General features: G+C 60.7%; 45 protein-coding genes (1 of these 45 running past the window's edge). 27 read left to right on the top strand and 18 right to left on the bottom strand.

Annotated elements, in window-relative coordinates; translation table 11 throughout:
• The 3 genes from AOA59_RS00755 to AOA59_RS00765 form a co-directional block, all read right to left on the bottom strand.
• The coding region (locus AOA59_RS00755) for a hemagglutinin repeat-containing protein (RefSeq protein ID WP_099485475.1) at positions 1–6,798 on the bottom strand (6,798 nt) is incomplete at its 3' end.
• Positions 6,799–6,842: 44 nt separating this feature from the next.
• Positions 6,843–7,361, bottom strand: a complete 519-nt coding sequence (locus tag AOA59_RS00760) for a toxin-activating lysine-acyltransferase (RefSeq protein ID WP_065930369.1) — start codon at positions 7,359–7,361, stop codon at positions 6,843–6,845.
• Between the two features lie 11 nt (positions 7,362–7,372).
• Positions 7,373–9,076, bottom strand: coding sequence for a ShlB/FhaC/HecB family hemolysin secretion/activation protein (locus AOA59_RS00765; RefSeq protein ID WP_099485566.1), 1,704 nt, complete (start codon positions 9,074–9,076; stop codon positions 7,373–7,375).
• Positions 9,077–9,664: 588 nt separating this feature from the next.
• Here AOA59_RS00765 and AOA59_RS32360 point away from each other — a divergent pair.
• Positions 9,665–9,808 carry a hypothetical protein gene (locus AOA59_RS32360; RefSeq protein ID WP_158235218.1) on the top strand — a complete coding sequence of 48 codons (144 nt, stop codon included), beginning with the start codon at positions 9,665–9,667 and terminating at the stop codon, positions 9,806–9,808.
• Between the two features lie 461 nt (positions 9,809–10,269).
• On the opposite strand, the gene AOA59_RS00775 is transcribed toward AOA59_RS32360, so the two are convergent.
• The gene (locus AOA59_RS00775; protein ID WP_099485478.1) at positions 10,270–13,719 is read right to left on the bottom strand and encodes a membrane-targeted effector domain-containing toxin; all 3,450 of its coding nucleotides are present in this window, start codon (positions 13,717–13,719) and stop codon (positions 10,270–10,272) included.
• 78 nt (positions 13,720–13,797) lie between these two features.
• Complete coding sequence (gene treR, locus AOA59_RS00780) at positions 13,798–14,502, bottom strand: trehalose operon repressor (RefSeq protein WP_099485480.1); 705 nt, start codon at positions 14,500–14,502, stop codon at positions 13,798–13,800.
• Positions 14,503–14,753: 251 nt separating this feature from the next.
• Between treR and treP the strand changes: the two genes are divergently transcribed.
• The 5 genes from treP to AOA59_RS00805 all read left to right on the top strand — a co-directional run bounded on the left by treP (position 14,754) and on the right by AOA59_RS00805 (position 22,237).
• Positions 14,754–16,196 (top strand): PTS system trehalose-specific EIIBC component, encoded by a 1,443-nt coding sequence (gene treP, locus AOA59_RS00785; RefSeq protein ID WP_065930373.1) that lies wholly within the window; start codon positions 14,754–14,756, stop codon positions 16,194–16,196.
• 121 nt (positions 16,197–16,317) lie between these two features.
• The gene (gene treC, locus AOA59_RS00790) at positions 16,318–17,964 is read left to right on the top strand and encodes an alpha,alpha-phosphotrehalase (RefSeq protein WP_065930374.1); all 1,647 of its coding nucleotides are present in this window, start codon (positions 16,318–16,320) and stop codon (positions 17,962–17,964) included.
• Between the two features lie 74 nt (positions 17,965–18,038).
• Complete coding sequence (locus AOA59_RS00795) at positions 18,039–19,259, top strand: carbohydrate porin (protein WP_099485482.1); 1,221 nt, start codon at positions 18,039–18,041, stop codon at positions 19,257–19,259.
• A gap of 165 nt (positions 19,260–19,424) precedes the next feature.
• Positions 19,425–21,956 carry a phosphoenolpyruvate--protein phosphotransferase gene (gene ptsP, locus AOA59_RS00800; RefSeq protein ID WP_099485484.1) on the top strand — a complete coding sequence of 844 codons (2,532 nt, stop codon included), beginning with the start codon at positions 19,425–19,427 and terminating at the stop codon, positions 21,954–21,956.
• Between the two features lie 2 nt (positions 21,957–21,958).
• Positions 21,959–22,237: a PTS transporter subunit EIIB gene (locus AOA59_RS00805; protein WP_099485486.1), complete on the top strand. Its 279-nt coding sequence runs from the start codon at positions 21,959–21,961 to the stop codon at positions 22,235–22,237.
• Between the two features lie 137 nt (positions 22,238–22,374).
• On the opposite strand, the gene mltF is transcribed toward AOA59_RS00805, so the two are convergent.
• The gene (gene mltF / locus AOA59_RS00810; RefSeq protein ID WP_058422684.1) at positions 22,375–23,835 is read right to left on the bottom strand and encodes a membrane-bound lytic murein transglycosylase MltF; all 1,461 of its coding nucleotides are present in this window, start codon (positions 23,833–23,835) and stop codon (positions 22,375–22,377) included.
• 287 nt (positions 23,836–24,122) lie between these two features.
• On the opposite strand from mltF, the gene purL reads away from it, so the two are divergent.
• The 5 genes from purL to AOA59_RS00835 all read left to right on the top strand — a co-directional run bounded on the left by purL (position 24,123) and on the right by AOA59_RS00835 (position 30,208).
• The gene (purL, locus tag AOA59_RS00815; RefSeq protein ID WP_065930378.1) at positions 24,123–28,019 is read left to right on the top strand and encodes a phosphoribosylformylglycinamidine synthase; all 3,897 of its coding nucleotides are present in this window, start codon (positions 24,123–24,125) and stop codon (positions 28,017–28,019) included.
• Positions 28,020–28,023: 4 nt separating this feature from the next.
• Positions 28,024–28,335 carry an NGG1p interacting factor NIF3 gene (locus AOA59_RS00820; RefSeq protein WP_065930379.1) on the top strand — a complete coding sequence of 104 codons (312 nt, stop codon included), beginning with the start codon at positions 28,024–28,026 and terminating at the stop codon, positions 28,333–28,335.
• Between the two features lie 300 nt (positions 28,336–28,635).
• A complete protein-coding gene (locus AOA59_RS00825; protein ID WP_099485487.1) occupies positions 28,636–29,274 on the top strand; it encodes a DUF6036 family nucleotidyltransferase in 639 nt (212 codons plus the stop codon).
• Positions 29,258–29,710: a hypothetical protein gene (locus tag AOA59_RS00830; protein ID WP_099485489.1), complete on the top strand. Its 453-nt coding sequence runs from the start codon at positions 29,258–29,260 to the stop codon at positions 29,708–29,710. The genes AOA59_RS00825 and AOA59_RS00830 overlap by 17 nt, the downstream gene beginning before the upstream one ends.
• Before the next feature lie 237 nt (positions 29,711–29,947).
• Positions 29,948–30,208 carry a DUF6124 family protein gene (locus AOA59_RS00835; protein ID WP_099485568.1) on the top strand — a complete coding sequence of 87 codons (261 nt, stop codon included), beginning with the start codon at positions 29,948–29,950 and terminating at the stop codon, positions 30,206–30,208.
• Between the two features lie 183 nt (positions 30,209–30,391).
• On the opposite strand, the gene nagE is transcribed toward AOA59_RS00835, so the two are convergent.
• From nagE to AOA59_RS00870, 7 genes are all read right to left on the bottom strand, one after another.
• Positions 30,392–32,089, bottom strand: a complete 1,698-nt coding sequence (nagE, locus tag AOA59_RS00840) for an N-acetylglucosamine-specific PTS transporter subunit IIBC (RefSeq protein ID WP_099485491.1) — start codon at positions 32,087–32,089, stop codon at positions 30,392–30,394.
• A 26-nt stretch (positions 32,090–32,115) separates the two neighbouring features.
• Positions 32,116–34,626: a phosphoenolpyruvate--protein phosphotransferase gene (gene ptsP, locus AOA59_RS00845; RefSeq protein ID WP_099485492.1), complete on the bottom strand. Its 2,511-nt coding sequence runs from the start codon at positions 34,624–34,626 to the stop codon at positions 32,116–32,118.
• A 29-nt stretch (positions 34,627–34,655) separates the two neighbouring features.
• Entirely contained in the window at positions 34,656–35,666 is a 1,011-nt protein-coding gene (locus AOA59_RS00850; RefSeq protein WP_371919052.1) for an SIS domain-containing protein, read from the bottom strand.
• Complete coding sequence (gene nagA, locus AOA59_RS00855) at positions 35,659–36,765, bottom strand: N-acetylglucosamine-6-phosphate deacetylase (protein WP_099485496.1); 1,107 nt, start codon at positions 36,763–36,765, stop codon at positions 35,659–35,661. Before nagA ends, AOA59_RS00850 begins: the two co-directional genes overlap by 8 nt.
• 10 nt (positions 36,766–36,775) lie before the next feature.
• Positions 36,776–37,534, bottom strand: a complete 759-nt coding sequence (locus tag AOA59_RS00860; protein WP_099485498.1) for a GntR family transcriptional regulator — start codon at positions 37,532–37,534, stop codon at positions 36,776–36,778.
• A gap of 271 nt (positions 37,535–37,805) precedes the next feature.
• The gene (locus tag AOA59_RS00865; RefSeq protein ID WP_099485500.1) at positions 37,806–38,309 is read right to left on the bottom strand and encodes a murein L,D-transpeptidase family protein; all 504 of its coding nucleotides are present in this window, start codon (positions 38,307–38,309) and stop codon (positions 37,806–37,808) included.
• 36 nt (positions 38,310–38,345) lie between these two features.
• Complete coding sequence (locus tag AOA59_RS00870) at positions 38,346–38,894, bottom strand: NUDIX hydrolase (protein WP_017139715.1); 549 nt, start codon at positions 38,892–38,894, stop codon at positions 38,346–38,348.
• 146 nt (positions 38,895–39,040) lie between these two features.
• On the opposite strand from AOA59_RS00870, the gene AOA59_RS00875 reads away from it, so the two are divergent.
• The 5 genes from AOA59_RS00875 (at position 39,041) to purT (ending at position 42,299) form a co-directional block, all read left to right on the top strand.
• On the top strand, positions 39,041–39,643 hold the full coding sequence (locus AOA59_RS00875) for a CoA pyrophosphatase (RefSeq protein WP_056858702.1): 603 nt from the start codon (positions 39,041–39,043) through the stop codon (positions 39,641–39,643).
• A 35-nt stretch (positions 39,644–39,678) separates the two neighbouring features.
• Entirely contained in the window at positions 39,679–40,203 is a 525-nt protein-coding gene (locus AOA59_RS00880) for a gamma carbonic anhydrase family protein (RefSeq protein ID WP_065930387.1), read from the top strand.
• A complete protein-coding gene (locus AOA59_RS00885; protein ID WP_058422692.1) occupies positions 40,200–40,415 on the top strand; it encodes a DUF1289 domain-containing protein in 216 nt (71 codons plus the stop codon). Before AOA59_RS00880 ends, AOA59_RS00885 begins: the two co-directional genes overlap by 4 nt.
• A 165-nt stretch (positions 40,416–40,580) precedes the next feature.
• Positions 40,581–41,048, top strand: a complete 468-nt coding sequence (locus AOA59_RS00890) for a VUT family protein (RefSeq protein WP_099485501.1) — start codon at positions 40,581–40,583, stop codon at positions 41,046–41,048.
• Between the two features lie 69 nt (positions 41,049–41,117).
• On the top strand, positions 41,118–42,299 hold the full coding sequence (purT, locus tag AOA59_RS00895) for a formate-dependent phosphoribosylglycinamide formyltransferase (protein ID WP_014719785.1): 1,182 nt from the start codon (positions 41,118–41,120) through the stop codon (positions 42,297–42,299).
• A gap of 109 nt (positions 42,300–42,408) precedes the next feature.
• Here the strand turns inward: purT and AOA59_RS00900 are convergent, their stop codons facing one another.
• From AOA59_RS00900 to AOA59_RS00910, 3 genes are all read right to left on the bottom strand, one after another.
• Entirely contained in the window at positions 42,409–43,719 is a 1,311-nt protein-coding gene (locus AOA59_RS00900; protein WP_099485503.1) for an MFS transporter, read from the bottom strand.
• Between the two features lie 357 nt (positions 43,720–44,076).
• Positions 44,077–45,315: a transporter associated domain-containing protein gene (locus AOA59_RS00905; RefSeq protein ID WP_099485505.1), complete on the bottom strand. Its 1,239-nt coding sequence runs from the start codon at positions 45,313–45,315 to the stop codon at positions 44,077–44,079.
• Positions 45,316–45,327: 12 nt separating this feature from the next.
• Positions 45,328–46,140: an inner membrane protein YpjD gene (locus AOA59_RS00910; protein ID WP_065930391.1), complete on the bottom strand. Its 813-nt coding sequence runs from the start codon at positions 46,138–46,140 to the stop codon at positions 45,328–45,330.
• A 233-nt stretch (positions 46,141–46,373) separates the two neighbouring features.
• Here AOA59_RS00910 and ffh point away from each other — a divergent pair, with 233 nt between their 5' ends.
• From ffh to AOA59_RS00965, 11 genes are all read left to right on the top strand, one after another.
• On the top strand, positions 46,374–47,750 hold the full coding sequence (gene ffh, locus AOA59_RS00915; protein WP_003193965.1) for a signal recognition particle protein: 1,377 nt from the start codon (positions 46,374–46,376) through the stop codon (positions 47,748–47,750).
• A 250-nt stretch (positions 47,751–48,000) separates the two neighbouring features.
• Entirely contained in the window at positions 48,001–48,252 is a 252-nt protein-coding gene (gene rpsP / locus AOA59_RS00920; protein WP_003175899.1) for a 30S ribosomal protein S16, read from the top strand.
• A gap of 5 nt (positions 48,253–48,257) precedes the next feature.
• Positions 48,258–48,794, top strand: a complete 537-nt coding sequence (gene rimM, locus AOA59_RS00925; protein WP_056858695.1) for a ribosome maturation factor RimM — start codon at positions 48,258–48,260, stop codon at positions 48,792–48,794.
• Positions 48,776–49,549 carry a tRNA (guanosine(37)-N1)-methyltransferase TrmD gene (gene trmD, locus AOA59_RS00930; protein ID WP_170875847.1) on the top strand — a complete coding sequence of 258 codons (774 nt, stop codon included), beginning with the start codon at positions 48,776–48,778 and terminating at the stop codon, positions 49,547–49,549. The genes rimM and trmD overlap by 19 nt, the downstream gene beginning before the upstream one ends.
• 45 nt (positions 49,550–49,594) lie before the next feature.
• On the top strand, positions 49,595–49,945 hold the full coding sequence (rplS, locus tag AOA59_RS00935) for a 50S ribosomal protein L19 (RefSeq protein WP_003175895.1): 351 nt from the start codon (positions 49,595–49,597) through the stop codon (positions 49,943–49,945).
• Between the two features lie 82 nt (positions 49,946–50,027).
• Complete coding sequence (locus AOA59_RS00940; protein ID WP_003193963.1) at positions 50,028–50,441, top strand: acyl-CoA thioesterase; 414 nt, start codon at positions 50,028–50,030, stop codon at positions 50,439–50,441.
• Between the two features lie 138 nt (positions 50,442–50,579).
• Complete coding sequence (gene xerD / locus AOA59_RS00945; protein ID WP_069788176.1) at positions 50,580–51,476, top strand: site-specific tyrosine recombinase XerD; 897 nt, start codon at positions 50,580–50,582, stop codon at positions 51,474–51,476.
• A 151-nt stretch (positions 51,477–51,627) separates the two neighbouring features.
• Positions 51,628–52,359 carry a thioredoxin fold domain-containing protein gene (locus AOA59_RS00950; RefSeq protein WP_058422696.1) on the top strand — a complete coding sequence of 244 codons (732 nt, stop codon included), beginning with the start codon at positions 51,628–51,630 and terminating at the stop codon, positions 52,357–52,359.
• Between the two features lie 130 nt (positions 52,360–52,489).
• Entirely contained in the window at positions 52,490–53,794 is a 1,305-nt protein-coding gene (locus AOA59_RS00955) for a homoserine dehydrogenase (protein WP_056858691.1), read from the top strand.
• Between the two features lie 66 nt (positions 53,795–53,860).
• A complete protein-coding gene (thrC, locus tag AOA59_RS00960; RefSeq protein WP_056858690.1) occupies positions 53,861–55,270 on the top strand; it encodes a threonine synthase in 1,410 nt (469 codons plus the stop codon).
• A gap of 351 nt (positions 55,271–55,621) precedes the next feature.
• Positions 55,622–55,906 carry a DUF3509 domain-containing protein gene (locus AOA59_RS00965; protein ID WP_065930486.1) on the top strand — a complete coding sequence of 95 codons (285 nt, stop codon included), beginning with the start codon at positions 55,622–55,624 and terminating at the stop codon, positions 55,904–55,906.
• A gap of 182 nt (positions 55,907–56,088) precedes the next feature.
• Here AOA59_RS00965 and AOA59_RS00970 read toward each other — a convergent pair whose 3' ends face one another.
• Both AOA59_RS00970 and AOA59_RS00975 read right to left on the bottom strand, forming a co-directional pair.
• A complete protein-coding gene (locus AOA59_RS00970; RefSeq protein ID WP_099485506.1) occupies positions 56,089–56,961 on the bottom strand; it encodes a TIGR02285 family protein in 873 nt (290 codons plus the stop codon).
• A protein-coding gene (locus AOA59_RS00975; RefSeq protein ID WP_099485508.1) for a CaiB/BaiF CoA-transferase family protein crosses the window boundary here: on the bottom strand, positions 56,961–57,671 show its 3' portion. The gene runs 489 nt beyond the window's last position; only the last 711 of its 1,200 coding nucleotides appear in the window; its start codon lies beyond the right edge, outside the window; its stop codon occupies positions 56,961–56,963. The genes AOA59_RS00970 and AOA59_RS00975 overlap by 1 nt, the downstream gene beginning before the upstream one ends.

Consider the following 57,671-nt stretch of genomic DNA (forward strand, 5'->3'; position numbering starts at 1 on the left):
GCCGATGCCGAGGCTCTTTTCATCGACTTTGTACGTGTTGGTGTCTTGCAGGCTTTCGATATTAAGATCGCCGCCGACGTCGGCGATGACTTTTTTGCCACTGGCCACCGCCCCCTTAAGCTGCGTGTCGCCGCCGGATGACAGCAGCAACTGGTTGCCAGCCTCCACTTTGGTATTGGTATGGGTCAGCTCGTCGCCGTCGGCCTGGCCCCGGTTTCCGGTGGCACCCAGGTCCAGGGTAAAGCCGTTTCTGCTACCGCCCAGCGAAAGGCCGATACCGATGCTGGCGCTGCTGCCCTTGCTGTCGGTGTTTTGCTGGCTGGTGTTGTTGGCGGCGAGCAGGTTGATGTCGCCGTCGGCCATCAGGCTGGCGTCACGCCCGGCCTTGATCTGGCTGCCTTGGACCGTGATGTTGCTGTCTGCACCTGCGCCGGTCGCGCGCAGGCGCACATCTTGACCGGCGGTGATGGTCGAACCGGCGGCGCTGTCGCTGGTCTGGGTGGTTTTGCTTTCGTTCTTCTTGGTGCCCAGCGACAGGCTGATGTTGATACCACCTGCCGCGCCAGGGTCCATTGCCACCGCCGTAGCGGCGTTGTTACCGGCCAGCAGGACCGTGGCCGCTGCCAGCGCCTTCATGCGCCCGTCATCGGTTTTCTCCGATGCCTGCTTCATCTGCTGGGTGGTCTGGATTGCACTTATGACAGGGTTAGTCACCGTCAGCGTGAACCCGGTCTGTTTGAACAGGGTTTCACGTTCGCGCTTGCTGGTGTTGCGTGCCTCGACGATGTCGACGGTCTGCCCGGTGATGTCGACGTTACCCTCGGGCGCAGAGACGTGGCTGCCCACTTGGCGATAGCCTTTACCCGCATCGATCAGCACATTGCCACTGGTCGAGCCCACGGTACTGGCCGCCGCCGTCTGACGGAGGGTGAGGTCTTTGACGCTCTGCTGCTGTGTGCCCAGGGTGACCGCGATACCGCCGCCGCTGAACAGGCCGCTTGTCTTCACCGACTTGTCGTGACGTTCGCTGTTGCTCTCGGTCGCCGCTTCGATGTTGATGTTGTTGTCTGCCGCCAGAATGGTCTGGGTGGTGGACACCACGTTGCTGCCGTTCACGTTGATGTCGCGGCCAGCCTGAACGTAGGTCTGTTCGCCACTGAGTGTTGAGCCTTGCGCCTGGGTTTGGTTGACGGTGTCGCGTGTGGTGGTGGTCTTGCTTGAGAACAAGCCGTTGCTGCCTTTGAACTTGTGTGCTTCATCAGCGAATTGGTTGTTTTGCGCAGCCGTCAGGTTAACGTCGCGCCCGGCGTTGGCGATGATTGCACCTTGCTGACTGGTGACGCTCGCGCCTCGGGCATTGAGGTCCTGCCCGGCGCTCAGGCGAACATCGCCCTGGCCCTGAACGGTTGAGCCGACTTCTGTCTGGCTTGCGTCCTTGCGCCAGTTGCTGCTGTTCCAGCTCACCGATTGCTGATGGGCCTCGCCGACCGTCGCCAGGTTGATGGTGTTGCCTGCCTTGAGCGATGTGCTACCACCTGTGCCGGCGTTGACCACTTGGGCGCCGGTCAGGTTGAGGTCCTTGCCTGCGCTGACGTCGAGGGTGCCGCCAGCGCCGCTGACGAACAGCCCGGCCACCCGTGACAGGTTGGTGCGGGTGCCTTGGGCACTGCTGCTGTCACGACTGCTGGACACGACGTTGACGTTTCGCCCGGCGTTGATGGCGAGGCTGTCTGTCGCGCCGATCAGGCCGCCGAGGTTGTCGAGGTTTTCCCGTGCTGTCAGCGAAACCTTGTCGGCCTGGATGCGGCCGCCGAGGTTTTCGATGTTCTGCGCGGTAATCGCCATCACGCTGCGCCCGGCCAGGCTGCCGCTGTTGACCAGATCACCGGCAATGTTCAGGTTCAGGCGTTGCCCGGCAATCAGCGAGCCAGAGCCGTTAAGGTCGCTTTCCTGCACGCGCACGTAGACCTGCGGCACCAGCACGTTGCGGGTTTCGCCGCTGGCGAGGGTGACTTTTTTCTGTACCAGCCAGACGATATCGCTGGTCAGTTGCGCCATCTGCTCGGGGGACAGCTCGATGCCCGGCACCAGTTGCCATTGATTGGCAAGGGTGACGGCATTGTCGATCAGCGCCCGGTACTGCGCTTCGTCATTGGCATAGCCATCGAGGAAGCGCCGACCGGTGAGTTGTGCAACCTGTTCGCGAATCAGTTTTTGCTCATAGAAGCCATCGCCGAGACGCTGCTGGGTGAGCGCAGGGTCGACTTGCAAGCGCTCCAGCATGTAATCCGAAGACAGCCAGGTGCGATAGCTGGCGAAACGCGGATCTGTTTCGACCAGGTAATTGCTGGTGGTCTGCGGATGGGTGGTGAACAGGCTGTTATTCGGTAATTCCAGGGACGGCCCCCCGGTGCGAATTTGCTCGGCCACGCCTTGTGCGTTCTGGGTGGTCTGCGCTGCAACCTGAACGATCGGAGCTACTTGAAAGGTACGGGCGGCCGGAGCGCTGACCGTACCGGTGGAAGCGATCTGCTGGCCGACGGCCTGAGTCCCGCGTGCGCTGATCTGGGTGCCCGTGCCGCTGACCGCTGTGTTCTGCGCGAAGACGGTAGGCTGCAGGGAAATATCCTGAATCAGCGGGGCAGGGGTATAGGCTGCGGTGTTCGCGCCTTGCCGGTCGCGGCCCTTGCGCTGGATACGGTAGAAATTGGTGACGCTGCCGCTGTCGACGGTGGTGCGCTGGCCCGACACTTCGGTGTTGGTCAGGCTGGTGACGTCTGCCTGCAATAGTCCGCCGGCGATGATGCGGCTCTTGTCGTTGAGCACGTCGCCGGCGCTGATCTGCATTGTCCCGCCAGACAGGATCTGCGCCGGGGCCGAGGTGGCGATCTGGGTTTCGTTGACGACGCGGGTGTAGTCGTAGCGGTTCCAGTTGTCACGCTGGCCCTCGGGGGTGACCAGGTAATTCACCTCATCGTGGCGCAGGGAGATCTCGTTGGCTTGGTAGCGGTTGGTCGAGCCGGTGAGTTGAAATTCCTGCTCAGGCGTTCGACTGACCTCAACATCGCGCGTGCTGAAATGTTCGTTGGTGTTGCGCACGCTTTGTACGTTCAATGACAGATCGCCAAGCGCTTCGAGGGTCGCGCTGGCATTGGTCAGCAATTGGGCGCGACCCTCGGCGGTGTCGAGCGTGCTCAAGGTCCCGCCAATGGCGAGATCGCCAGCACTGAAGACCAGCGATTGCTCGCGGTTGTTCAGGGTTGCGGTGCCGATATTCAGTGATTCACGGGCTGCTATCGTTGCTGCGGTGCCATTTTCATCGAGGTTGTTCAACGTCGAGGTGGCTATCGCCAGTTGGTCGCCATACAGGCGCGCGGTGCCGAGGTTATTCAGCGTCGCTGCCTGCACGCGGACTTGCTGGCCGTCGATCAGCCCGCGGTTGGTCAGGGTGTCAGCGACGTTCAGACGAACCTGACCCGCGCTGATTTCGGCGTTGGCGCTGTTGTCGAGCGTCTGCGCGCTGACCAGCAGGGACTTGCCCGCCAGCAAACGCCCGGTGTTGTTGAGCGCTCCGGCGGTGTTCAGATCAACGCCGTTGTTGGCTTGAATCTGCCCGCTCAGATCAAGGCCGCTCTGCACCCTGAACTTGATGTCGCCCAAGCTCAGGGCCCGGCCCGTGCCGCTGTAATAGGCCGCGTTGAGCGACAGCAGCTTGCCGGCAATCAGCGTACCGTCGAGGTTGTTCACCGACTGGCGACGCTGCGCTGTGTCGCGGTCGCGGATGGTCAGGTCACCGGTCGAAGAGATCAGCCCGCTCTGGTTATTCAGCGTCTGGCTCACGCCCAGCAGCAGGCCTTCATCGGTGCGCACGGCACCGGTCTGGTTGTTGAGGGTATTGACCGCCAGGTTCATGCTGCGGCCTTCAAGGCCCAGGTTGGTGCCCTGGGTGGCGCTGTTGTCGAGCACATCGGTGCTCAGGTTCAACGCGCCTGCACTGCGGACCAGCCCACCCTGATTGATGAGAGCCTGACTCAGTGCCAGCTCGACGTCGCCGAGGCTTTGCAACTGGCCGCCACGGTTATCCAGGCGTGCGCCGTCGACGTGTACGGTTTTCTCGCCAATGATTTGGCCGCCGTTGGTGTTGACCACGTCGCTGGCGGTGAGCAACAGATTGCCCTTGGTACTCAAAAAGCCGGTGCTGTTATTGACGCTGGCGCTGCGGATTTCCACGGCATCCTGACCGCTGATGCCTTTGGTGGTGCCGGAGTCGAGGTTATTGAGGGCCTGATTTGCGGTGTCGATAAACAGTTTGCCTGCAGACTGAATCAAGCCCGCCGCGTTACGCAATTCGCCGCTGCGCAAGTCGAGCGTGGCGCGTGCGTCGAGCGTGCCATCGCTGTTGTCAAACAGATTGCTGTTGCTGTTTAGGTCCAGTGCCAGACCACTGATCACACCGCTGTGGTTGTTCACACCTTTCGCCGCCACGGCGATGTCGCCCTGGGCTTCGAGACGCCCTGCGTCGTTGTTCAGTGCGCCATCGGTCACGTTCACCGACAGCCCGGACTGCACCGAACCCAGCACGCCATGGGTGTTGTTGAATTGCCCGGCGATGATCGCCATGCGCTGGGTCGAGGCGAGCGTGCCGCCGATATTGTTCAGTTGACCGAAGCGGGCTTGCAGCGTGCTGCCGGCGCTGAGGGTGCCCTGAGCATTTTCCAGGCGCGCGCCGCTCAGTTCAGCGCCGCCACTGGCAGCCAGCGTTCCGCCGCTGTTGTCGATCAAATCACTGGCGGTCACCGTCAGCAGGCCGCCGTCTGTTGCAACAACTTTGCCGTGCTGATTATTCAGCGTGCCGACGTTGATCGCCACAGCGCCAGGGCTGCTGACCTGGCCGTTCTGATTGTTGAATTGCTCGCTGACATTGATCTGTAAAGGCTCCAGCCCCGTTTGCAGAATGCGCCCGTATTGATTGGACAGAGTGCGGGCCTGAAGCGTGAGCTGTTGGCCCTGGGCCAGACCTTCATCCAGCACCACGTCGTCAGCCTTGATCGACACGTTGCCATTACTGGCAATGCTGCCTTTGGTACTGCCGAGGTGGTTGGCCTGAATGCCCAGCGAACCCTTGCCTGCGTGTTCGATGCTGCCGCTGCCGTTGTCGATGCGACCGGCGCTGATCCGGGTATTGGTCGCGTTTGAGGCAATTCGTCCGCTACGGTTGTCGAGGGTCGCGGTGGCGTTTATCGAGGTGTCGGCGACGCCGGTCTGCACCAGCTCGCCGCCGACGTTGGACAGATCACTGGCGTTCAGTTGCAGGTTGTCGGCGTTGACGCTGGCGCTGTCTGTGCGAAGGGTTTTTGTCGCGTTGGCCGCGAGGGTCTGGCTGGCATCCACGCGGCTGCCACTGAGATTGCTATCGCCGTTGTTAGCGGTCAGGGTGACATTGCGGCCTTGCGTCTGGCTGCCGCTGAGGTCCAGATCATCGGCCTGGATGCGGACATCGCCCGCCGCCAGGTTTTGACCCTGCGCTTTGACGTGGGTGGCGCGCACCGCAAGGTTGCCGCTGCTGCCCAGTTTGCCGTCCACGCCTGCGCCCGCCGCCAGGCTTGAGCCCTGAGTGCTACGAATCGAATTGGCGCTGAGGGTTGTTTGATTCTGGCTGGCAATGGTACCGCTGTTGTCGATATCCCCGGAGCTGGTGAGGTTCAAATCGCCCTTGGCGTAAAGTGAGCCGCTATTGTCAACACTTGTGGCAGTGATACGCGTGGCCGTGGCGCTGCTGATTGTGCCCATGTTGCGCAGTTTGCCGTCTGCGCTGACGACCACTTCACCCGCCATGGCGCCAATTTGCCCGGCATTGCGCATGCCGACACCCGATTCGGTCCCCACCAGCACGATCTTCCCGGCGTACATTCCGCCCAGTTGCGCCACGTCGATGCCGACGGCTGCCTTGTCGCCGTCGGCGCCGGCCTGAGGCTTGGCCTGGGTGTTGTCGGCGTTGACCTGATTGCGTCCGGCAGTGACCTTAAGGTCATTGGCCCAGATACCCGCATTGACCTGCACGGTTCGGGCAATCAGATCGGTGTAATCGGCGTCGCGGCTATCAAGGCCCTTGCCCTGAATGTTCAGGGTGCCGCCGTTCACGGTGTAGCCGCTGATGCTGCCGTTTTCCAGCTGCACCTGGCCGGTGCTCAGGGTCGCACGGTTGGCGTTGATGAAGCCGCAACCGTCGCAGGTGATGCCGGCCGGGTTGGCGATGACCACCTGGGCGCGTTGCCCGGCGACTTCGACATAGCCGCGTAACTGGCTGGGGTTGCTGGCGTTGACCTCATTGAGGATGACCCGCGCGCTGCCTTTGGCCATCGCCGCGTTGCCTTCGATCCAGCCACCCAGTTGCGTTTGGGTGTTGGCGCCGCTGTTGTTGAGGATGACGCCGCGCGGGTCGACATCGAACTGATTGTAGGTGTTACGCGAAACCCCGGCCGCGCTGGGCGCTTGAATATTCACCTGCGGCGTGCCGTTGGCGCTTTGAATCACCGTCGGACGCTGGCCGGCTGCGGCGGCCGGATCGGCCACAATCGTACCCGCCGCCCACGCCGGTACAGCGCTCCAGGACACCAGCCCGAGCGCGATCATCAATGCAAAACGCATCGGCCCGAGCGTTGCCGTGCAGCCTGCGGAGGCGGTGGTGAGGCTGACGCGAGTGCCCGGCGCCTTGACCTGGCTGGTGACGTTCTCCGCCACCACCATCAACAGCCCGCGTGCCTTGTTGAAAACAATTCGGTACAGGTGCTTGTTCATAGCAATTCCATTTGCGGAGCCGGCCCGCGATACAAAAGTTGAAGTTACGGTGCTGTGGCAACCGGGTGAGCTGCAAACCAGGCTCTGGCCTGTTCAGGGATCACACCGATGCCCTGGAATGTCTTGATTTGCAGGCCTCGCTCGTCGCCCCGGTGATACAGCGCGCGACCGCATCGGTTGGCGAACAGGTGGCGCTGGAGGATTCGGGTAAAGGTGGCTGTATGGCCAAACGGCGCGACCCAGTCGTTGAGCCAGAGGCGCTCGCCGCAATTCCAGTCCGCGTCGCTCAATGTCATCGGTGATTGCTGCAAATAGCGCTGTTCCGCTGCCTCATCGACGTTAAGCCAAGAGAGGTAGCACACCGGCTTGCCGTGCTCGCTGCCCAGCACGAATTGGCGATGCTTGAGCGCCGGCAGCAGAAGTGTCGGTAAGCTGTGCAGTGGCGCATCACGGTGAGCGCTGGAGTGCATCCACAACCAAGTGACCGAGCCCAGCACCGCCGCCTCGTTCCAAGGTTCGTCGATCAGGCCGGGCGCCGTGATGTCCAGGGTTTCAAAACGCATGGCATTACCCCTCAGAACGACCAGATGACGGTAAAGTCGCTGGTCACGTTGGCGGTCTTGAAGCCATCGGGCTTCTTGAGCGGCGTGCCTACCGACCAGTCATAAGACAGGCCCTTGTAACCACCACGCACACCCACCACAGCCCCCGCCAGTCTTTTACCAATCAGGAACTTACTGGCCTGACCGCTGACTTCGCCGTAGTCGACACCGGTGTAAAGCTCCTGGCCGGTTTGCCCCAGCGCCAGGCCGACTTCGTTGCGCAGTGTCCAGCCGCGATCGGCAGAAAGAATGTTTTCGCCGTCAAACCCGCGCACGCTGTAGCGTCCGCCAATCGAGAAGCGGTCCTGCGGCACCAACGGTGTGCGGTTCCATTGCGACCGCCAACTGCCGATATAGCGCAGGCGCTGGTCGCTGAGGGCGAATGGCACTTGCAGCTGGGCGTCGGCGGTGATGATCTGCGAGCGGGATGTGCCGGCACCAGAGGCTTCTTCGGGGGCCGGCAGCGAGTCATGTGCGCCGGTGCCGCGACGGTAGGCGACGCCAAGGTCCAGAATAGAGGTGCCGATAAATTCCCGGTGATCCAGGCCGAGCTGCCAGCCCGCCATGCGCCGATCCTGGTTGCCGATCTCGGTGTCGTCGATGAAGTTTTCAGAAGACCGTGTCCACAGGCCACCCCACGCCGTGGTCTTGCGCACGGCATCGCGGTAAAGCAGGCGAGACAGGCGCAGATCGTTGGTACGGCTTTCGCCTCGATACTGGTAAGTCTGGGTGGCGCCGGCGACCGACTGCTCGTAGTTATACTCGCTGGTGGTGAACGCCAGTTGCCAGTAACCCATCGGCAGCGAGTAGTGGAGCGTATTGCCATTGGAGCCGTGTCGGCCGGACTCGCCGCCGCCCAAGTCGTGGTTGAAGCTGGCGTAGAACAAGTCGTTGAGCGACAGCAGGTTGTCCAGCGACAGCGACACATTGCCCTGATACTTGCCTGTGGATTTGCTGCCCGAGTTGTCGACGGACAGGCTCACGCGGGCCGGAAACTGCTGGCTCCATTTGATCACCACATCGCTTTCGCCGGGCTTGGCATCAGCCGCCAGGGTGGGGGTGATTTGAATGTCGGCGTCGGCAGTGGGCACGCGCTTGAAGTTTTCCAGCGCCTGTTCGATATCGCGCAGGTTAAGCAGGTCGCCGGGGTTGGCAGGCATCGCATTCCACAGGGTGGCGCGACGGCTGGTGCCTTCGGCAAAGCGGATTTCGCGGATGCGCCCCGGCACGATTGTCAGCACCAGAATCCCGCTGTTGAGGTCCTGCGCTTCGGCAAGCACGCGGGTGGTGACAAATCCCGCCTGGATGATCGCATTCTGCATGCGCTTCATCGTCATGTTGATGCCCGCGCCACCCAGGCAACGCCCCACGGCGGGGTCTTCCTCGGGGTTCGCGGCCTTCAGCGCCCATTGAAACTTCTCGGATGCGTCGCCAATCAGGCGGATGTCTTTAATGGCGAAGCAGGGCGCTTCTTTTACAGGAAGACGAGAGCCGCCTTCGTCGAGCGCAGGTGCCTGAAGACGCACATCGGGCCGCGATTCCAATTGATCACGCAGCGCGCGCTCACGCTCCTGCTGACGCAGTAATTCCTCTTCAGGCCCGGCAGCCTGAGCGGTGGCGGTCGTAAAGAGTGTCCACACTGCCAGCGCCGTCAGCGCGAGGTGTCTTGCATTCATCGACGACAAGCGGGCCAGCCCCACGACATATCGAGAGGGGCCTGGCTTGTGCAGTGGGCAGCGTGAGTCCGCGGGCATTTCACATCCTTGTGATCAGAATCAGAGGCGCAATAAGTGCACGGCCTGGAACGGCAGTGGCACTGAAGAAAATAGAAAAATGTAAGGGTTTCGACGAGCAGAAAATGAAATTTCCTACATTCAGTCATACGCTCTGATGGAGGCTTAGTCCGAAAGTTCCGTGATGGGCAAGGCGACGATAACAACGCTCAGGAATGTGACGATCTTCACGCGTATTGCGAGTGCCGAGGCAAGCGAATCAGATAGTTTGCTAGATTTTAATACCTAGATCGAGCATATCCAAGAATGCTCGCGCCTCCTTAGCGGGGTTGTGCTGATCTTAGGGGCCTCGTAGCGCACGAGGCATTTGCCCTGTTGATGCGGCGCACGGTCTTATGGTCTCGCCAGTGAAATGCCCCGGTAGATCTGACGCCGCTGTCGACGGTGTTGCAGGAGGTTTTCCTACATGCCGTCAGGCTTGCGCTCCAGCAAGGGCTATTTGAACTGAAAGAGGAAAGAAGAGGCAATACGATGAAACGTTGGGAGGTGTACCAGGAAGGCAAACGGTTTGAAGGTGTTCAGGCCCGCGACCATTCCGAGGCAGTGCTTGAAGCATTGCGCAAACTCGACCTCAATGACGAGTCGGGGCTGGACGTGCGGCTGGCCGCGCAGTAATTCGGGAAAAGTCAGCCATGTCGTCCAGCACAAATCCGCTTGTGCTATGCGTGTATAGCTGCACCGTGTATGGCCATGCTGGTAAATTGCATCTGCCTTAATCATCACCCAAGGTGACTAAGGCCTGCTCCGCATGCGGTGCCGAAGTCCTGGCTGAATGGGACGGAGGCGTAGAGATGGTCACCAATCAACTCCAATTACGGAAAAATATGGAACGCAAGTTTTTGCTCCTGACCGATGAGCGCACCACATGAGTCATGCAGTGCGTGCGAAAACAGCTTTTCGTTACTGGCATTTCTCGTGGTATCAGCTGAAAAATTAAAATAAGAATATGATTTGTAAAGACTTTTTATGGTGGTTTATGTTCGAGTGGGAATGATTCCTGGCCCGCCCCTGGAATCGTAAATAAACAAAGCCCCGGCATTGCCGGGGCTTTGTTGTTTCAGGGTGCTGGTCAATGACTATCGTGAAAACGTTTCCCACAGCCCATAGGCGTTGAGCCGAACCGCAATTGAGTCAGCGGCATCGTTGGGCGCGTGAGGGTTGATGATCGCCCAGCCGCTGGTGCCGTTGCGATAGGTTTCATAGCGCACGTAGTACGGCTTGCCATCGTGCAGTATCGCCTCTGAGGGGGCGGATTTCAGACGGTAGATGCCTTGATATTTTCCAGGACTGTTGAGAGGGGTCTGGCTTTCCAAAATCTCATTGGCTTCCCACGCTGCCGGGATTTCAGGGGCGTTGGTCGCCGGCAGCATCGCCTGGGAATTGCCCGTTGCAGCCATGCTCGTTCCTGAAACCGAGAGTTCGGTGGACGCCGCTAAAGCGTTGGTGCCCACCTCCGCCGCCGGAACCTGCAGTTTGATCAACGGCATCCCCTTGAGCTTCATTCCCTGGTTGTCCAGGGCCTGGAGCAGTTCGGTCAAGGAGCCGTAGACGGTGCCCTTGAGCCGGGGAAACTGGGTCGCATCAATAAAGTAACCATTGTCGGCGGTACTCTGGATGGTACTGCGCACCAACGCGTTGAGCCGGTTGCGGTGGATCAGTGTCAGTACCGACTGGGTTTGCTCCAGAAGATAATCGCCGGGAGTTTTGAGTACACGCTCAATCTCCTGCGCATTGAATGCGTAACGGTGTGGCAGCGCCACTTCCGTCACTGGCACCTGCAGGGCGAAGTCCGTGTCCAGAACGCCCGGCTTCGGATGCCGTGGAGGTATAGCCCCGGCGTTATTTACCACTTTGGGACCCAGGCGCATTTTGATCGCGGGGCTGGCGGCATTGAGTTCCTCAACGGTGCGCAGGCTGATACCACCGTTTATTTCACTGATACCGGCTACCCCCCGGAATGTGTTGGTATTTTGTGCTTCAGTCAACGCCACCCATTTGCCGACGCCGTTTTTAAGTTGGTCCAGGCGGATGATTTCGCTGGTCAAAAAGTTCTTGGCCATTTGCTCATCCACCACGACAGGGAAGGACTTGTAGTTGGCCAGGCAGCCAGTGGCCTGGACGCGTATCCCGTAATCCCTGGCAGCGGTGAGCAGCGTCTGGGTGTTGAAGCGTACAGGCAGCTGACCGTCCATCTCACGCAGATAGACTTGCAGGTTGTCGGACAGCTCCCCGGTGTTGGCAAACGTATCGAGGTCCAGTTGATGCAGGTCGTTGAACAGCCGGTTCAGATACAGCGTCTTGACCCCTTGTCGCGCCAGGGCGGGCATGTCCTTGATCAGGAGGTACAAGCTGGCGACGCGGCCGGGGCTTTCAGCGACCACCAGGCCTGACGTGGTTTTGAAGACCTTTTCGATCAGCTCGACGGAGGACATTTCTGGCGTGAGCGTGGGAAGAGCAGGACGTTCAGGCAAGGTATGGATGAAAAAAGGCCGGGAAAAAAAGTTACGCGCCGCGGTGAGTATTCCAGTGCGCGCCGGGTTGATTGAGTAATCTGACATATAGAACTCAGTAAAGCCGCCGTCAGGCTTGGGGATGCGCTTGAAGCGATCATCCCTGCCGCCCATTGCGATCTCAACCTCGTAGTTTTTGAGGTTGTTGAGGTCGTAGGGTGTGCTCAGGCTGGAGTGTGAGTGCCTGTAGGTGGGTGATCCATAGGCGGTTGGCATGGTTTCTTTGGCCACGGCTGAGTCCTCGCTTGCCGTGATCGTGTCGACAGGGGTGCCTCCCCTGACGGCGTCGGAGGGGCGCGGGGCGAGTTCCCACTCACCTGCGGCGTTCAGTCGTACGGGGCATGAGCCGTAAAAAGCGTGAGGGTTTTGCGGATCAATGATCGCCCAGCTTCCATCGCCATTGACGTCGGCTTCGTAGCGCACGTAATAGACGGCATCCTTGAATTTGATCACGGTCGAAGGGTTGGATTTGACGCTGTAGATATTGCGATAGCGTCCTCCTTCACTCATCGGCATGGCCCCTTCCAAGCCTTGCTGGCGTTTCCAGGCTGTGGGTATTCGTGGCTCTGGGGCAGGTGGTTCCACGGCAGTTGGCGGTGGCGTTTCTCCGCCCGTCGGTGTCACGGACGGCTCATCGATCGGATCAGGTTGCAGCGTCTCTTTATACCCGGCCATTTCGGCGGCTTCTGCGGCATCGACCTCAGCACCCACCTCGGTGATGGGGCCAGGCCCGGCCAGGGCCACCACGTTGAACAGCATGGCGATGCCGTTAAGCACGGCCGCCGTCACGCCAGCCTTGCGCTCTGCGCGAGTGCGGCCATTGACGGCCTGATCGATATTCAGCCCCGTGAGCGCAATGCTGGCACCCAATACCGGCAATGCCACCATCCAGCCGATTGCCGCCATTGGGCCGAACACTTTCAAACCGGCACTCAGGTAGCCTATCCAGAGTTTCTTTTGCAGCTGCGTCTGAGTGGTCAGCAGTTGCTGCGCCTCGTCGTACATTGACCAGCGGGTACGATCCCTCAGCCAGGTGAAGGCATCGGCGGTGATCGCCTGGTTTTTGCGGTTGACCAGATGATGGTCGGACTGGCCCCAGGTGCCGACCAGGCGATTCATCAAGTCGGTGAGGTTGTCCTGCATGGCCTGGCGGTCAGACAGCGGGAAGTGACAGAGGAAGGCACTGCGGCTTTGCTCATTGTTCAGTTTGCCCAGGACCCACCAGTGCATGTCTGCCGGGGTTTCGAGTACTTGGAACGCCGGTGTATCACCGGGGGTATAGAGGATCTGTCGGCCCTTCGGGTCGACGATGCGCAGCAGGTTGAACGCCACATGGCCGTCCACGTCCAGGGCATAGACCTGCAGGCCTTGGGTGGGCGTCTCTTCGGTCTGCAGCATCTGGCGGGTAATCGGCCACGTTACATTGGAGGCGACTGCGCTGATGCAGGTCTGGAAGTCGTCGGCCGTCAGTTGCTTAACGTCGAGAGCCTGGATGGCCTTGCTGAGGAAGTTGCACTTGGCCAGGACGCGAAAGTCGTCGGCATGGGTGTGCCAGAAATCATCCAGTGTATGGGTATACAGGCTGTCGAATTGCAGGTTCCAGAAGTCTTTCAGCACCTCATTGCCATGCAGGTGCACTTCGTTGGTTTCGTTAAAATCGCCATACACCGGGCCTTGGGTGTAAAAGCCTCCATAGAGGTCGAGCAAGTCGGCATTGTCGACGTCGGTGGCGCGAAAGCGCCGAATCACCAACTGTGTCAGGGTGGTCGATTCGTAGGGTTTTTCCAGAATGTGCTCCCAGCCGGTGAAGGTCTTGGTGCTGCTCTGGGCGGACTTGAATCGATGGTAGTAAACATCGTCCGGATCCAGGTCCGTCACGCCGTGCTTTTTCAGAATGCCGCAGGCGGTTTCATGGGCGCTGTCGTGCAGGCTGGGGCATGCCTGCACCACTTGAGTGGCCAAGGCCTTTAGGGCCGCCTTGTCGGCAGCGTTGGGCAGGGAGTTAGCGGTACTCATGGGACTCATCCGTCGATAAAGAACGGCGAGGGTCCCAAAGGTGCAAGGGTGTCAGGTGCTACATAGTTAGATCAGCCGTCACCGCCGCGCGATATCCGAAAAGTAAAACTTATCCAACGTATGCCGCGACTCGGTGTACTCAAATTGCCTTCCATCCTGCAAAAACGTCTGGTTGCTCACCACAATCACATGGCTTTGCCCATCCAGATCCAGATGCGCCTGGTCGTCCTTGCTGCGCGGCAGGGCTTCGATGGTGCGTTGTGCGTAGCTGATCTGCAGCTCCAGCGTCTGTTCGATAAACGCATAGATCGACTGCTCGGCGATGTCGCGGTCCAGGCCTGGAATCAGGTCAGCCACAAAGTGGTTGATGTCCAGGATCACCCGTTTGCCGCCGATGCGCCGTACCCGTTTGATGCGGGTAATCAAGGTGCCGGGGGCGGCTTCGATGTGTTGCAGCAGCGCGCCTTCGAGCGGGAACTGGCTGAATTCGACCACCTCGGTGCGTACGTCATCGCCCAAGTCAGCGTGGGTTTCGTGGAAGCTGACGATGCCGCCCAGTTGGAACTCGATGGGGTTGGGCGACAACACAAAGGTGCCCTTGCCGTGGATTTTTTGCGCAAACCCACGCTCCTGCAACTGCTCGATGGCGCGGCGCACCGTGCCACGGCTGGCCTGGTAGGCGTCCATCAGTTCGGTTTCAGAGGGAAGGCGCGTACCGCGTTGCAGGCGTTCAGTGGTGATGCTGGCAAGCAGATCCGTATAGATCTGGTTGTATTTGCTCATGGGGATGGCTCTGTGCCGGCTTGATGAAGGTGAACGGCGCGTTCAAGGCAGGAACCTTAGTGGCAGAGGTGGGCTTTGTCCATTGGACCTGCGTGGAATCAGGGAAATGTCTGACTTCCAATTCGGAAAATTAAACTTAATGTAACTCGTACAGACGAGTTGTTGATTTAACTCGTACATACGAGTACTTTTGGCCACGGCGTGCTGCCAATGACTGCCCTCAAATAAAAAAACCAAAGTGGAAACCAAGCATGAGCCACGACTATTCCAATATTGCCCGCGAGATTCTCGAGAACCTCGGGGGCAGTGACAACGTTGAGCAAGCCGCCCACTGCGTGACCCGCCTGCGCCTGGCGCTCAAGGACCCGAGCCTGGTCAACGGCAGCGCGTTGAACCAGGTCGATCTGGTCAAGGGCTCGTTCTTCACCGGTGGCCTGTTCCAGGTGGTGATCGGCCCCGGCGAAGTGGAAAAGGTCTATGCCGCCCTGCGTGAGCAGACGGGGCTTGCGGCTTCGACCATTGCCGACGTCAAGCAGAAGGGCGCCGACAAGACCAACGCCATGCAGCGTCTGGTGCGGGTATTTTCCGACGTGTTCATGCCGATCCTGCCCGCGCTGATCATCGCCGGCCTGTTGATGGGCGTGAACAACCTGATGGGCGCCAAGGGCATGTTCATCGAGGGTCAGACGCTGCTGGAGGCGTATCCGAACCTGGATGGCCTGTGGAGCCTGATCAACCTGATGGCCAATACCTCATTCGTGTTCCTGCCGGCGCTGGTGGGCTGGTCGGCGGCCAAGCGTTTTGGCGGCAGTGAAATCCTCGGCATCGTGCTCGGCCTGATGCTGGTGCACCCGGACCTGCTCAACGCCTGGAACTACGGCAAGGCCGTGGCCGGGCTCGATGGCCAGAGCCTGCCGTACTTCGATATTTTCGGTTGGTTCAAGATTGAGAAGGTGGGTTATCAGGGGCAGATCCTGCCGATCCTGATGGCGGCCTATGTGATGAGCGTGATCGAGAAATGGCTGCGGGCTCGCGTGCCTAATGCCATCCAACTGCTCGTGGTGCCGATTACCACCATCGTGGTCACCGGCGTGCTGGCGCTGGCAATCATTGGCCCGGTGACCCGTCACCTCGGCATCCTCATCACCGAAGGCGTGGTCACCCTGTTTGACCTGGCGCCGATGGTCGGTGGGGCGATTTTCGGCCTGTTGTACGCGCCGCTGGTGATCACCGGCATGCACCACATGTTCCTCGCCGTGGACCTGCAACTTATCTCCACCCAGGGCGGCACCTTTATCTGGCCGATGATCGTGATGTCCAACCTGGCCCAGGGCAGCGCCGCACTGGGCGTGTTCTACATGACCCGCAACGCGCGGGACAAAAGCATGGCCTCGACCTCGGCGATTTCCGCTTACTTCGGCATTACGGAACCGGCGATGTTTGGCGTGAACCTGCGCTTCAAGTTTCCGTTCTATGCCGCGCTGCTCGGCTCGGCGCTGGGCAGCATTTTCCTGTCGCTGAACAAGGTGACGGCCTCGGCCATCGGCGTGGGTGGCTTGCCTGGGTTTATCTCGATCATTCCGCAGTTCATCCCCAGTTTTGTGATCGGGATGGTCATCGCCATGGTCGTGCCGTTTGTTCTGACCTGTGCGTTGAGCATGAAGATCGTTCGGCCGGGATATCGGGTCGCCTGATCGACCGCTTTCGCGGACAAGCCAGCTCCCACAGGTTGGAATGCATTGCAACTGTGGGAGCCGGGCTTGCCCGCGATGAGGCCCTCAAAGCCAGCCCACAACTCAATTGAAGGAACCCACCATGCAAGCCTGGCAACACTCGGTGATCTACCAGATCTACCCCAAAAGCTTCCACAGCCACGCGGGTAACGCCACCGGTGACCTGCTGGGCATCGTGGACAAACTCGACTACCTCAAGTGGCTGGGTGTGGATTGCCTGTGGATCACCCCGTTCCTGCGCTCGCCGCAACGCGACAACGGCTATGACATCAGCGACTACTACGCCATCGACCCCAGCTACGGGACCATGGCCGACTGCGACCTGCTGATCAGCGAAGCGGCCAAGCGTGGCATCAAGCTGATGCTCGACATCGTGGTCAACCACACCTCCATCGAGCATGAGTGGTTCCAGCAGGCGCGCAGCAGCCTCGACAACCCGTACCGTGACTTCTATATCTGGCGCGACCAGCCGAACAACTGGGAATCCAAGTTCGGCGGCTCGGCCTGGGAGTATGAAGCGCAAACCGGCCAGTACTTCCTGCACCTGTTCGACCACACCCAGGCTGACCTCAATTGGGACAACCCCAAGGTGCGCGCCGAGGTGTTCAAGTTGATGCGCTTCTGGCGTGACAAGGGCGTGGGTGGTTTCCGCCTGGACGTGATCAACCTGATCTCCAAACCCGCCGATTTCCCCGAAGACCACAGCGATGGCCGGCGCTTCTACACCGACGGTCCGAACGTGCATGAATACCTGCAGCAAATGCACCGCGAAGTCTTCGAAGGGCACGACCTGATCAATGTCGGCGAGATGTCGTCCACCAGCCTTGAGCACTGCATTCGTTATTCGAATCCGGCGTCCAAAGAGCTGTCGATGACCTTCAATTTTCATCACCTGAAAGTCGATTACCCGAACCTGCAAAAGTGGGTGAAGGCCGACTTCGACTTCCTGCAACTCAAGCGGATTTTCTCTGACTGGCAACTGGGCATGCAGGCCGGTGGCGGCTGGAACGCACTGTTCTGGTGTAACCACGACCAGCCGCGGGTGGTCTCGCGTTTTGGCAACGACGGCGAGTACCGTGTGGTCTCGGCCAAGATGCTTGCTACCGCGCTGCACTTCCTCCAGGGCACGCCGTATGTGTACCAGGGCGAAGAGCTGGGCATGACCAACCCGGGTTTCGACAAGATCGAGCAGTACCGCGATGTCGAGACCCTGAACATCTTCCGCCTCAAGCGAGATGCCGGTGAGTCCGAGGCGTCGAGCATGGCGGCGATCATGCAGAAGTCACGCGACAACAGCCGCACGCCGATGCAGTGGAACACCCAGGCCAATGCCGGTTTCACCCGTGGCGAACCGTGGATCGGCATCCCGGCCAACGCGGCGCAGATCAACGTCGAAAGCCAGTTGGATGACCCCGATTCGGTGCTGCATCACTACCGCGCACTCATCGCCATGCGCCGCAACGAACCGCTGATCCAGAACGGAGTTTATCGCCAGTTGCTGCAGGACCACCTGCAAGTCTGGGCCTACCTGCGCGAAGGCCAGGGCGAGCGCTTGCTGGTGCTGAACAACTTTTATGGCAAGCCCTGCGAAATCCAACTGCCCGAAGGCGTCATCAGCGCGGCCAGCGAGCAACGCCTGCTGATCAGCAACTACCCCGACTGCCCTGTGCGTGCGAGCACGGTGCTGTTGCGCCCGTATGAATCGTTTGTGTTGCACCTCAAGGACTGAGACCCGCTGCAACCCCCGTATGGGAGTGCGGGGGCGCTTCACCCAAAAACATAATAAAAATACCGGAGTGCTTCATGAAAACAACAATAAAGCTGGGCCTCATTACGTCATGCCTTACTGCACCTTTTGCCGTTCAAGCCCTGGAGTTTGCCGGCTATTTGCGCAGCGGCGCGGGGACTTCAACGGGCAGTGGCAAACAGCAATGTTTCCAACTGCCGGGGGCGCAATCCAAATACCGTCTGGGCAACGAATGCGAGCAGTACGCCGAATTCGAATTGCGCCAGGACCTGCTGACCCTCGACGACGGCTCGGTGCTGAGCGTCGATGCCATGGCCTCGTTGTACAACAAATACGACCGAGCCCTGAAGTTTCAGGGAGAAGACAACGGCTCGGCGCGCATGCCGCAGATGTATGCGCAGTGGTCCAACCTGCCCAGCCTTAATGGCGGCTCGGTGTGGGCGGGGCGCCGTTACTACAAGCGTAACGACATCCATATCTCCGACTTCTACTACTGGAACCAGAGCGCCACGGGCGGCGGTGTCGAGGACGTCAAAATCGGCGACCTCAAATACAGCTACGCGCTGTCGCGCAAGGACAACCTGTACCAGAAGGAATACGCCACCCTTCACGACTTCAACGTGGCGGGCTTCAAGACCAACCCCGGCGGTGAGCTGGAATTTGGCCTGAGCTATATAGAAAAAGCCGGCGGGCGTGAGGCCAACAGCGGTTGGGCGATCACTGCGCAGCATGTGCAAAAAGCGTTTCTCGGCGGCAAGAACAAATTCGCCTTGCAGTACGGCGAAGGCCCCGGCACGGGTTTGGGCTATACCGGCGATACCGCCTTGGACAAGAGCAGCAAAAGCTACCGCGCCGTGGAGTTTTTCGACTGGCAGGTAACGCCGCGTTTCGGCGGGCAGGTCGAGGCGGTGTATCAGAAGGATATTCGCCCCGGCAGCCAGGACCAGACCTGGATGTCCATCGGCGTGCGCCCGGCCTACGCCATCAGCGAACAGTTCAAACTGGTCACCGAGCTTGGGCATGATCAAGTCGAGGCTGCCGGCGGCACGCGCAAGCTGAGCAAATTCACCTTCGCCCCGACCTGGTCGCCCAACGGCCCGGATTTCTGGGCACGGCCGGAAGTGCGGTTGTACTACACCTATGCAAGCTGGAACGAAGCGGCCAAGCGTGCGGCGAATGAACTGGCGGCGGGCTCGGCGTTGTCCGACACCGGCGCCTACGGCACGGCACGGCATGGCTCGAACGTGGGTGTGCAAGTCGAATACTGGTGGAAGTAGCCCGGTTTTAAGTGAACGCGTTTTAGGTAGGAGCTGGCTTGCCTGCGATAGCAACACCTCGGTCTTACTGAGACACCGAGTCGCGGGCATCGCAGGCAAGCCAGCTCCCACAGTGGACCGTCGTTGGCCCTATGATTTTTACAGAACAAAACAGCAGGTGAAGTCATGACCACAACTCAACCCCTGGAACTGCTGGCGCCCTTGTCCGGGGTACTGCTGGCCCTGGACCAGGTGCCTGACCCGGTGTTTGCCAGCCGCATGATCGGCGATGGCCTGTGCATCGATCCCACCTCCCAGACCCTGTGCGCGCCGTTGGCCGGGGTGATCAGTAATATCCAGGACACCGGGCATGCGGTCAGCGTCACCGGCGACAATGGCGTACAGGTGCTGATGCATATCGGCCTGGACACGGTGCACCTGGCCGGCAAGGGCTTCACCCGCCTGGTCGAGGAAGGCCAGCGGGTCGAGGTCGGGCAGCCCCTGATCGAGTTCGATGCCGACTACGTGGCGCTTAATGCGCGCAGTTTGCTGACCTTGATGCTGGTGGTCAGCGGCGAGCCCTTTGTGTGGCTGACGCCGGGCAGTGGCGCGGTGGGCGTGGGCCAGCCGCTGTTGCACGTCTCACCCGGTGAGGCCTCTGGAACCATGGGCGAGGAGGCGGGCGACGCACTGTTCTCCAAACCGCTGACGTTGCCCAATGCCAACGGTTTGCACGCACGCCCGGCCGCCGTACTGGCGCAAACGGCCAAAGGTTTCAACGCCAGCATTTACCTGCACAAGCAAACCCAGAGCGCCAACGCCAAGTCATTGGTGGCGATCATGGCGCTGCAAACCGTGCAGGGCGATACCTTGCAAGTGAGTGCGGCGGGAGAGGACGCCGACGCCGCCATCAAGGCGTTGGTAACCCTGCTGGCGCAAGGTTGCGGCGAGACGGTCGAGGAGTCTGTTGCGCCGGTTGAAACACAGCCGCCCGAGTCATCGGCGACCTTGTTGCGCGGCGTATGTGCCTCGCCCGGCTCCGCGTTTGGCCAGGTGTTTCAAGTGGCGGAGCCCGAGCTGCACATCGAGGAACAGGGCGCGGGTGAATCGGTTGAACACGCCGCACTGACCCGCGCCTTACTCGCAGCCACCGAAGCGCTGCAAGTGTTGCAAGACAAAGCGGTTGGCAGCGCCCAGGCGGAAATTTTCCGTGCCCATCAGGAACTGCTTGAAGACCCGACCCTGTTGGAGCAAGCCCATCGCCTGCTCACCGAAGGCAAGAGCGCCGCCTTTGCCTGGAACAGCGCCACGGCCGCGACCGCCAAGCTGTTTCTCGGCCTGGGCAGTGCGTTGCTGGCTGAGCGCGCAGCGGATTTGGCCGATGTTGGCCAGCGCGTGCTGAAGTTGATCCTTGGTATTGAGGACAGCGCCTGGGAATTGCCGGATCGTGCGATCGTGATTGCCGAGCAACTGACCCCCTCCCAAACCGCCGGCCTCGATACGGGCAAAGTGTTGGGGTTCGTCACCGTCGGCGGCGGCGCTACCAGCCATGTGGCGATCCTGGCGCGTGCCCTTGGTTTGCCGTCGTTGTGCGGCGTTCCGGCACAGGCACTGGCGCTGGCCAACGGCAAGCAGGTGCTGCTCGATGCCGACAAAGGCGAGCTGCACCTGGAGCCTGACCTGGCCGCTGTCGAACAACTGGCGGCTACGCGCAAGCAACACATACTGCGACGTGAGCGTGAAGTGGAGCAGGCCGCCTTGCCCGGCATCACACGCGATGGTCATCACGTCGAGGTCACCGCCAACGTCGCCTCGTTGCAGGAGGTGGAACAAGCCCTGGCCCTGGGCGGTGAAGGCGTCGGCCTGCTGCGCTCGGAGTTCCTCTACCTGGACCGCAACCGCGCGCCCAGCCCCGAGGAACAGGCCGGCACCTACAGCGCCATCGCCCGAGCCCTGGGCACCCGGCGCAATCTGGTGGTGCGTACCCTGGATGTGGGCGGCGACAAACCCTTGGCCTATGTGCCGATGGAGCGCGAGACCAACCCGTTCCTCGGCTTGCGCGGTATTCGCCTGTGCCTTGAGCGCCCTCAATTACTGCGTGAGCAGTTCCGCGCGATCCTGGCGAGTGCCGGCTTCGCACGGCTGCATATCATGCTGCCGATGGTCAGCCTGCTGTCGGAGCTGCACCTGGCGCGCAAGATCCTTGAAGAGGAAGCCACGGCGCTGGGCCTTACCGAGCTGCCAAAGCTGGGCATCATGATCGAAGTACCGTCTGCGGCGCTGATGGCGGATGTGTTTGCGCCGCATGTGGATTTCTTCTCCATCGGCACCAATGACCTTACCCAATACACCCTGGCCATGGACCGCGACCACCCGCGTCTGGCCAGCCAGGCCGACAGCTTTCACCCGTCGGTGCTGCGCCTGATTGCCACCACGGTCAAGGCCGCCCACGCCCATGGCAAGTGGGTCGGCGTGTGCGGCGCGTTGGCGTCTGAAGCACTGGCGGTGCCGGTGTTGATCGGGCTGGGCGTGGATGAGCTGTCGGTCAGCGTGCCGTTGATCCCGACCATCAAGGCCACCGTGCGCGAGCTGGACCTGGCCGACTGCCAGATCATCGCCCGCCAGGTGCTCGGCCTCGAAGAAGCCGCCCAAGTCCGCGAGGCCCTGCGCCTGTACCACGCGGCCACCGTTGAAACCTCACCTGTCGTGGAGCACTGAGCATGTTCGAGAAATTGCAAAGAGCGTTCTGGAAGGCCCTGACCCCGGATCTGATTGCCGAAGCGGTGGTGCCGCCGGCGCAGGGCCTGTTGTCGACCGAGGTGCTGAACGCATTGGGCGGTGTGGATAACCTCAAGTCGCAACAGCGCGTGGCACTGACGCGGGTGCGGGTGCAGTTGCAGGATGCGGGGCGGCTGGATGCGCAGGCGCTGAAGGCGGCGGGTGTTGCGGGTGTGATGGTGTTAACGGGCGGGATCGTGCATCTGCTCACTGGCCTATAAAAACGACGAGGATCAACTGTGGGAGCCGGGCTTGCCCGCGATAGCGGTGTGTCAGGAAACGAATATGTTGACTGGCTAGCCGCCATCGCGGGCAAGCCCGGCTCCCACAGGGTTATGGGTCGTTTGGGAGACTGGGTTTACAACTGCGGGTTATCTTCCGGCGGCTTGGTCTTGTCGATACCCGGCACATGCAGATTGCCTTCGACCACCTGGTTGCCTTCCAGCTGCGGCTGGGTCACCCAGGTGAGAATGTCGTAGTACCGGCGGATGTTCGCGACAAAATGCACCGGCTCACCACCGCGGGCATAACCGTAGCGGGTCTTGCTGTACCACTGCTTCTGCGACAGGCGCGGCAGCATCTTCTTCACGTCCAGCCACTTGTTCGGGTTCAGGCCGTCTTTCTTGGCCAGCGTGCGCGCATCTTCCAGGTGGCCGGTGCCGACGTTATAGGCGGCGAGGGCGAACCAGGTGCGGTCCGGCTCGGCAATGCTGTCGTCCAGCTCATCCTTGATCTTGGCCAGGTACTTGGCGCCGCCCATGATGCTTTGCTTGGCATCCAGGCGGTTGGACACACCCATTGCCTGAGCGGTGTTCTGGGTCAACATCATCAGGCCGCGCACGCCGGTCTTGGAGGTGACGGCCGGTTGCCACAGCGATTCCTGATAGCCGATGGCCGCCAATAGGCGCCAGTCGACCTTTTCTTCCTTGGCGTAGGTGCGAAAGTGTTTCTCGTACTTGGGCAGGCGTTGCTGCAAATGCTGGGCGAAGGTGTAGGCGCCCACATAGCCGAGTACATCGACATGCCCGTAGTAGCGGTCTTTAAGCCGCTGCAACGTGCCGTTTTTCTCGACCTTGTCCAGGTAGCTGTTGATCTCGTTGAGCAGGCTGTTGTCTTCCCCCGGCGCCACGGCCCAGCTCTGGTTGCTGGCATTGCCGAGGTCGAAGGCCACGCGCACGTTGGGGAAATACACCTGGTTCATGGCCACTTCGTTGGAGTCCACCAGGGTCAGGTCGATCTGGCCCTCGTCCACCATGCGCAGCAGGTCCACGACCTCAACGGCGTCGGACTCTTCGTATTCAATCGCAGGGTTCTGCTTTTTAAGCGCCGCCAACTGCTCGGCGTGGGTGCTGCCCTTGAGCACCATGATCTTCTTGCCCACCAGGTCTGCCGGGCCGGTCGGGCGCGACTGGCCGTTGCGGTAGATGATCTGCGGCGTGACTTCCAGGTATGGATGGGAGAAACGCACCTGCTGGGCGCGCTGCTCGCTGCTGACTAGACCTGCGGCCGCCAGAACCGGGCCGTTGGGTTTGCCCAACTGGCCGAACAGGTCATCAAGGTTGTCGGCGGTCTCGATTTCCAGCTTCACGCCCAGGTCATCGGCAAAGCGCTTGACCAGTTCGTACTCGAAACCGGTTTCACCGTTGCGGTCCTGGAAATACGTGGCCGGGCTGTTCCGGGTAATCACCCGCAATACGCCATCCTCCTTGATTCGCTCGAGCGTGCTGGGCTTGTCAACACAGGCGCTGAGCATCAGGAAGAGTCCGGTTGCGATCAGCCATTTGGCGCATCGCGGGCGTAAAGCAGTAGGGGAGAACATCTGCGCAGTATACGCAAACGGCCCTCGGCGCCATATCTCGACAGCAGCGGACTTGTCTGCTAGCGCCCGCAAAACCGTGCTGCAGCCCGCAGAAACGTGGGTTCGCGAGGGTTTGTGACGGTTAAAATAACTGCGCGCCAACCCCAGGATTTCGCCCCGAAAGCGTGCAATCCCTGCCAACTGACGTTCGGCAGCGGCCAGCCGTGCCGTTTCGGGTGCCGTTGGCGCAGGTTTACGCTAGAATGCACGGCCTCAAAGCACACCCCCTTCCCGAGGCTGTCCCGAAGATGTTGATCCTGCGCGGCGCTCCTGCCCTTTCTGCCTTTCGCCACAGCAAACTCCTTGAGCAACTGAGCCAAAAGGTTCCAGCGGTTACAGGCTTGTATGCTGAATTTGCTCACTTCGCCGACGTTACCGGCGTCTTGACCGCCGACGAACAGCAAGTGCTCGCACGCCTTCTGAAGTACGGCCCCAGCGTTCCCGTTCAAGAGCCCACCGGCCGCTTGTTCCTGGTTCTGCCGCGGTTCGGCACCATCTCGCCCTGGTCGAGCAAGGCCAGCGACATCGCCCGTAACTGCGGCCTGTCGAGCATCCAGCGCCTTGAGCGTGGCATCGCCTTCTACGTGGCTGGCCAGTTCAGCGACGCCGAAGCCGAGCTGATCGCCAGCAGCCTGCACGACCGCATGACCCAGATCATCGTCAGCCAGCTGGAACAGGCTGCCGGCCTGTTCAGCCACGCCGAGCCCAAGCCGCTCACTGCGATTGACGTGCTCGGCGGTGGCCGCGCCGCCCTCGAGAAGGCCAACACCGAATTGGGCCTGGCGCTGGCCGAAGACGAGATCGACTACCTGGTCGACGCCTTCAATGGCTTGAAGCGCAACCCGCACGACATCGAACTGATGATGTTTGCCCAGGCCAACTCCGAGCATTGCCGTCACAAGATCTTCAACGCCAGTTGGGACATCGACGGCGAAAGCCAGGAAAAAAGCCTGTTCGGCATGATCAAGAACACCTACGTGATGCACAGCGAAGGCGTTCTGTCGGCTTATAAGGACAACGCCTCGGTCATCGTCGGCTCCGTTGCCGGCCGTTTCTTCCCGGACCCTGAAACCCGCCAGTACGGCGCGGTGCAGGAGCCGGTACACATCCTCATGAAGGTTGAGACCCACAACCACCCGACCGCGATTGCCCCGTTCCCGGGCGCAGCCACAGGTTCCGGCGGCGAAATCCGTGACGAAGGCGCCACCGGCCGTGGCGCCAAGCCCAAGGCCGGCCTCACCGGTTTCACTGTGTCCAACCTGCAGATCCCAGGGTTTGAACAACCGTGGGAAGTGCCGTACGGCAAGCCTGAGCGCATCGTTACCGCGCTGGACATCATGATCGAAGGCCCGCTGGGCGGCGCCGCGTTCAACAACGAATTCGGGCGCCCGGCACTCACCGGCTACTTCCGTACATTTGAACAATCCATCACCACCCCGCGTGGCGATGAAGTGCGCGGCTACCACAAGCCAATCATGTTGGCCGGCGGCATGGGCAACATCCGCGAAGAGCACGTCAAGAAAGGCGAGATTCTGGTCGGCTCCAAGCTGATCGTCCTCGGCGGCCCGGCGATGTTGATCGGCCTGGGCGGCGGCGCAGCTTCCTCCATGGCCACCGGCACCAGCTCGGCAGACCTGGACTTTGCTTCCGTACAGCGCGAAAACCCGGAAATGGAACGCCGCTGCCAGGAAGTCATCGACCGTTGCTGGCAGTTGGGTGACAAGAACCCGATCAGCTTCATCCACGACGTCGGTGCCGGTGGTTTGTCCAACGCCTTCCCGGAACTGGTCAACGATGGCGACCGTGGTGGCCGTTTTGAACTGCGCAACATTCCAAACGACGAGCCGGGCATGGCCCCGCACGAAATCTGGAGTAACGAATCCCAGGAACGCTACGTACTGGCCGTTGGCCCTGAAGACTTCGCGCGCTTCCAGGCCATCTGCGAACGTGAGCGTTGCCCGTTTGCCGTGGTCGGCGAAGCCACTGCCGAACCACAGCTGACGGTCACCGACAGCCACTTCGGCAACAGCCCGGTCGACATGCCACTGGAAGTGCTGCTGGGCAAAGCCCCGCGTATGCACCGTTCGGCGGTGCGTGAAACCGAGCTGGGCGATGACTTCGACCCAAGCACGCTGGACCTGGCCGACAGCATCGAACGCGTGCTGCACCACCCGGCCGTGGCGAGCAAAAGCTTCCTGATCACCATTGGCGACCGCACCATCACCGGCCTGGTGGCCCGTGACCAAATGGTCGGCCCATGGCAAGTGCCGGTGGCCGACGTTGCCGTCACCGCCACCAGCTTCGATGTGTACACCGGTGAAGCCATGGCCATGGGCGAGCGTACGCCGCTGGCCCTGCTGGACGCCCCGGCGTCGGGCCGTATGGCCATTGGTGAAACCCTCACCAACATCGCCGCATCGCGCATCGGCAAGCTGTCTGACATCAAGCTGTCGGCCAACTGGATGTCCGCTGCCGGTCACCCAGGTGAGGATGCGCGGCTGTACGACACGGTCAAGGCTGTCGGCATGGAGCTGTGCCCGGAGCTGGGCATCACCATTCCGGTGGGCAAGGACTCCATGTCCATGGCCACCCGTTGGAACGAAGACGGCACCGACAAGAGCGTCACCTCGCCGCTGTCGCTGATCGTTACCGGTTTTGCACCGGTCACCGACATCCGCCAAACCCTGACCCCGCAACTGCGCATGGACAAGGGCACCACCGATCTGATCCTGATCGACCTGGGCCGTGGCCAGAACCGCATGGGCGCGTCGATCCTCGCGCAAACCCACGGCAAACTCGGCAAGCACGCGCCGGACGTGGATGACGCCGAAGACCTCAAAGCCTTCTTCGCCGTGATCCAGGGCCTGAACGCCGACGGCCACCTGCTGGCTTATCACGACCGTTCCGACGGCGGTTTGCTGACCAGCGTTGTCGAAATGGCGTTTGCCGGTCACTGCGGCCTGAACATCGTGCTCGACAGCGTTGCCGAGGATGCCGCCGAAATCAACGGCATCCTGTTCAACGAAGAGTTGGGCGCGGTGATCCAGGTTCGCCAGGACGCCACCCCGGACGTGCTCGCACAATTCAGCGCCGCCGGCCTGGACGACTGCGTGGCGGTGATCGGCCAGCCGATCAATAACGGTGAAATCAATATCTCCTTCAATGGCGATACCGTGTTTGCCGGCCAGCGCCGCTTGCTGCAACGCCAGTGGGCCGAGACCAGCTACCAGATCCAACGCCTGCGTGATAACGCCGACTGCGCCGAGCAGGAATTCGACGTGATCCTGGAAGAAGACAACCCGGGCCTGAGCACCAAGCTCAGCTTCGACGTCAACCAGGACATCGCCGCGCCTTACATCAAGAAAGGCATTCGCCCACAAGTTGCCGTACTGCGTGAGCAGGGCGTCAATGGCCAGGTGGAAATGGCGGCCGCGTTCGACCGCGCCGGCTTTAATGCGATCGACGTGCACATGAGCGACATCCTCGCCGGTCGCGTGGACCTCAACGAGTTCAAAGGCCTGGTGGCCTGCGGCGGTTTCTCCTACGGCGACGTGCTGGGTGCCGGTGAAGGCTGGGCCAAATCGGCCTTGTTCAACAGCCGTGCCCGCGATGCGTTCCAGGGCTTCTTCGAGCGCAACGACAGCTTCACCCTGGGTGTGTGCAACGGTTGCCAGATGATGTCCAACCTCAGCGAACTGATCCCAGGCAGCGAGTTCTGGCCGCACTTTGTGCGCAACCGTTCCGAGCAGTTCGAAGCCCGTGTTGCCATGGTGCAGGTGCAAGAGTCCAACTCGATCTTCCTGCAAGGCATGGCCGGTTCGCGCATGCCGATCGCCATCGCCCACGGTGAAGGCCACGCGGAATTCTCCAGCGAAGAAGCCCTGCTCGAAGCCGACCTGTCCGGTTGCGTGGCCATGCGTTTCGTCGACAACCACGGCAAAGTCACCGAAAGCTACCCGGCCAACCCGAACGGCTCGCCGCGCGGGATCACCGGCCTTACCAGCCGCGACGGTCGCGTGACCATCATGATGCCGCACCCGGAGCGTGTATTCCGCGCCGTGCAAAACTCGTGGCGCCCTGAAGAGTGGAACGAAGACGGCGCCTGGATGCGCATGTTCCGCAACGCTCGCGTGTGGGTGAACTAAGGCGGTGTACAAGCTTGCCTTCTTTGTACCTGCCAGCCATGTGGAGACGGTGAAAACCGCCGTCTTCGCCGCCGGCGGCGGGCGCATCGGCAACTACGACAGCTGCGCCTGGCAAGTGCTGGGCCAGGGCCAATTCCGCGCGTTGGACGGCAGCCAGCCGTTTCTCGGGCAGGTGGGCCAGGTTGAAGTGGTTGAAGAATGGAAGGTTGAGCTGGTGGTGGCAGATGAGTTGATTGTGGCTGTTGTGGCTGCTTTGAAACTGAGCCATCCGTACGAAACACCGGCTTATGAAGTGTGGCAGTTGGCGGATTTTTGATTCGTTGGTTGCTTAAACAAGAAACCCGCTGGGCCAGTTTGGTCAGCGGGTTTTTTGTTGGTTGTAAGGGCCAATCGCAGGCAAGCCAGCTCCCACAGTTTGATCTGTGAATACGTTCAAAATGTGGGAGCTGGCTTGCCTGCGATGGCGCCGGGACAGGCGCCCCAGATCTTTCCCACAGGCTTTTCAGGTTGTCCCTAGGAACTCGCCTCAATAGCCTTCCTCGGTCACTGACCAATCAGTGATCGGGATTTGAACTCAAGACCCGTTCGGCAATGCTGCACCGGCTTGAGATTAATAATGGATTTTCCAGATACCGTCGCTCCTCGCCTCAATACGAGTACCCCACTGGGCCAGGCTTTGATTTCAATGTTCAAGTCCATCGAGGTGGAGTTGATGGTTGAGGGCGCCAAGCCCGGCGCGGTGAAGGTTATTGTCTTTGGTGGCTGTGCTGTCCATTTGTATACGCACCATCGAGTTTCCACTGATGTGGATGCAGAGATTTACTGCGCGAATACTCGAGACACATTGCGTCTACGGACATTGCTGGCGGAGTTTCCAGAAGCATTTTTCGATGAGCAATCCGGCCGCGTCATGGAGCTGAACTACGATCTTCAATACAACACTGCATTTGGCCCGCTTCACGAAGACTACTGGGAACGAAGTATTCCCCTTGAGGAATTTCCTCACGAGTCTGCACTGCATCTGCACATAGCTGCGCCTATCGATATTGCGATCTCCAAATTGGGCAGAGCTACGGATCAGGATGTAAGCGACATCATGGCGTTGCTCAGGGCAGGCTTCATCCTTGCCACTGAGTTCCGTCGATTGGCATTGCAGGCGATTGATATGTATGTTGGCAACAAAGAATCACCTAGATCCATTCTGAACAATATTCTGCACGACTACCTGGAGACTGAAGTTGACGAAGCCTTTTAACGCGCCCGTCCTCTCATCCGCCTTGGATACGCTGGTCAAAAGCCCTTTGAATCAGGCTGATGACGCGGCGCTTGTCTGTGCAGCAAAAGCGGTTTGGTACTCGGACGCGAACCTTGTGGGTGAGGTGAGGGCTTTTCTGAAGGCGCATTCCAGTGATGTGGAGCTTCGTCGCGCAGGTTACTTGCTTGAGCGCTTCACGCGCTTTTCATGTGCGACGGATTCCCGGGTAATGGAAGCGTTGAAGGCGCTTGAATTGTTTTCGGCTTCTGCTGCCAAGCAAAACGTGCAACCACAAGGCGCTGTTGCGCTGCGCAGCCGTCGTGATGAATTGGCGGTGTCTTGGGGGTTGAGTGAGGGGCTGGGGTTGAAGGCTCAAGCGCTGATGCCTTTCCAGACTCGCCATTACGAAGCCGAACAGCGTGCGGCATCTGCTTAGGTGTAGATTACAAACAAAGAACCCGGCTTGGACCGGGTTTTTTATTGCCTGCGATATCTTCAAGTCTCGGAGACTTCCCACAGGGCTTTCAGGTTGTCCCTAGGAACTGGCGGCACTAGTCTTCTCGGGTCGCTGCCAATGTGGCGACCGGGACTGCAAGCCTGAAAATTTCACCAGGAGCCTATTTCTGTATGGAGTTTTACGATGATCAGCGACAACTTACGACTAGATATAACCATGCCTAAAGCTGCGTCCCACCTAGCAGGCGATCAACCAAACGACCAAATCTTCTCCGTACTCCCCAACCTGAACAGCGAAACCCTGCTCGCCAATGCCTCCCAAGACCTGGCATCCGTGCAGGCGCTGGCGGGCAATCTGGCTTTTGACATCGACGGCCCACAGCGTGATGCGGTGCTGGGGATTCATCGGATGCTGGAAGGTATCCAGTTGATGGTGGATCGGGTGTTGGATCTATTTGAGGTGCCTGATCAGAAGTAATCAGGCGCCTGTAAGGGCCAATCGCAGGCAAGCCAGCTCCCACATTGATCGTTCCCACGCTCCGCGTGGGAATGCATCCTGTGACGCTCCGCGTCACCCTTGTGCAGGGCTTGAGTCATGCGCGACGGCTTGGACGCGGAGCGTCCGGGGCGGCATTCCCACGCAGAGCATGGGAACGATCGGTCAGGCGTTGATTGGGCGGGCTACGAGTCGCTCCAGTGCCTCGCCCAATCCAGTGGCCTTGTCACCAATCAACAAATGCCAAACCCCGCTGTCCAGCTGGCTCACACCCTGGCAACCCAGTGCAGTCAGGTCCGCTTCAGACAGCACCGAATCATCCCCCAGTTCCACCCGCAACCGGGTCATCGCCACCGCTTCCAGTTGGCGCACATTCGCGCGGCCACCCAAGGCACTCAGCCACTTCTCGGCTTCCTGCACATTCACTGCAACCGGCTTATCCACAGGTGCAACCGCCGCTGGCGCACTGGCAACAAATGACGGCATCGCCAGGCGAATCTCATCGGCAATGCTATCAGCCATCGGCCCAACCACCACCTGCAAGCTGCCGCCGTTACCCGGCCGCACCACGGCCATGGCGCCCAGTGCTTTGAGCTCAGCATCCACCGCCTTATTGCGATCAACCATGTCCAGGCGCAGGCGAGTCGTGCATGCGCCGACACTCAACAGGTTCGCCGCCCCACCCAACGCACGAATGTAGGCGCTGGCCCGCTGGTTATCGGTCATCACCTCAGTCTGCACCACTTGAATATCTTCGCGCCCCGGCGTTTTCAGGTTGAACCGGCGAATGCAGTAGTTGAACACGCTGTAGTAGATCACCGCATAAGCCAACCCCACCGGGAACACCAGCCAGCCGTTAGTGGACTTGCCCCAACCGAGCACCATGTCGATAAAGCCACCGGAGAAGGTAAAGCCCAGGTGGATATTGAGCATATTGGTCACGGCCATCGACAGGCCGGTGAGCACCGCGTGGATCAGGTACAAAAACGGCGCAAGGAACATGAACGCGAACTCGATCGGCTCGGTCACTCCGGTCAAAAACGAGGTCAGCGCCATCGACAGGAAAATCCCGCCCATGACCTTGCGCCGTTCCGGCAGTGCATTGCGGTACATCGCCAAACACGCGGCGGGCAGGCCGAACAGCATCACCGGGAACATGCCGGTCATGAACTGGCCGCCTTTCGGGTCGCCGGCAAAATACCGGGTCAGGTCGCCGGTGACGATGGCTCCGGTGGTCGGGTCGGTAAAGCTGCCGAACACAAACCACGCCATGTTGTTGAGGATATGGTGCAGCCCGGTGACGATCAGCAGGCGGTTGAACACGCCAAACACGAATGCGCCAAAGCTGCCGCTTTCCATCAGCAGCACACCGAAGCTGTTGATGCCGTGCTGGATTGGCGGCCAGATCAGGCCAAAGATCACGCCCAGGGCGACCGCCGAAAACCCGGTGACAATCGGCACAAACCGTCGCCCACCAAAGAAGGCCAGGTACTCCGGCAGCTTGATGTCCTTGAAGCGGTTATACAGCCCACCGGCCATCAAGCCGCTGGCAATACCGGCGAGCATGCCCATGTTGATGGTGGTGTCCATCACCTTGAGCGTGGAAATCATCACCAGGTAACCAATCGCCCCGGCCAAACCCGCCGTGCCGTTATTGTCGCGGGCAAAACCCACGGCAATACCGATGGCGAAGATCAGCGCCAGGTTGGCGAAGATTGCTTGCCCGGCATCGTGCATCACCGCGATGTTCAAAAGGTCGGTGTCGCCCAGACGCAGCAAGAGCCCGGCGATCGGCAGAATCGCGATCGGCAGCATCAGTGCGCGGCCGAGGCGTTGCAGGCCTTCGATGAAATGTTGGTACATGGCGTGTCTCCCTATTCTTGTTGTTTTCAGCTCAGCGGCCAGTGGTGTTGACAGGCTTGGCGAACGGCCTTGGCGCTGCTCAGGTCGAGCAGGCCTTGGCTCAATTGCCGGCATTGCGCCGCGTCCAGCTGGCGGACGCGGTCCTTGATTTCTGCGATTTGCGGCGGGCTGACCGACAGTTCACTCACACCCAGGCCCACCAGCACCGGCGTGGCCAGCGGGTCGGACGCCAGGGCGCCGCATACACCCACCCAACGGCCATGCTTGGCGGCGCCGGCGCAGGTTTGCGCGATCAAGCGCAGCAGCGCCGGGTGCAAGGCGTCCACCCGTGCGGCGAGGCCCGCGTGGTCGCGGTCCATGGCCAGGGTGTACTGGGACAGGTCATTGGTGCCGATGGATAAAAAGTCTGCGTGTTCGGCGAATTGCTCGGCCATCAGCGCAGCGGCGGGCACTTCGATCATCACGCCCAGTTCCGGGCGCAGGGTCAGTTCCAGCTCCGCGCACAATTCATCCAGGCGCTGGCGGATTTGAAGCAATTCATCCACCTCGCTGACCATCGGCAGCAGGATGCGGCAACGCTCCAATGGGGACACTTGCAGCAGGGCGCGCAGTTGCTGGTCGAGCACGTCCGGGCGCACCTGAGTCAGGCGAATGCCGCGCAGGCCCAGCACCGGGTTGGCCTCAACCGGCAACGGCAGGTAGTCGAGCTGTTTGTCGCCGCCCACGTCGATGGTGCGGATGATCACCGACTTGTCGCCCATGGCATCCAGCACGGCCTGGTAGGCCTGGCGTTGCTCTTGTTCATCCGGCGCGGTGCGGCGGTCGACAAACAGGAATTCGGTGCGCAGCAGGCCAACACCATCGGCGCCGTTCTCAAACGCCACTTTAGCCTCGGCACTGGAGGCGACATTCGCCGCCACTTCAATGCGCACGCCATCGCGGGTGTGCGCCGCTTGCCGGGCTTGGGCCTGTTGTTGCTGACGGCGCAGTTTCTGCGCATCGCGAATCTGGTGCACTTCGGCGTGGCGCGCGTCACTGGGTGCCAGTTCCAGGCGACCGTTGGCCGCGTCCAGCACCACGCGTTGGCCTTGGGGCACGTCGAGCACTTCGGCGCCCAGCGCGACCACACAGGGCAAGCCTTTGCCTCGGGCCAAAATCGCGACGTGGGACGTAGCGCCGCCTTCGGCCATGCAAATGCCCACGGCATTTTGTGCGCTCAGTTGCAGCAGGTCGGAGGGGGTCAGTTCATGGGCGCTGATAATCGCGCCGGCCGGCAATTCGAAGTGCCAGGTTTCGCCCAACAGCGCGCGCAGCACCCGTTGTTGCAGGTCGCGCAGGTCGTTGGCGCGCTCGGCAAACAGCGGTTTGCCCAACGCCAGCAACACCGCGCATTGCGCCTGGATCGCGTCGCGCCAGGCGTGGGTGGCGGCGCTGCCTTGCTCGATAGCACCGGTGGCGGCGTCCAGCAGGGTAGGGTCTTCCAACAGCGCGAGGTGGGCGGCGAAGATGTCTTCTTCTTCGACGTTCTTGCGTTGGCGCGCCTGCGCCAGGGTGCTGCGGATTTCGCCGCGCACTTGCTCCAGCGCGGTGTCCAGGCGCTGCAGTTGTTCGTCGGCGACATGCGTGCCCGTGTCTTGCGGCAGTTCGATACCGGTGAGGCGAAACAGCGGCCCACAGACCAGGCCGGGCGCGGCGCACACGCCTTGCAACACACCGGCTTCGGTGTTCGCCCGACGCGGAGCCACGGCTACCGGCGCGTGGTGCTCTTCACTCACGGCAACCGAGAGTGCGGCCACCAACGCCTGCAACGCCGCCTCGCAATCGGTGCCGCGACAGGTGATGCGTACTTCATCACCTTCACCAATGCCCAACCCCATCAAGCCAATCAGGCTGTCGCACGGCGCCGACTTGCCGGCGAAGTGCAGCTCTGCATGGCAATTGAACTCTTGCGCGGCCTTGCGCACCAGCGCGGCGGGGCGGGCATGCAAGCCGCCACGGTGGGTAATGCGCACGCTGGCGCGCACTTCGGTGACCGAGTTATCCACAGCCGCCTGCAACGGCGCTGCCGAACGCGCGGCAATGTGCAGCAACGGCTCACCCACCTTGACGATTGTTCCAGCCACAGGCCGTAGCTCAAAACCCTCGCCATTGGTCAGGATGATCAGGCTGACCAGGCTTTTGCACTGGCGCGCGATGCGGTCCAGATCAAACTGCACCAGCGCCTGGCCCTGGCTCACCCGTGCGCCTTCCTTCACCAGCAGGGCAAAGCCTTCGCCGTTCAATTCCACGGTGTCGATGCCCACATGCATCAACATTTCGGCGCCGTTGTCGGCGCGAATGGTCAGCGCGTGCCCGGTGCGGGCGACGTGGATGATCACGCCGTCACAGGGCGCGTGCAGGCAGTCGTTCAACGGGTCGATGGCAATACCGTCGCCCATGGCGCCACTGGCGAACACTTCATCGGGAACGTTGCCCAGGCTCAGCACCGGGCCGCTGAGTGGGGCGCTTAGGGTCAATTCATTATTGTTGTAGGACATGGGCACGGTACTCATCAGGAAAACGCGACTCAGTGAGTGCGGGTAACTTTGCTCAGGTGGCGCGGCTGGTCCGGGTCCATGCCCCGGGCCTCCGCCAGGCCGGCGGCCATCACGTAGAAGCTTTGGATCGCCAGGATCGGGTCCAGGCTCGGGTGTTCGGCGCGGCTCAGGGTCAGGTCGCGTTCCGCGATATCGTCCGGCGCCGCCAGCAAGACGCGGGCGCCGCGTTGACGCATATCGGCGGCCAGGCTCAGCAACCCGGCTTGCTCGGCGCCGCGTGGGGCGAACACCAGCAGTGGGTAGTTTTCATCGATCAAGGCCATCGGCCCGTGGCGCACTTCGGCGCTGCTGAAGGCCTCGGCCTGGATCGCCGAGGTTTCCTTGAGCTTGAGCGCGGCTTCCTGGGCGATGGCAAAACCGGCGCCACGGCCGATCACAATCAGGCGCTGGCTGCTGCGCAGGGCTTCGATGGCGGGCGTCCAATCCTGGGTGGCGGCTTCGCGCAAACCGTCAGGCAAGGCCTGGCAGGCTTGCAGCAGCAACAGGTCCTGGTTCCAGTGGCCGATCAACTGCGCGCTGGCGCTTAAAGTGGCGATAAAGCTTTTGGTCGCGGCGACACTCTGCTCCGGCCCGGCGCACAGTGGCACATGGAATTCACACGCGGCTTCCAGCGGTGAGTCTTCGGCGTTGACCATCGAAATGCTCAAGGCCCCGCGTTTACGCAGCAGGCGCAGGCTGTTGACCAGGTCCGGGCTTTGCCCCGACTGGGAGAAACCGAACGCCACCTGGCCGCTGACCTTCAACGGCGCTTGCAGCAGGGTCACCACCGACATCGGCAACGACGCCACCGGAATGCCCACATGCTGCATGGCCAGATAGGCAAAGTAGCTGGCGGCATGGTCCGAACTGCCACGGGCGATGGTCATCGCCACTTGCGGTGGCTGACGGCGCAGGCGCCCGGCCACTTCCTCCGGCATCGGGTTGAGACGCTGCAGTTGTGCCTCAACGGCGTGACAGGAGGCCAGGGCCTCTTCAAGCATTTTTGAAGTCAATGGTTTCTCCTTCGACCATTACGTCGGTGAGTGTCAGGGAGCGGTCCAAACGCACGCAGTCGGCAAAGCTGCCGGGTTGCAGGCGCCCGCGTTCTTCCAGGCCCAAATAGTCCGCAGGAAATTGCGACAGGCGTTGTGAGGCTTCGCTGATGGGCAGGCCGATTTTCACCAGGTTGCGCAGCGCCTGGTCCATGGTCAGGGTGCTGCCGGCCAGAGTGCCGTCGGCCAGGCGCACGCCGCCCAGGCATTTGGTCACGGTGTGGCTACCCAGCTTGTATTCGCCGTCGGGCATGCCGGCGGCGGCGGTGGAATCGGTGACGCAGTACAGGCACGGGATCGAGCGCAGCGCCACGCGTATGGCGCCGGGATGCACGTGCAGCAAATCCGGGATCAATTCTGCGTACTTGGCGTGGGCCAACGCGGCGCCGACGATGCCGGGTTCGCGGTGATGCAGCGGGCTCATGGCGTTATACAAATGCGTGAAGCTGGTGGCGCCGGCGGCGAGGGCAGCGACGCCTTCTTCGTAGCTGCCCAGGGTATGGCCGATTTGCATGCGCACGCCGCGTTCGCTGAGGGCGCGGATCAGGGCATCGTGGCCGGCGATTTCCGGAGCAATGGTGATCACCCGGATCGGCGCCAGGCGCAGGTAGGCTTCGACTTCGGCCATCAACGCGGTGTGGGCAAAGTTGGGCTGCGCGCCGAGTTTTCCCGGATTGATGTAAGGGCCTTCCAGGTGCACGCCGAGGACGCGGGCGCTGCCTGTAGCACGCTGCTCGCAAAACGTGCCGAGTTCGCCGAGCACACGGGAGATTTCATCCACCGGTGCGGTCATGGTGGTAGCCAGCAGCGAGGTCGTACCAAAGCGCACGTGGGTGCGGGTGATGGTTTCGAAAGCGTCGGTGCCTTCCATGATGTCTTTGCCGCCACCGCCGTGAACGTGCAGGTCAATAAAGCCTGGCAGCAGGTAGGGCAGGTCATTGTCGTTCGGGTCGCACGGCGTGCCGTCGATGGCGACCACCTTGCCGTGTTCGTGCACCAGGCGGCCGCGAATCCAGCCGCCGGGCGTGAGGATGTTGTCTTCGGACATGGGCAGTTCTCTAAACTCGCAGTTCAGCGGAGTAGTCATTGCGGCGCAGCTCTGCGACGAAGTCGTAGTAGTCGTTGCGGCAGTAGGTGTCGGTGATTTCAATCGGCGTGTTGTCGGCGGTGTAGCCGACCCGGGTCATCAGCAGCATGGCGGTGCCGGGGGCAATGCCGACCAGCTTGGCGAACTCATCTGAGGCATTGATCGCCTGGATATGTTGCAGTGCGCGCACCACCGGTTGGCCGATGCTTTCCAGGTATTCGTACAGCGAATTGCCGATGGCTTGCGGGTTAGGCAGCACGGAGGCGGGCATGGCGGTCATTTCAATTGCCATTACGGTGTCGTCAGCCTTACGCAGGCGTTTGAGCCGCGCCACTTTGTCGGTCGGCGACAGGCCCAGGCGGATCAGTTCTTCGTGGGTCGGCGGGGTGATGTCGCGCTCCAGCCACTGGGACGTGGGCACAAAGCCCTTGAGCCGCAACATCTCGCTGAACCCCGACAGGCGCGACAGCGGCTGTTCCAGACGCGGGGTGATAAAGGTCCCGGAACCCTGGCTGCGGCGAATCAAGCCTTGGGCAAACAGGACTTCCAGGGCTTTGCGCGCGGTGACGCGGGAAATACTCAGTTGCTCACTAAGGACCCGTTCCGACGGCAAGGCCTGTTCGGATTTCCACTCGCCGGCATGGATCGCCGCTTCCAGTTTGCGGGCCAATTGCAGGTACAGCGGCGTGGACTGTTTGTCGTCGGGGCGCAGCGCCAGTATGGGATTCATCTGTCAGGTTTCCGATGCGTTATTGGAGTGTTGTCGCCCGGTATTGGCCGGAAATTAATACCACTTAAATACCATGTCAATGCAGCGAAAACAGTGCAGCAGCCTGTTTCAGCGCACATTAAGGGTGCCTGGTATCAAGTGGTATTAGAGAGGTCTTGAGTGCGCGCAGAATTGCGCAGCCCGCGCAGTGAACTGGTATTCACCGGCAGGCGCTGCCATGGGCAGGATTTTTTTTGAATTTTTTTTGACTTATTTTACGAGCGGTAGGCGATTACGGCCGAATCTCAATCAGGGTGCCGTCTTTGACCAGGTTCCACACTTCGCGCATGTCCACGTTGCGCATGCCGATGCAACCGTCGGTCCAGTCCAGGGTGTGAAACCACTGTTCCGGGTATTCCTCGGTGTCGGGGGTGCCGTGGATCATGATCATGCTGCCCGGTTTCACGCCTTCGCGGCGTGCGCGGGCCGAGTCGCTGATATTGGGGTAGGAGATGTGCATGGCCAGGTTGAAGCGGTCGCTGGTCTTGCGCCAGTCGATCCAGTAGAAGCCCTCTGGCGTGCGACGGTCGCCTTCCATCAATTTGGTGCCCTTGGGGTTTTTGCCGAGCGAGATGCGGTAGGTCTTGAGCGGTTTGCCGTCATTGATCAGTTGCAACTGATGGGCGGACTTGAGCACCAGGATTTTCTCGACCGGTTTGCCGCCGAGGGTTTCCACCGTGGAGGCCGAAGACAGGCTAGCGAACGACAGGCAGATCAGAGCGAGCAACCAACGCATTAAAACGGTTTCCCTTGTAGAAGGTGCTGCCTGGAGTTATTTGGCGGGCCGCGTCATCGGCGGCACCGACTCGCTGCGCACCGGGAACAGCTGTTGCCTGCGGTCAGCGAAGAAGCATTCTAAGGTACGCCCGACCGTGCGGAAAGCCAGCTCGGACCAAGGGATGTCGGCTTCATCGAACAGCTTCACTTCAAGGCTCTCGGGGCCTGCGGCGAAGTCCAGGTCGACCAGTTCGGCGCGGTAGAAGATATGCACCTGGCTGATGTGCGGGACATCGATCAGGGTATAGATGCTCAGGTTGCGCACGCGGGCGCAGGCTTCTTCCAGGGTTTCGCGGGCGGCGGCCTGCTCTACGGTTTCGCCGTTTTCCATAAAGCCTGCGGGCAGGGTCCAGTAACCCAGGCGCGGTTCGATGGCGCGGCGGCACAGCAGCACTTTGTCGCCCCACACCGGCACGGTGCCGGCGACGATATTGGGGTTCTGGTAATGAATGGTCGAGCAGTGATCACACACGTAGCGCAGGCGGCCGTCGCCTTCGGGAATGCGTTGGGTAACCGGTTTACCGCACTGGCTGCAGAAATTCATGCTGGGGTTCCTGGAAAGTGCGTCTATCTTGGCTCGGTGGGCAGGGCCCTGCAAGTTGTCGTTTAGCGACACGCCAGTGGTTTTGGGGTTGGGCGCCCGCCTGCTTTGGTGCATGATGCATGGTAGCCAACAGATCGAGATGACTCATGCTGGACGAGCTACTTCGCCGGGTAAGCAATCACACCCCCCACACGTTGGAAACCGATGGGCGTTTCCCCGAGGCCGCGGTGTTGGTGCCGATTACCCGCAGCGACGAACCCGAACTGATCCTGACCCTGCGCGCCAGCGGCCTGTCGACCCACGGTGGCGAAGTGGCGTTTCCCGGCGGGCGGCGTGACCCCGAAGACCCGGACTTGATTTTTACCGCACTGCGCGAAGCCGAAGAAGAAATCGGCCTGCCGCCCGGTCTGGTGGAAGTGATCGGCCCCTTAAGTCCGTTGATTTCCCTGCACGGTATTCGGGTTACGCCCTACGTCGGTGTGATCCCCGATTACGTCGAATACCTGGCCAACGATGCCGAGATCGCCGCCGTGTTCAGCGTGCCGCTGGAGTTTTTCCGCCAGGACCCGCGCGAACACACCCACCGCATCGACTACCAGGGCCGCAGCTGGTATGTGCCCAGTTATCGGTTTGGTGAATACAAGATCTGGGGGCTGACGGCGATCATGATTGTCGAGCTGATCAACCTGCTCTATGACGACGCCCAGATCAGCCTGCACCAGCCGCCTAAAAGCTTTATCAATATCTAAGCCATCGCTTGAATGGCCAGCCGTGAGGACACACCATGAAATACCGCCTGGGCGACGCCCGCGTCGAGACGCACCCGCACAGCTGGGTGGCGCCGAATGCCACGCTGGTCGGCAAGGTCAAGCTGGAAGAGGGCGCCAACGTCTGGTTCAACGCGGTATTGCGTGGCGATAACGAGCTGATCCTGATCGGCAAGAACAGCAATGTGCAGGATGGCAGCGTGATGCACACCGACATGGGCTACCCGCTGACCCTGGGCACCGGCGTGACCATCGGCCATAACGCCATGCTGCACGGCTGCACCGTCGACGACTACAGCCTGATCGGCATCAACGCGGTGATCCTCAATGGCGCCAGGATCGGTAAACATTGCATCATCGGCGCCAACTCGCTGATTGGCGAAGGCAAGGAAATCCCCGATGGCTCGCTGGTGATGGGCTCGCCGGGCAAGGTGGTGCGTGAGCTGACCGAGGCGCAGAAGCGCATGCTTGAAGCCAGCGCCGCGCACTATGTGCATAACGCGCAGCGCTATGCGCGTGACCTGGTTGAGCAGCAAGAATGAACCCGGTTGAACGCCCCGTCGCCTCGCCGTGCGTGAGCATTTGTGCGCTGGACGATGACGACATTTGTACCGGCTGCCAGCGTACGGTGGATGAGATTACGCGCTGGAGCCGCATGGACAATGCCGAGCGCCGGGTGGTGTTGGGGTTGTGCCATGAGCGGGCGATGGCGAGTGGGTTGGTGTGGATGGTTCCGGGCAAATCTGGCGCCTGACAGATTGCTATCGCAGGCAAGCCAGCTCCCACACTTGATGCGTGAATACCTTCAAATGTGGGAGCTGGCTTGTCGGGCCGCCGCATCGCTGCGATGAGGCCCGCCCAGACGACATATTTCCAAATGTGAAGTACCCTGTGGCCCTTGCCCACAGGTCCTCGCCCCATGCTCTTCCTGATCGCCTACATCAGCAGCGTCGTGCTGATCAACTTCGCTTTCTCCACCGCCCCGCACCTGGATGTCATCTGGTCCGCCTGGGGTGGCCTGGTGTTTATCCTGCGCGACCTGGTGCAAACCCGCTTCGGCCATGGCGCGATCATCGCCATGCTGGCGGCGCTGGTGCTGTCGTACATCACCTCCGACCCGTCCATCGCCCTGGCCAGCGCCACGGCGTTTGCGGTGTCCGAGTGCATCGACTGGCTGGTATTCAGCATCACCAAGCGCCCGCTGCACGACCGCCTGTGGATAAGTTCGGCGCTGAGTATTCCCCTGGATACCTTTATCTTCTTCGGCCTGATCGGCGCGCTCACACCGGCAGTGGCCGGCACCGCGCTGGTGTCGAAATTTGCCGGGGTCACGGCGGTGTGGCTGATCATGGCCTGGCGCATGCGCAAACGGGCTGTCGCCAACTGAGGCCAATTTTTACAGTTCATGTAAAATGCCGGCCTTTCTCCCCATGATCCGCTCCCCTGAGGACCTGAGATGACCCGAATCGGAACTCCATTGTCGCCAACCGCGACCCGCGTTTTGCTGTGTGGCTGCGGTGAGCTGGGCAAGGAAGTGGTAATCGAACTGCAACGCCTGGGCGTTGAAGTGATTGCCGTGGATCGCTACGCCAATGCGCCGGCCATGCAGGTGGCGCACCGCAGTCACGTGATCAACATGCTCGACGGCGCCGCCCTGCGTGCGGTGATCGAGGCCGAAAAGCCGCACTTCATCGTGCCGGAAATCGAAGCCATCGCCACTGCAACGCTGGTGGAACTGGAAGCCGAAGGCTTCACCGTGATCCCGACCGCGCGCGCCACCTCGCTGACCATGAACCGCGAAGGCATCCGTCGCCTGGCCGCCGAAGAACTGGACTTGCCGACCTCGCCGTACCACTTCGCCGACACCTTCGAAGACTACAGCAAGGCCGTGCAAGACCTGGGCTTCCCGTGTGTGGTCAAGCCGGTGATGAGTTCGTCGGGCAAGGGCCAGAGCCTGCTGCGCAGCACCGACGACGTACAGAAGGCTTGGGATTACGCCCAGGAAGGCGGGCGTGCCGGCAAAGGTCGCGTGATCATCGAAGGCTTTATCGACTTCGACTACGAAATCACCCTGCTGACCGTGCGCCACATCGGCGGCACCACCTTCTGCGCGCCAGTGGGCCACCGTCAGGAGAAGGGCGACTACCAGGAATCCTGGCAGCCGCAAGCCATGAGCCCGATTGCCCTGGCTGAATCCGAGCGCGTTGCCAAAGCCGTGACCGAGGCGTTGGGTGGTCGCGGCCTGTTTGGCGTGGAGTTGTTCATCAAGGGCGATCAGGTGTGGTTCAGCGAAGTGTCGCCGCGCCCCCATGACACCGGTTTGGTGACCCTGATTTCTCAGGACCTGTCGCAGTTTGCGCTGCACGCGCGCGCCATCCTGGGCCTGCCGATTCCGTTGATCCGCCAGTTCGGGCCTTCGGCTTCGGCGGTGATTCTGGTGGAAGGGCAGTCGACTCAGACGGCGTTCGCCAATCTTGGCGCTGCCTTGAGCGAGCCGGACACGGCATTGCGTCTGTTTGGCAAGCCGGAAGTGAACGGCCAGCGCCGCATGGGCGTGGCGTTGGCGCGGGATGAGTCGATTGAAGCGGCCCGTGCGAAGGCTACCCGTGCTTCCAAAGCTGTTGTTGTAGAGCTTTAACCGCGTCGCGCCCATCGCAGGCAAGCCAGCTCCCACATTTTGATTTGTGAATGCCTTCAAATGTGGGAGCTGGCTTGTCGAATCGTCGCACCGCTGCGATAGCGGTCTATCAAACGACTCGATTCAAATCATTATCCCGCGTCTCTTTCAGGCACAGCACAGCAATCAAGCTGAGCAACGCTGCCGCCGACACATACCCGCCGACATAACTCAGCCCACCCATCGCCACCAGCTTGGTTGCGAAAAACGGTGCAGCCGACGCGCCGACAATCCCACCGAGGTTATACGCGGCCGAAGCGCCGGTATAACGCACGCGGGTCGGAAACAGCTCCGGCAGCATGGCGCCCATCGGGGCGAACGTGATGCCCATCAGGAACAGCTCCAGCGCCAGGAACAACGCCACGGCCCAGGTTGAACCGTGGGTCAGCAAGGGCTCCATGGTGAAACCCGACAAAATCGCCAGCACCGCGCCGACGATCAGCACCGGCTTGCGCCCGTAACGATCGCTGGCCAAGGCCGCCAACGGCGTGGCCAAGCCCATGAACAGCACCGCAAAGCACAGCAAGCCGAGGAACATCTCACGGCTGTAGCCCAGGGTCGAAACCCCGTAGCTCAGGGAAAACGCGGTGGTGATGTAAAACAGCGCATAGCACACCACCATCGACGCGGCGCCCAGCAATACCGGCAGCCAATGCTGGCTGAACAGCTCTACCAGCGGCACTTTCACCGGCGCCTCTTTGGCCACGGCATTGGCGAATACCGGGGTTTCATGCAGCTTGAGCCGCGCATAGAGGCCGACCATCACCAACGCTGCGCTGAGGATAAACGGAATGCGCCAGCCCCAACTGCGAAACTGTTCGTCGTTGAGGCTCATGGCCAGGATCAGGAACAGGCCGTTGGCCGCCAAAAAGCCGATCGATGGGCCCAGTTGCGGGAACATGCCAAACCAGGCGCGCTTGCCTTTGGGCGCATTCTCGGTGGCCAGCAACGCCGCGCCGCCCCATTCGCCGCCCAGGCCCAGGCCCTGGCCGAAGCGCAGCACACACAGCAGGATCGGCGCCCAGGCCCCGATGCTGTCATAACCCGGCAGCAAACCGATCAGCGTGGTGCACACGCCCATCAACAGCAGCGAGGCCACTAGCGTGGATTTGCGCCCGATGCGGTCGCCAAAGTGGCCGAACAGCGCCGAACCCAGCGGGCGGGCGATAAAGGCGATACCGAAGGTCAGAAACGACGCCAGCATCTGCGCGGTGCCGGAAGTCTGCGGAAAGAACACCGGGCCAATCACCAGTGCGGCCGCGGTGGCGTAGATATAGAAGTCGTAGAACTCGATGGCGGTGCCGACGATGCTCGCCGTGGCGACCCGTGCGGTCGAGTTGAGCGGGGCGGCGGTGGCGGCCTCGTTATAGGTGGTGCTCATTGAGGTATCCCTGACGGTCATTGCGCGTTTTTACGCGGATTTTTATTGGTCGAACACCCATGGATCAGGGTTGTAAGCGGGGCGGCTCGGGATGGGAGCAAACACCGGTCAGACACGGTAAGGCGGTGCCTGGACGCGCTGAGTGCGGGTAGCACGCGGTCGGGCGGGGCTTGGGTAAGCCGAGCCGATTATAGGAAGGGGTTTGCGGATCCAACAAGGGGGCGTTGGCAGGCAAATAATCTAAATGTGGGAGCTGGCTTGCCTGCGATGGCATCACCTCGGTTTAACTGAATGACCGAGGTGATGCCATCGCAGGCAAGCCAGCTCCCACATTGGGCCGAGTAGTGTCAGGGGAAATTATGCAGCCACCGGCACGCGGCTGGTATGCCAGATCAGCACCTTGCTCACGCGGTTGTCCTCGGTCTCGAGGATTTCCAGGCGATAGCGGCCGATTTTCAGGCACACCGCGCAGTCCGGAATAGTCTCCAGCGCCTCGGTGACCAGGCCGTTGAGGGTCTTGGGGCCGTCGCTGGGCAAGTGCCAGCCCAGGCTTTTGTTCAGTTCGCGGATCGAGGCGGCGCCGTCGATGATGTAGCGGCCATCAGGCTGGGCTTCGATGTGCGGGTTATCCACAGCCTGGTCGCTTTCAAATTCGCCGACGATTTCTTCGAGGATATCTTCCAGGGTAACGATGCCCAGCACTTCGCCGTATTCGTCCACCACCATGCCCAGGCGCCGTTGCTGTTTATGGAAGTTCAGCAACTGCAATTGCAGCGGCGTGCTCTCCGGCACGAAGTAGGGTTCGTGGCAGGCGGCGAGCAAGGCTTCTTTGGTCAGGCTGGCGTCGGGCAGCAGGTGCTGGATCTGACGAGTGTTGAGCACCGCTTGCACCTGGTTGATGTCGCTGTGAAACACCGGCAGGCGCGTGCGCTGGGACGTGCGCAGTTGCTCGATGATCTCGTCGACCGAGTCATCCAGGTTGATGCCATCCACTTCACTGCGCGGCACCAGGATGTCGTTGACCGTGATGTTGTCCAGGGCGTGGATGCCGGGCAGGCCGGGCGTGCGATTGTCGTTGGCCTCGGGCTCCGGTTCGTCGTCATGCTCAGGCAACGGCTCGTCGCTCTTTTTCACCACGCCGGATTTGCGCGCGAAGGGGCGCAACAGCAACAGGCTGATGCCATTGAGCAGCCAGGCCAGTGGATAAAGGATTTTCAGCGGCACGCCCAGCAGCGTGTTACCGAAGCCCAGCACGGCCTGGGGGTGACGAACGGCCAGGGCGCGGGGCAGGTAGTCGGCGAGTATCAGCAGGATGGCGCAGGAGATCAGCCAGCCGAGCCACGGGCCGTTTTGCGCCCAGGCATAGATCGCGAGCAGCGTGCATAGAATCACCACGGCCGCGCGGCACAGGCTGTTGCACAGGATCAGGCTGTTACGTGGGAAGTTCAGACGGGCGGCAGCCTTGTCCCCTTGGCGTGTGCCGGGGCGTATGGCCAGCAGGTGTTGTTGTGCGGCTTCGATGGCGGTAAACAGCGCCGCCCATAAGATCAGCAGGGCGATTACCGCGAGCATCGGCCCAAGGGGCAAGTTGTCCATTATTACTGCCCGTCAGATATGCAGGATGTATTCGCGAACCAGCTTGCTGCCGAAGTAGGCCAGCATCAGCAGGCAGAAACCGGCCAGGGTCCAGCGGATTGCCTTGTGCCCGCGCCAGCCGAGACGGTTACGCCCCCACAACAGCACGCTGAACACCACCCAGGCCAGGCACGCCAGCAGGGTTTTGTGCACCAGGTGCTGGGCGAACAGGTTCTCGACGAACAGCCAGCCGGAGATCAGCGACAGCGACAGCAGCGTCCAGCCGGCCCAGAGGAAACCAAACAGCAGGCTTTCCATGGTTTGCAGCGGCGGGAAGTTCTTGATCAGCCCGGAAGGGTGCTTGTTTTTAAGCTGGTGATCCTGCAGCAGCACGAGCAAGGCCTGGAACACCGCGATGGTGAACATGCCGTAGGCCAGGATCGACAACAGGATGTGCGCAAGGATGCCCGGCTCTTCGTCGATGACCTGCACGGTGCCGGTGGGCGTGAATTGCGCCAGCAGCACGGTGAGTATTCCCAGCGGGAATAGCAGCACCAGCAGGTTTTCGACCGGGATGCGGTAGCAGGCCAGCAGCGTCAGCGCGATGACGGCAGCGGCGATCAGGCTGGCGGCGCTGAAAAAGTCCAGGCCCAGGCCGACCGGCGTCATCAGGTGGTTGAACAGGCTCGCGGCGTGGGCCAGCAGGGCGACGACGCCCAGGCCTGCCAGCAGACGTTTGTCCGCTTTAGTGCCTTGGGCCAGACGAGTGCCCTGATAGAGAGTCGCAGCGGCATATAAAAGGGCGGCGGCGAGGCTGGGTAGCAAACTGGGTGACAAGGGGACCATAAATCCTGATAGACAAGCCCGAAAGGCGCTGAGTTTGGCACACACCTGCGCTGCACGAAAGACTCCCGGGCCAGACAGCGCGTGTGCAGCGGCGCAGTCTTCGCTATAATCCGCGACCTGCCCACGCCACAGGCGTGCTGAGCGCTGTTTTTAACAGCGGTTTACCACAGCCTGGGCCGCCATTACCTCGGTCACCACTGCATTTCGATGAATAGGGCCTGAAAGGATCGCGCATGTTTGAAAACTTGACTGACCGTCTCTCGCAGACGCTGCGCCATGTCACCGGCAAGGCCAAGCTGACCGAGGACAATATTAAAGACACCCTGCGTGAAGTGCGCATGGCGTTGCTGGAAGCCGACGTGGCCTTGCCTGTGGTCAAGGACTTCGTCAACTCGGTCAAAGAGCGCGCTGTGGGCACCGAAGTGTCCCGCAGCCTGACGCCGGGCCAGGCTTTTGTGAAGATCGTCCAGGCCGAACTCGAAAGCCTGATGGGCGCAGCCAACGAAGACTTGAACCTCAGCGCCGTGCCACCGGCCGTCGTGCTGATGGCCGGTCTGCAGGGGGCGGGTAAAACCACCACCGCCGGCAAGCTGGCGCGCTTCCTTAAAGAGCGCAAGAAAAAGTCGGTAATGGTTGTGTCGGCGGACGTGTACCGTCCGGCCGCGATCAAACAGCTGGAAATGCTCGCGGGCGAAGTGGGGGTGACCTTCTTCCCGTCCGACCTGAGCCAGAAGCCGGTCGACATCGCCAACGCGGCTATTAAAGAAGCCAAGCTCAAATTCATCGACGTGGTTATCGTCGATACCGCCGGTCGCCTGCACATCGATGAAGAGATGATGGGCGAGATCAAGGCGCTGCATGCCGCGATCAACCCGGTCGAGACGCTGTTCGTGGTCGACGCCATGACCGGCCAGGATGCGGCCAACACCGCCAAGGCTTTCGGCGACGCACTGCCGCTGACCGGCGTGATCCTGACCAAGGTCGACGGCGACGCCCGTGGCGGTGCCGCGCTGTCGGTACGCGCCATCACCGGCAAGCCGATCAAGTTCATCGGTATGGGCGAGAAGAGCGAAGCGCTCGAACCGTTCCACCCGGAGCGTATCGCCTCACGCATTCTCGGCATGGGCGACGTGCTCAGCCTGATCGAGCAGGCCGAAGCCACGCTCGACAAGGACAAGGCCGACAAGCTGGCCAAGAAGCTGAAAAAGGGCAAGGGCTTCGACCTCGAAGACTTCCGTGACCAGCTGCAACAGATGAAGAACATGGGCGGCCTCGGCGGCCTGATGGACAAGCTGCCGAACATCGGCGGTGTGAACCTGGCGCAAATGGGCAACGCCCAGGGCGCGGCAGAGAAGCAGTTCAAGCAGATGGAAGCCATCATCAACTCCATGACCCCGGCCGAGCGCCGCGACCCTGAGCTGATCAGCGGTTCGCGCAAACGCCGGATCGCCATGGGTTCCGGCACCCAGGTGCAGGACATCGGTCGCTTGATCAAGCAGCACAAGCAGATGCAGAAGATGATGAAGAAATTCTCCGCCAAAGGCGGAATGGCCAAGATGATGCGCGGCATGGGCGGTATGTTGCCCGGCGGCGGCATGCCGAAAATGTAAAGAATTCGAGCGCAAGTCTGCTTGCGCTCCGCCCCACAAGGACGTGGGATCTCCAGCAAACCCGCGGTTAGCGGGAGCTGACTCGCCGTTTTAACCGACGGCTCTATAGCAGATCTGAGTGGCACGCTGATAGGCGCCAGAAAAAGACATTTGCAAAAGTCCGGATATTCCTTAGAATATGCGGCCTTTCGGGCACCTATGCCCGCTGTGCATTTAGATTTGCAGCACCGACTACAGGAACGATGTTCACATGCTAACAATCCGTCTTGCCCTTGGCGGCTCCAAAAAGCGCCCGTTTTACCACTTGACCGTAACCGACAGCCGCAACCCGCGCGACGGTTCGCACAAGGAACAGGTTGGTTTCTTCAACCCTGTTGCTCGTGGTCAAGAAGTTCGTCTGTCCGTGAACCAAGAGCGCGTAGCCTACTGGCTGAGCGTTGGCGCACAGCCATCCGAGCGCGTTGCAAAACTGTTGAAGGACTCGGCTAAGGCCGCAGCCTGAGCAATATGAACGCGACGCCAGCTGTTGCTGATGATTTGATCGTTATCGGCAAGATTTACTCTGTTCATGGCGTTCGCGGCGAAGTGAAGGTGTATTCCTTTACTGATCCGACTGAAAACCTGTTGCAGTACAAAACCTGGACGCTCAAGCGCGAAGGTAGTGTGAAACAGGTCGAGCTGGTCAGTGGACGCGGGAGCGATAAGTTCCTGGTCGCAAAGCTCAAGGGTCTTGATGACCGTGAAGAAGCTCGTCTTCTGGCCGGTTATGAGATCTGCGTGCCGCGCAACCTGTTCCCTGAATTGACCGACGGCGAGTACTACTGGTACCAGCTGGAAGGTCTGAAGGTTATTGATCAACTGGGGCAATTGCTCGGGAAAATCGATCATCTTCTGGAAACCGGCGCCAATGATGTAATGGTGGTCAAGCCTTGCGCTGGCAGCCTGGATGATCGCGAACGCCTGTTGCCTTATACCGGGCAATGCGTGTTGGCCGTCGACCTGGCCGCGGGCGAGATGAAGGTGGAATGGGACGCGGACTTCTAAGCGTGGCTAATTTGCGCATTGAAGTGATCAGTTTGTTTCCCGAGATGTTCTCCGCCATCAGCGAGTACGGCATCACCAGTCGGGCGGTGAAACAGGGGCTGTTGCAGCTTACCTGTTGGAACCCGCGAGACTACACGACGGATCGACATCACACTGTGGACGATCGCCCATTTGGCGGTGGTCCGGGCATGGTGATGAAGATCAAGCCCCTGGAAGATGCGTTGGTCGAGGCCAAGGCAGCCGCCGGGGAGAAGGCGAAGGTAATTTACCTGTCCCCTCAAGGCCGTCAGCTGAAACAGGCTGGCGTGCGCGAACTGGCGAATGAGGAGGCCTTAATCCTGATTGCCGGTCGCTATGAAGGCATTGACGAGCGTTTTATTGAAGCGCATGTCGATGAAGAGTGGTCGATTGGGGACTATGTCCTGTCTGGCGGCGAGCTGCCGGCGATGGTCCTGATAGATGCGGTTACACGACTGCTGCCTGGAGCTTTAGGGCATGCGGACTCTGCGGAGGAAGATTCCTTCACGGATGGTTTGCTGGATTGCCCGCACTACACCCGACCGGAGGTGTATGCGGATCAGCGTGTTCCCGACGTATTGCTAAGTGGCAATCACGCACACATCCGGCGTTGGCGTTTACAGCAGTCCCTTGGTCGGACCTATGAACGACGCGCCGATCTTCTGGAAAGCCGCTCGCTTTCTGGAGAAGAGAAGAAGCTGCTCGAGGAATACATCCTCGCGCGGGACGATAGTTAACAACGTATCGATGGTAGGTCCATTGACTTACCTTAGGAGCACAGCATGACTAACAAAATCATCCTTGCACTCGAAGCAGAGCAGATGACCAAAGAGATCCCTACCTTTGCCCCGGGCGACACTATTGTCGTTCAGGTGAAAGTGAAGGAAGGCGACCGTTCGCGTCTGCAAGCGTTCGAAGGCGTGGTAATCGCCAAGCGTAACCGTGGTGTGAACAGTGCTTTCACTGTTCGTAAAATCTCCAACGGTGTTGGCGTAGAGCGTACTTTCCAGACCTACAGCCCGCAAATCGACAGCATGGCCGTTAAGCGTCGCGGTGACGTACGTAAAGCCAAGCTGTACTACCTGCGTGACCTGTCCGGTAAAGCAGCTCGCATCAAGGAAAAACTGGCTTAAGTCCAGCTTTCCGATGCAGAAAAAAGCAGCCTGCGGGCTGCTTTTTTGTGCCTGAAATTTGTCTATTTGCCGGTATTTGCCCATGACCACCCGCCTGGAAGAAATCCAGCGACGCACTGACCTGTCCGTCACTCACGTGACCAAAGCCGTGTTCCCGCCGACCACCAACCACCACAACACGCTGTTCGGCGGCACTGCGCTGGCGTGGATGGATGAAGTGTCTTTCATCACCGCTACGCGCTTTTGCCGCTTGCCGCTGGTGACGGTGTCCACCGACCGTATCGACTTCAATCACGCGATCCCCGCCGGCTCCATCGTCGAGCTGATCGGCCGAGTAATCAAAGTGGGCAACACCAGCCTTAAGGTCGAGGTTGAAGTGTTCGTCGAGAGCATGAGTGCCGATGGCCGTGAAAAGGCGATCCAGGGCGTGTTCAGTTTTGTCGCGATTGATGCCGACAAACGCCCTGTGCCGGTGCTGCCTGGGTTTGTGGACTGATCCGAGACTGCTATCGCAGGCAGCTCCCACATTTAATCGGTGTTGATCATGCTATCAGGCAACACACAAAACCCATGTGGGAGCTGGCTTGCCTGCGATAGGATCTACCAAACACTCCAGTCATCAACCTGAGCCTCTATGCCCGCCATCGACCACCCTCTGATCGACCGCTTCCTCGACGCCCTGTGGCTGGAAAAAGGCCTGTCGGACAACACCCGGCAGGCCTATCGCAGCGACCTGGCTTTGTTCAATGGCTGGTTGCAGGAGAAAAACCTCGAGCTGATCAATGCCGGCCGTGAGTTGATCCTCGATCACCTGGCCTGGCGTTTGGAACAGAACTACAAGCCGCGTTCCACGGCGCGATTTCTTTCGGGTGTGCGTGGGTTTTATCGCTATTTGCTGCGCGAAAAGCAGATTTCCGTCGACCCGACCCTGCAAATCGATATGCCTCAGCTCGGTAGGCCCTTGCCTAAATCCTTATCGGAAGCTGACGTGGACGCCTTGCTCGCCGCGCCCGATCTGAGCGAAGCCATCGGCCAGCGCGACCGCGCCATGCTGGAAGTCTTGTATGCCTGCGGCCTGCGCGTGACCGAGCTGATCAGCCTGACCCTGGAGCAAGTCAACCTGCGCCAGGGCGTGCTGCGCGTGATGGGTAAGGGCAGCAAGGAACGACTGGTGCCGATGGGCGAGGAGGCGATTGTGTGGGTGGAGCGCTATATGCGTGACGCCCGCAATGAGCTGCTCGGCGGGCGGCCCAGTGATGTGTTGTTCCCCAGCCTGCGCGGCGAGCAAATGACCCGCCAGACCTTCTGGCACCGTATCAAGCACCAGGCCAAAGTTGCCGGGATCGGCAAGGCGCTGTCGCCGCATACCTTGCGTCATGCATTCGCCACGCATTTGCTCAACCACGGCGCGGATTTGCGCGTGGTGCAAATGCTGCTGGGGCACAGCGACTTATCCACAACCCAGATCTACACCCACGTGGCACGCGCACGCTTGCAGGAAATGCACGCCAAGCACCACCCGCGCGGATAAAATCACCTCGGAAAAACCCCAATTTGCCCGTTGAAGCCTGCCCTTGGGCCCAACTGTGGTAGGCTTTGCCGGTTAGCAAAGGGGACGGCCACTGCCCGCGTTTCCAAGCGGTGTTCCACAGCCGTCCCTGCATCTGCCTTCAGGAGTTCCCATGCGCTTGACCCAGATTATTGCCGCCGCAGCGATTGCGTTGGTTTCCACCTTTGTTGTCGCCGATGACGCCGCCGAGCAAACCATTCGCAAGAGCCTGGCCAACCTGCAGCTCGACACCCCGATCGAAAGCATCAGCGCCAGCCCCATGGCCGGCCTGTATGAAGTCAAGCTCAAGGGCAGCCGTGTGCTGTACGCCAGCGCCGATGGCCAGTACATCGTTCAGGGCTACCTGTTCCAGCTTAAAGACGGCAAACCGGTCAACCTCACCGAGAAAGCCGAGCGCCTGGGCGTGTCCAAGCTGATCAACGGCATTCCGGTGGCTGAAACCGTGGTGTACCCGGCCATTGGCGAGACCAAGACCCACATTACCGTGTTCACCGACACCACGTGCCCGTACTGCCACAAGCTGCACGCCGAAGTGCCTGCGCTGAACAAGGCCGGTATCGAAGTGCGCTACGTCGCATTCCCGCGCCAGGGCCTGGGTTCGCCGGGTGACGAGCAGCTGCAAGCCGTATGGTGTTCGGCCGACAAGAAATCGGCCATGGACAAAATGGTCGATGGCAAGGAAATCAAGGCAGCCAAATGTGCCAACCCGGTTTCCAAGCAGTTCGCCCTCGGCCAGTCGATTGGCGTGAACGGTACACCGGCCATCGTTTTGGCTGACGGTCAGGTGATTCCGGGCTACCAGCCGGCACCACAAGTTGCCAAACTGGCGCTCAGTGCCAAGTAAACCAGCATCGTCGAACCTTTGACGATCATGGCCCGCCGACCGTTCGACGGGCCATCAAATTGAAAGCCGCAGTTGTGCGGCTGTTTTCCACGGCCGACCTAGCGTCGGCCGTTTCATGGGGAGTTCTTCAGTGAAACCGGTCAAAGTAGGCATCTGTGGGTTAGGGACCGTCGGTGGCGGCACCTTCAACGTACTTCAGCGTAATGCTGAAGAAATTTCCCGCCGTGCAGGGCGTGGGATTGAAGTGGCGCAAATTGCCACGCGTACGCCAAAGCCTCAGTTCCAAACGACCGGTATTGCGATTACCAACGATGTCTTCGCCGTGGCCACCAACCCTGAAATCGATATCGTCATCGAGTTGGTCGGCGGCTATACCGTGGCCCGTGACCTGGTACTGCTGGCCATCGAGAATGGCAAGCACGTGGTCACCGCCAACAAGGCGTTGATCGCCGTGCACGGCAACGAGATTTTTGCCAAGGCGCGCGAGAAGGGCGTGATCGTTGCGTTCGAAGCCGCCGTGGCCGGTGGCATCCCGGTGATCAAGGCGATCCGTGAAGGCCTGTCCGCCAACCGTATCAACTGGGTGGCCGGCATCATCAACGGCACCGGCAACTTCATCCTCACTGAAATGCGCGAGAAGGGCCGCACCTTCGAAGACGTGCTGGCCGAAGCCCAAGCCTTGGGTTACGCCGAAGCCGACCCGACCTTCGACGTGGAAGGTATCGACGCAGCGCACAAGCTGACCATTTTGGCGTCCATCGCCTTTGGTATTCCGCTGCAGTTCGACAAGGCCTACACCGAAGGCATCACCAAGCTGACCACCGCCGACGTGAACTACGCCGAAGCCCTGGGCTACCGCATCAAGCACCTCGGTGTGGCGCGCAGCACCCCGGCCGGTATCGAGTTGCGTGTACACCCGACGCTGATCCCGGCCGACCGCCTGATCGCCAACGTCAATGGCGTGATGAACGCCGTGATGGTCAACGGTGACGCCGCAGGTTCCACCTTGTTCTACGGCGCCGGCGCCGGCATGGAGCCGACCGCTTCGTCGGTGATTGCCGACCTGGTGGACGTGGTTCGCGCCATGACCAGCGACCCGGAAAACCGCGTGCCGCACCTGGCCTTCCAGCCGGATTCGCTGTCGGCCCACCCGATCCTGCCGATCGAAGCCTGCGAAAGCGCCTACTACCTGCGCATTCAGGCCAAGGACCATCCAGGCGTGTTGGCCCAGGTGGCCAGCATCCTCTCGGAGCGCGGCATCAACATCGAGTCGATCATGCAGAAGGAAGTCGAGGAACAAGACGGCCTGGTGCCGATGATCCTGCTGACCCACCGCGTGCTCGAGCAGCACATCAACGATGCCATCGCCGCGCTTGAAGCGTTGCAGGGCGTGGTTGGGCCGGTGGTGCGCATCCGTGTTGAACACCTGAACTAATCGTTTAGCGGCAAGGGCCCCACAGGTTCGGCGGCCCTTGTTCAGAATGCTCTAGAGGAGCCAGTCATGCGTTATATCAGCACCCGCGGCCAGGCACCGGCCCTGAACTTTGAAGACGTTTTGCTCGCCGGCCTTGCCACTGACGGCGGCCTGTATGTGCCGGAAAACCTGCCTCGTTTCACCCAGGAAGAAATCGCTTCGTGGGCCGGCCTGCCGTACCACGAACTGGCGTTCCGGGTGATGCGCCCGTTCGTCACCGGCAGCATTCCGGATGCCGATTTCAAAAAAATTCTGGAAGAGACCTATGGCGTGTTTTCCCACAACGCCATCGCGCCACTGCGTCAGCTGAATGGCAACGAATGGGTACTGGAGCTGTTCCACGGCCCGACCCTGGCCTTCAAGGACTTCGCCCTGCAACTGCTGGGTCGCCTGCTCGACTACGTGCTGGAAAAACGCGGCGAGCGTGTGGTGATCATCGGTGCCACCTCCGGTGATACCGGCTCGGCGGCCATCGAAGGTTGCAAGCACTGCGAGAACGTCGACATTTTCATCCTGCACCCGCACAAGCGTGTTTCTGAAGTGCAGCGTCGACAGATGACCACCATCTTTGGTGAGAACATCCACAACATCGCCATCGAAGGCAACTTCGATGACTGCCAGGAAATGGTCAAGAACAGCTTCGCTGACCAGAGCTTCCTCAAAGGTACGCGACTGGTTGCGGTGAACTCGATCAACTGGGCGCGGATCATGGCCCAGATCGTCTACTACTTCCACGCCTCCCTGCAGTTGGGCGGCCCGGCGCGTTCAGTGTCGTTCTCGGTGCCGACCGGCAACTTTGGCGACATCTTCGCCGGTTACCTGGCGCGCAACATGGGCTTGCCGATCAATCAGTTGATCGTCGCCACCAACCGCAACGACATCCTGCACCGCTTCATGAGCGGCAACCAGTACGTCAAGGAAACCCTGCACGCCACGCTGTCGCCGTCGATGGACATCATGGTCTCGTCGAACTTCGAACGCCTGCTGTTCGACATGCACGGTCGCAATGGTTCGGCGATTGCCGGCTTGATGGACACCTTCAAAAGCGGTGGCGGTTTCAGCGTTGACGAAGAGCGCTGGACCGAAACCCGCAAGCTCTTCGACTCCCTGGCCGTGGACGATGCGCAAACCTGCGAAACCATCGCCGAGGTCTACGCGCAGACCGGCGAGCTGCTCGATCCGCACACTGCCATCGGTGTGAAGGCCGCACGCGAATGCCGTCGTAGCCTGGACATCCCGATGGTGATTCTGGGCACCGCCCACCCGGTCAAATTCCCGGAAGCGGTGGAGAAGGCCGGTGTTGGCAAGGCGCTGGAACTGCCTCAGCACCTGGCTGACCTGTTTGAGCGCGAAGAGCGCTGCACCGTGCTGGCCAATGACCTGAAAGCCGTGCAGGCGTTTGTCAGCCAGCATGGCAATCGCGGCAAGCCACTCTGACCCGCCGGTTATTGCGCAGCAGATCAAGCCCGTCTTCGTGACGGGCTTTTTCATTCTGGCAATAGAGGGTGTGCCCGCTCGTCACGCGCCAGCCCATCAGGAACATCGGGCGGTCGTCGGCACAGCGCCAGACGCGGCTTTCAAGGCGGGCGCCGAGGGGCATCCTGGGGTTCCAGCTTGTGGGTGGTTGTTTTCTCTCTGTCATCTTTGCCGTGCATGCTCGATTGACTCGGGCAGGTGACGACACAAAAGGTCGAACTTTCTGCTGCGGGCACGGGTCACTTGAATGTCAGCGTCTTAGTGACATTTTTGTTTTTCGAACTTTATTCGAATGATTGAGTGGTGATCGAGATGGAAAGTATCAGCCTATTGCTCGAAGAAGCACTGAGCCCTTATCAGGTTACGTTGACCACCTCGGGTGTGCAGGATGAGTGCCTGGTGACGGTGAAGAATCCGGCTGGCGCTATTGTCGTCGAGCGGGAAGTCGATCGGGCGCAATTGACGGATAAGCGCGTGCTGGTGGATGTGGTCGATTGCCTGCTGCGCGACCTTAAAATCGCCGAAGGGCGCCTGGAACCCTCGGTGATTGCCGCCTTGCGCAACGCCGCACAGACTCGCGGCAGCGCGCTCGCATGAAGAATTGTTTAATTGGCGAAACTTCCTACGCCATGCCCGGTCAGATTTTTTAACAACAAGAGCAAACATTGTGCTCCGGTGTTTGTGGCTTGTTGTACTGGTCTTTGTAGGCCACGTTTAACCCCGAAGTGTCTCCCCACTCTTCGGGGTTTCTTTTTGCCTGGGATTTATCCGGCACAGGCTCAAGGCTCGGGGGAGTTCAGGAAAAAGCTCGGGTTATCCAACAAATACTGTTCACGCATTGCTGGGTCTAACCACGAAGCGTAGGACTGTTGCACTTGCTCCAGTGGGATCTCACCCAACGCCTGATCGATTCGCTGTATGGCCTGGCGACCTTGAGGCGTGTTGGAGCAGCCGATATGCGTGCGCTGGTAAGGCGCTGAACCCTTGATGGGAAAGAACAGCAGGTCCTGGGCCGCAATCCCCTGTTGCTGGGCGTGATAGCGGATTTCCGGCGGGTAGCCCAGCACGGCCTCAAGTCGCCCCAGACGTTGCATCTGCAACAGGCTGCCCAGGGCGTCATTGCCATAATGCAGGGCCAGGGTGTGCGGGTCAGCGTGCTTGAGCTGTTCATCGACGGAGGGGCCGTAGCTGCGTTCGGCAGTGGCGCCGATGCGCGCCTTATGGGCTTTGAGAAAGGCTTGCAGGTCAAACTGACCCTCGACGATATAGGGCGCCATGGCCGCCTGTTGGCTGCGCGGGATCGTCACCCCATTGCTGACCGCCACGAATGCCTGGGCGGAAAACACCACGTACTGGGCGCGCTCTGGCGTCCACAGCAGCGATGGATCACAGATCAGGGATTGAGCACGCAACATTTGAATGCCGCGCGCGCGGTTGACGTGCATCACTTGATGCCGATACTCCGGCAGGTGCTCCATGAGCAGCGGCAACAGTTGGTCGAGTGCGCCCTGGTTTTTTTGCGGGCCTTCGAAGATGGTCATTGGCGGCAGGTCGCGCAGCAGCCAGATCATTGTGTTCTCGGCCCGTGCCGAGAGCGACCAACTGCCGAGCAATATGCTTACAAGCAGCAAGCGGATGTACGGGCGAACCATCAGATCGCGCCATCCTCACGCAAACGGGTAATGGCGGCGGCGTCGTAACCCAGCTCATTGAGCACCGTGCTGTTGTGCTCACCCAACTGCGGCCCAACCCATTCGCAACTGCCTGGCGTCTCGGAGAGCTTGGGCACGATGCCGGGCATTTTGAAGTCCTTGCCACCTGGCAATTGCGCCTTGAGGAACATTTCCCGGGCCAGAAACTGCGGGTCGCCGAGCATGTCTTCGGCACTGTAGATACGGCTGGCGGGCACTTCGGCCTTGTTCAGTTGTTCGACCACTTGTTCCAGCGGCAGCGAGTTGACCCAGCGATCAATCACCCCGTAAAGCTCGTCACGGCGGCTGTCGCGCCCGTCATTGCTGGTCAGGGCCGGGTCGTTGGCCAGGTCGTCGCGGCCGATGGCGCTCATGAAGCGCTTGAAGATCGCATCGCCATTGGCGCCGATCTGCACATGCTTGCCGTCGGCACTGGTATGAATCGAAGAAGGCGTGATGCCGGGCATGATGTTGCCGGTGCGCTCGCGGATAAACCCGAACACGTCGAACTCCGGGATCATGCTTTCCATCATCGCGAAGATGGCTTCGTACAGCGCCACATCCACCACTTGGCCGAGCCCGCCGTTGACTTCCCGGTGCCGCAGCGCCATCAGCGCGCCGATTACCGCCCACAGGGCCGCAATGGAATCGCCGATTGAAATTCCGGTGCG

It is taken from the genome of Pseudomonas sp. 2822-15, from assembly GCF_002742515.1.
Lineage (GTDB): Bacteria > Pseudomonadota > Gammaproteobacteria > Pseudomonadales > Pseudomonadaceae > Aquipseudomonas > Aquipseudomonas salomonii.

What these genes read in the sequence shown, in the direction of transcription:
- AOA59_RS00760 (WP_065930369.1), bottom strand. Translation starts at nt 7,361, where the DNA reads ATGCGTTTTGAAACCCTGGACATCACGGCGCCCGGCCTGATCGACGAA.
- AOA59_RS00765 (WP_099485566.1), bottom strand. Translation starts at nt 9,076, where the DNA reads ATGAATGCAAGACACCTCGCGCTGACGGCGCTGGCAGTGTGGACACTC.
- AOA59_RS32360 (WP_158235218.1), top strand. Translation starts at nt 9,665, where the DNA reads ATGAAACGTTGGGAGGTGTACCAGGAAGGCAAACGGTTTGAAGGTGTT.
- AOA59_RS00775 (WP_099485478.1), bottom strand. Translation starts at nt 13,719, where the DNA reads ATGAGTACCGCTAACTCCCTGCCCAACGCTGCCGACAAGGCGGCCCTA.
- treR (WP_099485480.1), bottom strand. Translation starts at nt 14,502, where the DNA reads ATGAGCAAATACAACCAGATCTATACGGATCTGCTTGCCAGCATCACC.
- treP (WP_065930373.1), top strand. Translation starts at nt 14,754, where the DNA reads ATGAGCCACGACTATTCCAATATTGCCCGCGAGATTCTCGAGAACCTC.
- treC (WP_065930374.1), top strand. Translation starts at nt 16,318, where the DNA reads ATGCAAGCCTGGCAACACTCGGTGATCTACCAGATCTACCCCAAAAGC.
- AOA59_RS00795 (WP_099485482.1), top strand. Translation starts at nt 18,039, where the DNA reads ATGAAAACAACAATAAAGCTGGGCCTCATTACGTCATGCCTTACTGCA.
- ptsP (WP_099485484.1), top strand. Translation starts at nt 19,425, where the DNA reads ATGACCACAACTCAACCCCTGGAACTGCTGGCGCCCTTGTCCGGGGTA.
- AOA59_RS00805 (WP_099485486.1), top strand. Translation starts at nt 21,959, where the DNA reads ATGTTCGAGAAATTGCAAAGAGCGTTCTGGAAGGCCCTGACCCCGGAT.
- mltF (WP_058422684.1), bottom strand. Translation starts at nt 23,835, where the DNA reads ATGTTCTCCCCTACTGCTTTACGCCCGCGATGCGCCAAATGGCTGATC.
- purL (WP_065930378.1), top strand. Translation starts at nt 24,123, where the DNA reads ATGTTGATCCTGCGCGGCGCTCCTGCCCTTTCTGCCTTTCGCCACAGC.
- AOA59_RS00825 (WP_099485487.1), top strand. Translation starts at nt 28,636, where the DNA reads ATGGATTTTCCAGATACCGTCGCTCCTCGCCTCAATACGAGTACCCCA.
- AOA59_RS00835 (WP_099485568.1), top strand. Translation starts at nt 29,948, where the DNA reads ATGCCTAAAGCTGCGTCCCACCTAGCAGGCGATCAACCAAACGACCAA.
- nagE (WP_099485491.1), bottom strand. Translation starts at nt 32,089, where the DNA reads ATGTACCAACATTTCATCGAAGGCCTGCAACGCCTCGGCCGCGCACTG.
- ptsP (WP_099485492.1), bottom strand. Translation starts at nt 34,626, where the DNA reads ATGTCCTACAACAATAATGAATTGACCCTAAGCGCCCCACTCAGCGGC.
- AOA59_RS00850 (WP_371919052.1), bottom strand. Translation starts at nt 35,666, where the DNA reads ATGCTTGAAGAGGCCCTGGCCTCCTGTCACGCCGTTGAGGCACAACTG.
- nagA (WP_099485496.1), bottom strand. Translation starts at nt 36,765, where the DNA reads ATGTCCGAAGACAACATCCTCACGCCCGGCGGCTGGATTCGCGGCCGC.
- AOA59_RS00860 (WP_099485498.1), bottom strand. Translation starts at nt 37,534, where the DNA reads ATGAATCCCATACTGGCGCTGCGCCCCGACGACAAACAGTCCACGCCG.
- AOA59_RS00865 (WP_099485500.1), bottom strand. Translation starts at nt 38,309, where the DNA reads ATGCGTTGGTTGCTCGCTCTGATCTGCCTGTCGTTCGCTAGCCTGTCT.
- AOA59_RS00870 (WP_017139715.1), bottom strand. Translation starts at nt 38,894, where the DNA reads ATGAATTTCTGCAGCCAGTGCGGTAAACCGGTTACCCAACGCATTCCC.
- AOA59_RS00875 (WP_056858702.1), top strand. Translation starts at nt 39,041, where the DNA reads ATGCTGGACGAGCTACTTCGCCGGGTAAGCAATCACACCCCCCACACG.
- AOA59_RS00880 (WP_065930387.1), top strand. Translation starts at nt 39,679, where the DNA reads ATGAAATACCGCCTGGGCGACGCCCGCGTCGAGACGCACCCGCACAGC.
- AOA59_RS00885 (WP_058422692.1), top strand. Translation starts at nt 40,200, where the DNA reads ATGAACCCGGTTGAACGCCCCGTCGCCTCGCCGTGCGTGAGCATTTGT.
- AOA59_RS00890 (WP_099485501.1), top strand. Translation starts at nt 40,581, where the DNA reads ATGCTCTTCCTGATCGCCTACATCAGCAGCGTCGTGCTGATCAACTTC.
- purT (WP_014719785.1), top strand. Translation starts at nt 41,118, where the DNA reads ATGACCCGAATCGGAACTCCATTGTCGCCAACCGCGACCCGCGTTTTG.
- AOA59_RS00900 (WP_099485503.1), bottom strand. Translation starts at nt 43,719, where the DNA reads ATGAGCACCACCTATAACGAGGCCGCCACCGCCGCCCCGCTCAACTCG.
- AOA59_RS00905 (WP_099485505.1), bottom strand. Translation starts at nt 45,315, where the DNA reads ATGGACAACTTGCCCCTTGGGCCGATGCTCGCGGTAATCGCCCTGCTG.
- AOA59_RS00910 (WP_065930391.1), bottom strand. Translation starts at nt 46,140, where the DNA reads ATGGTCCCCTTGTCACCCAGTTTGCTACCCAGCCTCGCCGCCGCCCTT.
- ffh (WP_003193965.1), top strand. Translation starts at nt 46,374, where the DNA reads ATGTTTGAAAACTTGACTGACCGTCTCTCGCAGACGCTGCGCCATGTC.
- rpsP (WP_003175899.1), top strand. Translation starts at nt 48,001, where the DNA reads ATGCTAACAATCCGTCTTGCCCTTGGCGGCTCCAAAAAGCGCCCGTTT.
- rimM (WP_056858695.1), top strand. Translation starts at nt 48,258, where the DNA reads ATGAACGCGACGCCAGCTGTTGCTGATGATTTGATCGTTATCGGCAAG.
- trmD (WP_170875847.1), top strand. Translation starts at nt 48,776, where the DNA reads ATGGGACGCGGACTTCTAAGCGTGGCTAATTTGCGCATTGAAGTGATC.
- rplS (WP_003175895.1), top strand. Translation starts at nt 49,595, where the DNA reads ATGACTAACAAAATCATCCTTGCACTCGAAGCAGAGCAGATGACCAAA.
- AOA59_RS00940 (WP_003193963.1), top strand. Translation starts at nt 50,028, where the DNA reads ATGACCACCCGCCTGGAAGAAATCCAGCGACGCACTGACCTGTCCGTC.
- xerD (WP_069788176.1), top strand. Translation starts at nt 50,580, where the DNA reads ATGCCCGCCATCGACCACCCTCTGATCGACCGCTTCCTCGACGCCCTG.
- AOA59_RS00950 (WP_058422696.1), top strand. Translation starts at nt 51,628, where the DNA reads ATGCGCTTGACCCAGATTATTGCCGCCGCAGCGATTGCGTTGGTTTCC.
- thrC (WP_056858690.1), top strand. Translation starts at nt 53,861, where the DNA reads ATGCGTTATATCAGCACCCGCGGCCAGGCACCGGCCCTGAACTTTGAA.
- AOA59_RS00965 (WP_065930486.1), top strand. Translation starts at nt 55,622, where the DNA reads ATGGAAAGTATCAGCCTATTGCTCGAAGAAGCACTGAGCCCTTATCAG.
- AOA59_RS00970 (WP_099485506.1), bottom strand. Translation starts at nt 56,961, where the DNA reads ATGGTTCGCCCGTACATCCGCTTGCTGCTTGTAAGCATATTGCTCGGC.